The organism is Orenia metallireducens (assembly GCF_003001995.1).
Taxonomy (GTDB): Bacteria; Bacillota; Halanaerobiia; order Halobacteroidales; family Halobacteroidaceae; genus Orenia; species Orenia metallireducens_B.
Genome location: NZ_PVNB01000014.1, coordinates 1 through 57,671 on the forward strand (window position 1 = coordinate 1; position 57,671 = coordinate 57,671).

The following is a 57,671-nucleotide window of genomic DNA, read 5'->3' on the forward strand; positions in this document are numbered from 1 at the left end:
TATAAAATATAAACGATGTCCTGTAACAAAATAATCACTAGTGAATAAACGATGTCTTGGAATTTTTACCGTAAACGATGTTCTGGAACATATCAACTAGTCACTGTGTGCTGCTTATCTTTATCTATAGTTATAATCTTTATTCTCCTTCTCCTCATACATATTATTATCGGCTTCTTTAATTAAATCATCTATGCTGTATCCATCCTTTAATCGGGCTGATCCTATACTTACTCCTAAAGATTTCAGAGTTGAATCCCCCTCTTTCCAAGCTTTAATTGAATCCCTGATTCTTTTAATTATCTGTGCTGTCTCTTCTTCACTAGCTCTTAGAATTACTGTAAATTCATCACCACCTAAACGGCAGGCCATATCAGATTTTCTGATATTGGTCTCTATTAATTGAGCAAACTCCTGGAGCACCACATCACCTGTCTGGTGTCCATATTTATCATTTATCATTTTAAAGTTATCTAAATCTAGCATTAAAATAACTAAAGGTGAAGCTTTATCCCTAGAATATATATCTTTTAATTTTTCTATAAAGCTTTTACGATTATAAAGACCAGTAAGAGAATCAGTATGTGCTGATTTCTTCAATTCAGAACAGATTCTATCATAAGGGAGCTCTATTCCTTTAATAACAATCTCATGGAAGATTAGAGAGTATGAGATTAACTTAAAGATATGACCAATAAAATTCATAACTCCATAAACATCATTATATAGGGTAAAACTCAGCTCTGATAAGATTGTAAAGATTATGGAGAATAAGAGTAGTTTATATATAGAATAACGAATATTTTGTTTATTAATATAGAAGTTATAGATACCAGCTATTAAGATGATCGAGATAATATACTCGCTAATGATCTTAAAGCTAGTTAAACCATCTCCTTGGATAAAGCAGTCAGGAAAGCTCTTTAACCAGATAATATTGATTATTAAGAAGGAAGTAAGCAAAGAATATATTAAAGTAACAGTTTGTTTTGAGAATTTTCTATTAATAAAGTAAGGAGCACTAGCTAAAGAGATAGCTTCAAGATAACGTCCAGCTATCCATAATTGAGTAGGTTGATTAGCTGTTAAATTATCAAATATAGCCAATCCTTTATAAGTAATAAGATGAAAAAAATCTAATATCCCTACAAAAAGATAGGCTATACCTAAAAATAGTAAATAATTATTTTTAGAGTGTTTATAGGTTCTATTAGCTATTATATATATAATAGCAGAGATTATCACTGCCCATCCTTCCAAAATAGTATGGAATAATAGATAGTTTTTGGTACTGACTATAAATGACACCACAATAATGACTGATATCTTCAATAAGTTTTTATTTGAATAAAAATTATCATTTACTATATTCATAAGCTATCCCTCCTTGACATAACGTGTTAAGTTTAACCTGATAACTACTTATTTCGACATTAATAAATAAACCCCTTTTAATAATAGTAATTAATATTAAAAGGATACCAATATGGAAAGATTAGAAGTTAATCTTAGTAAGTCTATATCAGAGTATTTCTATATAAAGATAGCTTTAAAGTGAAAGTTTATGGGTATATTGCGATATTTTTAAGTTGGTTGTATATTTATGATAAGAGATAATGAAATAAGGGTGCCAACTGGCACCCTTAAATAAATATTAAGCTGATAATAACTTGATCCAGAGAATAAGTAAAGTACTTATTACCCAAAGAAGATACCTACCTAAATCACCATTATGGATATAACTTAAAGCTTTACTAAGATAGTTTATTCCTCTAGCTAATAAAGGATAGATATCCATATTTCTAGCTTGATGATGATGGGGTGCGATAAGATCATGGGCTACCTTAAAGATGATGATAGCTATAATGATAGGTTCTACACCTTTCCAGATATACTTTAGAGAGAAGTAATGAAGTTTAATATCTAAGGCCAGAAGATCTGTTAAGAGATGAGGCTTTAAACCAATCAATAGCAATATAGAGGTAATTAAGCCCATACTGAAAAGCATAGCTTTATCTGATCTTTCATTAAGTTCAACCTCTTCATCCAGTTCTCTAAAGAAGGCAAAGTAAATTACCTTTAAAAAGGAAAGAGAGGTCCCTATCCCTGCTAGATATAGTCCCCAGCTTAAAATCTGGTCATGGACAGCTTTTTTAATGACTAATTTGCTAATATGTCCACTAAAGAAGGGGACTCCAGCAATCGATAGAGCTGCCACAATGGCATAAAAGGTCAATAAAGGAAGCTTTTTAGCCAAACCACCTAGTTCTATAAGGTCTTCCTTACCAGTCCTATAAATTATCACTCCAATTACCATAAATAATAGCCCTTTATAAAGAACATTATTAATTAGATGGACAATCCCTCCACTTGCTCCCAAAGCTGTCCCCACACTAATTGCAGTAATCATATAACCGATTTGGCTGATGATATGATAGGATAAGAGCTTACGTACTTTGGTCTGTTTTAAGGCGAAGAGTACACCTAATATAGCAGTAATGATACCTGCATACCCTAAAAGCTTAGTTCCACTTAAAAGCCTATATAAGGCATAAACCCCTATCTTGGTGGTATAGGCTGATAAGAGCACACTAATATGAAAGGGGACATTGCTATAATTTTGAGGTAACCAGGTGTGCAAGCCGATAAAGGCCAATTTAATTCCTACCGCTAATAAAAAGAAGGGTAAGCCATACTCTATACTTGTCAATTCTAGACTACCTGTTTGAGTATATTGTAATAAGATTCCCCATAAAAGGCTAACTGCTCCCACCATCTGCATGATAAAGTAATAATAGCTAGTCTGTTTAGTGATGGGCTGTTCATTATTGAAGATTAAAAAGTAAGAACTTATAGTCATCAGCTCCCAACAGATATAAAAGGAAAAGAAATCTCCTACAAATAGAATAGCTATTGAGCTACCGATATATAGTTGGGATAAGGTATAATACTTTCTATCAGCTAACTTACTAGCATAAATCGTACTACATAGCCCAAAGAAGGCAAAGGCTAATCCAATTAGCTTGCTAATCTTATCAACCTTTAATAAGATTAAATTAAAGTCTAAAAAGGGGATTGTCAATCCTTGGCTAACAGGTAGAGTATAAATAGCTATGATTGCTATGATAGACAGAGCTATAGCGATAGACTGTCTTAATTTATCCTTAGTGAAGAATAATACTCCTGCACCAAGAAGATAGATGATTCCAGGGTTCATGTTTACTTTACCTCCTTAGTAAAAGATTGATATAGTTATTTTGTTTTATTAAAAACTCTGGTAATGTTTCCAGTAATTTAGGGGCAAAACTAGGCAATAGACTCAGTAATAAGCAGAATAGACCTAGAGTTAAAGCTGGTAACTTTAATATTAGGGGTTCTTTAACTAGACTTTTATCATCATTAGCTTTAGAGTATAACTCTTTAATTACCCTGAGATAATAAATCAATGATAATAGACTGCCAATCAAGATTAAAAAGGCAGGTATAGAGTAGTTAGCTTCTAGAACTTGTTTAATAATCAACCACTTACTCACAAAGCCATTAAAAGGAGGCAGACCAATAATAGCTAAAGCTGCTATAGTAAAGATTAAAGAGGAGTAGGGTAGAGTTTTTCCTATCCCTTTAAGTTTAGATATCTGGTCATCTTTAAGATTATAAATAAAGATACCAGTAGCTAAGAATAATGCTCCCTTCATTACTATATGATTAGTCAGATGATAGCTTCCTGCTATAATTCCGCCTTTATTTGCTAAAGCAAAGGCCATAATAATATAGCCCATATGTGCAATACTAGAATATCCCAATAAGCGTCTAAGACTATTTTGCTGATAGGCTAATAGATGGGCGGCTATAAAGGTCAATGTTCCCCAATAAATCAAGATATCTTGTAAGCCACTGTCTATAATAAATTCCACACCAAATAGGATGTAAACAATTCGGATTAAAGCATATAAAGAGGTCTTAAGCACAATCCCTGATGATAAAGCAGTAAAGGTAACAGAAGCTTTGCTATAGACATCTGCCAAATAACTGTGTAAAGGAACCAAAGCAAATTTACTGGCAAAACCAATTAAATAAAAGGTTAAGATTGTAACCTTTAAATTCCTTGGTACTTCTTTAAATTTAACAGCAGCTTGGGCAAGATTTAATGTCCCGGTACTTTGATAGATTAAGATAATAGCTAATAGGATTAAAATGCCACTGATTGAACCTAAGATTAAGTATTTAAAGGCTCCTTCAAAGCTCTCTTTATCTTTATTGATGGCTGCTAGAGCATATGAACTAATAGAGACTATTTCAAAGAAGACATATAGATTGAATAAATCTCCTGTGATAACTATTCCTATAGCTCCAGTTAATAATAGTAAAGAGAGGGTGTGATATTTTAGCTTATCTCTTTTAATAAATTTGATGGCATAAATAGTTACTAGATAAGCCAAAGTTACAATTGCTAAGAGAAACAAAGCTGAAAATGAATCTATCACCAAAGTAATACCTAATAAGGGACTCCAGTTACCGAGATTATAAACTATAGGTTCCTTGATGGCTTGATTAGCAACTACAAAGGCTAAAATGATATGAACTGTAGAGCTAATGATTATAATATAATTGAAATATCTTTTAAAGTATAGTTTGAGCAATCCTAAACTAAAAGCAGTTAATAATGGCAAGATAATTAGCCAAATAACCCTATCCATTCTTCTCCTCCTAATAAGATATTATAATAATTAATAGTTTTTAACAAAAATAAGGGAGCTTTTTTTATCAACAATAATAAAAAGTTTGGAAAAAGAGCTAACGGAAGATAAAAAAGTGACAAAAGCAGTGGTGCTAACTGGAGTTGATAAGGGACTTTTATAGAAGTTAACTCCTCTTTTACTTTACTATATAATAAGGTAATTATTCTCAAATAATAACTTAAAGAGATTAGACTACCAATCAAGATAGAGCTAGCAGGTATGATAAAGTCTGCCTTTAAAGCAGCATGGAGCAAGAGCCATTTACTGATAAAGGAATTAAAGGGCGGTAACCCCACTATATTTAAAGCAGAGATGGTAAAGATAAAGCTACTAAGAGGTAATTGATAGGCAATTCCCTTTAAATCAGCAATATTCTTCTTCTTACTTTTAAGGATAAAGATACCAGCAGTCATAAATAAAACGCCTTTGACCACAGCATGATTGATGACATGATAGATAGCCCCTTCTAGACCTGCTGCATTGAACAACCCAACTCCAATCAGTATATAACCAATTTGGGCAATACTTGAATATGCCAATAATCTTTTTAACTTATCCTGCCTATAAGCTAAAAGATGCCCCGTAAAGAGAGTAATTACTCCGCTATAGACAAAAAGGTTATTAAAGTCTAATGCCAATAATTCTTCTATTCTAAAGAGAATAAATAAGACTCGAAGTAAGGCATATAAGAATACTTTAATTACAACTCCAGATAATAAAGCACTGATTGGAGATGGAGCAGTCGAGTGGGCATCAGGTAGCCAAGTATGTAAAGGTACTACAGCGAATTTAGCACCAAAGCCAATCAGAATTAAAACTGCAATTACTTTCTTAAGTTGTATAGGAATATTTCTGGCTGCTATAACTAACTGGGCTAAATTTAAGGTTCCAGTACTTTGATAGATTAAGATAATAGCCAATAAGATTAAAATTCCACTAATTGATCCTATAATCATATATTTGAAGCTGGCCTCAAAAGAGATATCCTCCTTGTTAAAGGCTACTAGTACGTAGGAGATAATAGAGGTGATTTCAAAAAAGACATAAAGATTGAATAGATCACCTGTTAGAACCATGCCTAGCATCCCAGCGATTAATAGAAATAAGAGGGTATAGTATTTAAGCTGGTGGTTTTTAATATAGCTTAGAGAATAAGCGATAATAATAAAGCTTATAAAAGCAATTAATACCGCCAATATTCCTCCCAAAGGGTCAATAATTAAACTTATCCCTATACCTTCTTTCCAATTACCAAGATTATAGATAAGAGGATGGTTGCTAACCTGTATCAATAAATTTATACTTAAAAGTAGGGTAATAAGTCCAGTGCCTAAGATAAATAACTTCCGAAATTTTGCTAAATATTTATCAATAAATAAGAAAGAAAAGCCTGCTAATAAAGGAACTACTACCAAGGAAATAGCTGTTATCATCCCCGTAACCTCCTAATCTCAGAAATATCAAGGGTATTATAGTTGCGGTGGAGCTTAATTGTTAAAAGTAACATTAATGCTGTAATGCTAGCTCCAATTACAATTGCCGTTAAGGCTAAAGCCTGGGGGATAGGGTCAACAATAACAGAGTATGGTTTATCTATAATTGGGGCAGTTCCTGCTGGTTTATAGCTTAAAGCTACTAATAATAGAACTAGGGATGAATCCATAATATTAATCCCAATAATTATCTTGATTAGATTTGTATTCATTAAGATTGTATATAGCCCTAAACAAAATAGAATGATTACTACTAGATAAATAAATTGCACTTTAAATTACTCCTCCCTTACTAAGCGATGAAATATAATTGCTAAACCTGATCCTACTTTGATTCCAGTAAATAGATTTAAAATAGGGATGATTCCTGCGCTGAGCAGTTGACCAGCTACACCTAAATCAAAGCCTGCTTGCCCATTAGCTAAAAAACTATCTCCTCTGACTATTCCTAGAATTCCAACAATAATAAAACCAATTGCCCCACAGCTCTCGATTAATGATCTTCTTTGTAATGATTTTTCCTCTCTTGAATATCTAATACCAAAGGTCATCTTCAATAGAACAAAGGTAGTGGCTATTACTACACCACCAGTAAAGCCCCCTCCAGGTGATAGATGACCATAAAAGATTAGATAAAATGCTAGAATGTATAAGAAAGGAATGATAAAGCTGATACCTTGATAGACAATGGGCGAAAAATTGGTATTAGAGACTAAAACCCTCTCCTTTGTTGCTAAAAGGGAGATAGCAGAGACAGCGATAAAGATTACTGTTGCTTCCCCTAAGGTATCAAAGGCACGATAATCAAATAAGATAGCAGTAACTAGATTGATAGCTCCTGTCTCCTTGACACCATGCTCAATATAATAGTCACTAATTTGAGTTTTATCAGTTTCAAATTCTGTAGGGTGAAGGAGATCATAGAAAGTAAAGAATAATAATGATGCTAAAATCAAGATTAAAGCCAAGATATAGATTCTTCTCATCTTCTTCCTCCTGTCTTGTCGATGGTAATGATAAAAAATCCTGTAGTAATTCCACTGGCAATAACAACTTCAGCTAGAGCTACATCAGGAGCTTGTAAAATTACAAATAGAACAACAAGATTAGAGCTAAGAATGGATAAAGCAATCAAGGAGCTGATTAAATTACTGGCAAATACTGCAAAAAAAGCAGCTAATAGAATAAAAAGTAATAATAAATAGATTATTGACTGGATCATAATAAACCACCATTCTTCTTTTTATGTAAATCATCTCTGATTAAGTTAGAATTTTCTGGAATAGACAATTTTTTAGAATAATAGCTGGCTCGAGCAAGGGCATGGGTAGTAACTGGATTGGTAATTACTAAGAAGATAATTATCAATCCCAATTTTAGAGAATAGAGCGAAAGTCCTTTAAAGAAGATAATCCCCAATAGAATCGAGATTCCGCCCCCTGTTAAGCATTTAGAGCCGATGTGTAGTCTGGTATAAAAGTCTTTAAATCTAAGCATAGCAATAGCGGTAACTATAAAGAAGAAGGTACCATTTATCACAAAAGCATATCCTAGTAGTTTAAAAATTGTAATCCCTCCTTGTTTATCTTCCAAAAAATTTAGCCATAATCAATACATCTACAAATAATAATAGAGCATAAACTATAGCCACATCTATAAAGATTTGTCTTTGAAAGTAGATACTTAAGAGCACTAAGACCAAAAGAAACATAATTCCAATGGAATCAGCAGCGGCTATTCTATCAAATAGGGTTGGTCCTTTAATAACTCGATAAAATGTCAGTAAAGCAGAAATTAAGATGACTATTATTATAATCTCTATCATTGGAACATCCTCCTGATAATCTCTTCAAATTTACCAAATATATCTTCTCTAATCTCACTATCATCGTCAGACTTTAAATTTAAGCAATGAATATATAGCTCTTGAGTTTCAGTGCTTAAATCCATAGTAATTGTACCAGGGGTTAGAGTGATAGCATTTGCTAGAATCGTTAATTTAATTAAGCGATTTTGCTGCCCCACATCTGTTGGTAACTTAACTATAGCTGACTTAAAAGGACGTTTAGGATGGAGCACTAGATAAGCTACTTTATAACTGGATATAAAGATTTGTAAACCTAGATAAGAGATATACCATAAGAATATCCAGGGCTTGGTAAGTATCTTCTTAGAGAATAGCTGGGTAAAGGAGCTATTAATAAATAAGACGACAATAGCTGAGATAGCTAGTCCAAGTATTAAAGAAGAATAAGAGAAATTACCAGTTATAATAATCCAAACAGCATATAATAGAATAACTGTATATATATTATCTTTATCAAATATTCTCATCAAATCCTCCTAACATAATTTATATATTGCAGATAAATTATTAAATTTATTTTTAGATTAGTATGAAAAAGTAATAGAATAAAGAGAATGCGATAATCTGAGTCTAAGGATAAGATTAAGTAAAACATATAGCTTTAATACGGTACTTAAACTTATTCTTAATCTTAAACTAAAAAATTTGTAATATCTCTATCAATAGCTAACTGGTAGAAGATGTTTTATTAGTAACCTTAGAATTCAAATAGCTTTAAAGGAATTTTAAACTCTGGTGTTCCAGTAGAATAAGGTGCAATCTCATAGATCTGAAAATATATAACCAGGTCGTTATCTTGAAGATAAAAATTTGAATCCTTAGACAATGCTTTGAGGTTTTGGACATCATCAGCAAAATATAATTCTTGGTTTTCTTTAATCTCCTCTCTAATCTCATTATTAATAGTCTTTTGATAACTATTATTCTTACCTAATAAATCAGCTAAAGAAAATTTCTTTCCAGTACGAAGATTGATATTAAAGGCTTCTTTGACGTAATTTCCATGGGCACCACCAGTATATTCATAATAAGTAATAGTTAAACTAAGGAGATTATCTTTATTATAATGCACTTGATAGTCAGTAGATGCTTGATAAGGGTAGATTGGTAGATCATATTCTTGACTATCTTGACTATATCTTTGAGCCATTGTTGCTAAATTATCACTAAAGCTGATTATTTTATCTCTAAAAGTCCTATTTAATTTATTTTGTAACTCTTTATCTGCCATACCACTTATTTTTGGTATCTTTAAGTTGATTTTAATTAATTTATTATCTTTTTTGATTATCTCTTCCTTTATCTTTATCTCTGCTAAGCGTCTAGATAATTTATAAGAGTTAAGCATTGTAGGAGAAATTGCATAAAGAGAATTTGAATATAATAACATTGCAGTCAATAACCCAATAAAAAATTTTTTCTTCAATTTAAACTACCTCCTAGTCTAAACTTATGATTCTTGTTAGTTTATATATATTTAATAATTCTAGATAATATCTAATCTTCCTCTTATAATTTTAATGAATTAGACTCAGAGGAGCAGGATTAAAGGTGAACAGACTTATTAAAGCTGATTGTTTTGATAGATTTAATGAGGATTTTTTATAAACTTAGTATTTATTCTCTAATATAGTCATCCAACTTTAGAATGAATTTAAAATAATGTTAAGTTGGATGATTATATATCTGGATAGTCTTTAATAGAAAATATAATTGGAGAGAGTATAAATATTTTTGTCTTTATAAAGTTAATATGATATATTTTTAATGAGGATATATTATAATATCCAAATATAAAGATAGTAATACTGGTAATTTTAAAAGGAGGAGATTATGAAGGAAATTTCGATATTTATAGCTTTTTTAGCTGGTTTTATCTCTTTTATCTCTCCCTGTGTTCTACCTCTTGTTCCTGCCTATGTAAGTTATATAACAGGTAGTACATCAGAACGGGGGAAGATATTTACTCTAATTAGGGCTATAGGATTTGTAATTGGTTTTTCAATTATATTTATCCTAATGGGGGCTTCAGCCAGTTATTTTGGGCAAATTTTTGCTTACTATAAACCTCTATTTACAAAGATCAGTGGTATATTAATAATTATCTTCGGTTTACATATGAGTGGTTTAATGAAATTTAATTTATTATATAAGCAATTTAGAGTTAGTGAGCCAAAAGAGGTTAGCAATTGGGTTAGCTCTATAGTTATGGGCATGGCCTTTGCAGCGGGCTGGACCCCTTGTGTAGGTACAGTTTTAGCTTCAATCTTATTATATGCTGGTACTGAGGCAACCTTAAATAGTGGAATCATGTTATTGATATGTTATTCTTTAGGGTTAGGGATTCCTTTTATAATAACAGCGATATTTATTAATAGTTTTACAAAACTATCACCACAGATTAATAGATATTTGCCTTTAGTCTCTAAACTCAGCGGTATAATAATGATTATCTTTGGGATACTACTCTTCTTTAATAAGTTGCAAACTTTGAGTAGATACTTTTATATTTTTTGATCTGAGGAGGGGTTAAGATGCTTAAAGGTAATTGGAAGTTAATCATAGTAATTCTATTAATTTTACTTGGAATTGGCGGAGGGGTAATTTATAATCAAGGAATTGATAATCAACCTTCTGAGTTTATTCAAGAAGATTCTAAGGATAAGCAGGAGTCTCAAGCTAAGAGTAAAGAGGATATTTATGGACTTGGAATTGGTGATTATGCTCCAGAGTTCAATTTGGAGAATTTAGCTGGAGAGGATATTCATCTTACTGATTATCAGGGAAAGTATCTATTGTTGAATTTTTGGGCAACATGGTGCCCACCTTGTCGTAAAGAGATGCCTGATTTGAATGAATTTCATCAAGAAAATAGAGGTGAGTTTGTAGTAGTAGGAGTTAATATTGGTGAGGATAAAGAAGATGTAAAAAAATTCATGCACTCTGGGGGATATGATTATCCAATTTTATTGGATAGAGACCGTCAAGTTGCATTCCTCTATCGTGCTTCTGTAATTCCTACCTCTTACTTTATCAATCCCCAAGGTCAAATTCAATATATTAAAAGGGGACTAGTTACTAAGGAGGAATTAGAAGAGATTAAGCAAAATTTAATGAGTGAATGAGTGTAATTTATTATATCAAAAGGCTTCCTTGAAATTTCAAGGAAGCCTTTTGATATAAGGGTTACTCGACCTCATTTCTATCTCTAAATAATAGACTAATAGAATATAATCCAGCCAATCCAACTAATGAGTAGATAATTCGGCTCATTAGATTTAAGTCACCAAAACGGGTCATAGAGATGGCTGCTACTAAATCAAATCCAAATAATCCTATAAGTCCCCAGTTTAGAGCACCGATGATGACTAATAATAAAGCAAGTCTATCCATTTTTTTCATCTCCTTTATCTATAATTAATTCTTTAATTATTATCTCATAAAGCTGGTGGAGATATTCAAAAAGGTGTTAGTAAATAAGTTAATAGATTAAATTATTTTCAAGAAGCCAATCCAATATCTTATATTATTAGAAAATTGACGGATTATAGGGGGATTTTGATTTAATTATATTAGGAGATAATTACTATTCTATGAGAAAAAGAAGTCCATTTCTGGACTTCTTTTAAACTCTAATTTTAGTAGATTTCTTGATTGGGCATCTCATCGGATAGTTCATCTAATTCATCTGGCACATCACTGATACTTACTATTTCACCTAGCTGGTATCTATTTTGAGCCAAATCTATACCCCCTAAGAGAATGTGAGCTAGACCAAAGCCAGCAACTCCCCAACCTAATGTGGGATTAAGAGAACGAAGCTTTATTCCTACTCCTGTTACTACAGTACCAAGGGCAGCAGGAATCATACCTTCTTTAATTTTATTTTGAATAATTAATCCCTCCTTAATTAGAGTCCTTTATTAGTATTGTTTAAATTTTCTTTAATCATACATTATATTTTAATTTAAAGTTGCATTTAATAGGGATAGTGTGATGTTTTAAGATGTAGTTTGAGTCTAAAACTAGCAAAGCAGTAGTTTATGCTTTACTCAGCCTTAATCTTAGATTTAGTTTCTAGAGTTGATTCTAATTAATGACCTTTTTATTCTATAAAAAGAAATAACTGTATATAATCTGTGTTTTAAATTACAAATTAAACCATTATTATGAATAAATTTCAGTTTCAGTGAATATATTTTTAGCAGTTGTTCTGGATATATTTGTAAATTAATTTCTTGAAAATTTATTTAGATTGAAGAATTTTATATAGCTATTGAAAAATATTTTGATTTATTGCTTGAAAAAAGTGCTAAAAAGTATTAATCTAAGATTATAATATATTTTTTATCAGTAAATATTCTTGATTAATATATAAATCTATATAAAGGAGGTTCTAGTATGAAATATAGGCTATCATATATTATATTAATGTTCTTTATTATTTTAAGTTGTAGTGATGACCTTTATGCTTATGAACATCAAGTGTTAGAAAATTATATAGCTTATAGGATAAAATATATCCATAATATAGCTTATAATAGTAATATAACCTTAAGCAAAGATAGAGTAAGAGAGTATGCAAATTCTATTGTTGCTTGGTCAAATTATTATTCTAAGGAATTAGATGTAGTAATTGATCCCTTATTAATTACAGCAATCATAGAGACTGAAACCAATTTTGTCTCTAGGGCTGATTATGATCAGGGAGAGAGTATAGGAATTTCTAGTATGAGAGTAGATACTGCTAAGTGGATTGCTAAGAATATGAATGTGGATTATAATAAATGGAGAATGTTGGATGCTACCGATTTGGGGATTAGATTTACTGTATATTATTTGGGTTTGGCTTATCAGCAGTATGATGGAGAGATTAATAAAGTGATTATCTCTTATAATCAAGGTTTTAGTAGTGCTAATAATAAGGATATAGATCAACTTTATAATAACTATTTATTTAAAGTGTTAGGACGTTATAATTATTATAAAAAGAGGATAAATTCATATGGTACCTCAGCTACCAAGTATTTTGCTTATAAATTTTCACAATTAGAATAGGGACTAGTTAAGGAGTTTATAGAGAATGCTCTATAAACTCCTTTTATTAATTTAACATATTATGCTAATTAAATTTAGTGTTATCTTATGGGGATATTGCGATACTTTAGCTACTAGCTTCTGGCCTCTCCTACGGGTTTGAAAATCATAAACCCTCCGTGATAAATCTGCTATTAGCTAAGAACTTATAAAGCTAGAGGCTAGTAGCTATTAAAAAGTGTCTGAATATTTCTCTATTGTATCAATTTGATATAGCATAAGAGATTAATTTAATAAAATTATTGAAATTTAATTAATATTTGTTATACTAGTTAAGGTAACAAATATTAAATCTCTAAATTTTTGATTTAGGGTTTCTATAATACTAGCTGGTTTTTAATTATAACATAGATAGAAGAGCAGTTCGAAAAATCCTGCTATAAAAAACTAAGGAGTGGTTATAATATGTCAAATGAAGTACTTTGGATTATTTTGATGGTGGTTAACTTTACTTTTATTCTACTATCATATAAGCTATTTGGAAAGTTAGGATTGTTGGTCTGGAGTGGCTTTGCCATTGTTTTGGCTAATATTCAGGTGCTAAAGACTGTTGAATTATTTGGGATAGTCTCAACTTTAGGTAATATAATTTATGGGACCTCTTTTTTGGCTACAGATATCCTTTCGGAGAAGTATGGTAAGAAAGAAGCCAGTAAAGCAGTTTGGATTGGTTTTTTTGCGCTGATTTCAGCTACTTCAATTATGTGGCTTTGTTTAAAGTTTATACCCCATGAATCAGATTTTATCAATGAAAGTCTAGTTAATATCTTCTCTATCATGCCAAGAATTACGATAGCTTCCTTGATTGCTTACTTAGCAGGGCAGTTACATGATGTTTGGGCATATCATTATTGGAAAGAGAAGTTTAGTAAAGATAGCCAGCTTTGGATTCGAAATAATTTATCGACAATGGTCTCCCAATTGATAGATAGTCTCTTATTTACCTTTATTGCTTTTTATGGAGTTTTTGAGTTTGATATCTTTATAGAGATTTTAATTACAACATACTTTATGAAATGGTTGGTTGCTGCCTGTGATACACCAATTGTTTATTTGGCTAAAAAAATTGATAAACCGATCTTTGAATAATAAAAATGCTCTCCTTTTTTTAAGGAGAGCATTTTTATTATTTCTGGATAATTTCAGTACGATATCCATCTGGATCTGTTAAGAAGTAATAACCACCACTGGCTTCTTCACTTAAGCTTTTGATATCGCCTACTTGATAACCAGCCTCTTTATGTCGTTTATATGAACCTTTTAAGTCATCGACTACTACAGCAAAATGGCTGTACCCATCTCCAACTGTATAAGGCTCTTTACGATCATAATTATATGTAAGTTCAAGTTCAAAGTCTCCTGCAGGACTCTTCATATAAACAAGACTAAACTCATATTCTGGAAAGTCTCTTCTACGGGATATTTCAAAGTTTAAAGCATCCTCGTAAAATTTGATTGATTTCTCTAAATCAAGTACTCTAACACAGGCATGGACATATTCATAAGTTTGTGACATAGTATAAACCTCCTATTGAAATATTTGTTTACATTGTATAAGGTAGATATTTAATTGTCAACCCTTTATTATTAATTGAAGAGTTGATATAATATAATCAATAAGCATAATTAATACTAATAAAGATAATCTAATCAAATTTGCTTAAATTATGATATAAAGATAAGTTATCAGTTTTTAAATGAAACTAAATGAGATATTATGACACTTGTTTTTTTGATGGGCAGGTGGTTGAATGCTTAGGTAGTCAGTTTTAAACTAACCACAAAACTATCTATCCACTTGATACCGAAAGTGTTGTAATATATTTATCTATAAAAGGTACATTCAAACTTAAATCTATAATTAAATATTCTGTTAGAATAAGGAGCAAATTGGTTAAACTTTAAGTAAGAGGAGGGAAGTTGATAGAACTTAAAAGGTTTATAATAGTTTTATTTGAATATATATTAATCGTGCTTCTTAAAAATAAACAATCTAATATAATTTGAGTATAGGGCTTTGATTTATCAAAGCCCTAGATAAATTAAATACATATATTGTAAACGGGGTGAAAAGATGAAGAGCAAGGAATTAAAGGAGAAGTTGATTACATATTTTAGAGCAGGTGAATGTGAAATAGAATCACTGGGAATGGAGATAGAGCATTTTGTAGTAGAGAGAGATACTTTAAAGAGTGTAGGATATCGTAAGGTTGGAGGTGTTAAAGAGGTTTTAAAAGCTTTGGAGAAGAAAGGCTGGGAAGGTCAAAAAGAAGGGGGCAAGCTGATTGGTCTTAAATCTAGCAAAGCTGATATTACTTTAGAACCTGGTGGTCAACTGGAGATAGGGATCAGTCCTCAAGAGAAGATTGAGGATTTAAAGAAGATTTATCTTGATTTCTTAGAGGATATTATTCCTATTTTAGAAAAGAAGGGTTACTGGTTAATTAATTTAGGGTATCAATTACATAGTAAGATTAAAGAGATAGAGTGGAATGCTAAAGAGAGATATAAGATAATGTCAGATTATTTGGCTAAGACAGGTAAGTATGCTCATAATATGATGAAGGGAACAGCAGCTTTGCAGGTAGCTTTGGATTATAGAGATGAAGAGGACTTTATTAAGAAGTTTAGAGTGGCAAATACTCTATCGCCAGTTTTGAGTAGTCTGTTGGATAATTCCCCATTTTTTGAAGGTGGGGTTTATGAAGGGCAAGCTCTGCGTACGGTTATTTGGGATAATACTGATGATGAACGCTGTGGTATTGTAAAGGAGGCTTTTGATGAGGATTTTGGCTATAAAAAGTATGCTGAATATATTCTAAGTCGTAGACCAATTTTGATTAAAAGCAGGGGAGAGTATATCTCTACTTTAGATAAGAATAATTATCAAATATTTGAAAATAGGGAGTTTGGAACAGAAGAGTTGGAACATATTTTAACTATGGTCTTTCCTGATGTTCGGGCTAAACAGTTTGTTGAGATTAGGATGGCAGATTCATTGCCACCTGAATATAGTTTTGCAGTTGTTGCTTTATGGAAGGGGTTGTTTTATAACCAAAAGCTATTGGATAAGGTTTATAATTTTATTAGAGAATTCACCTTAGCAGAGGTATTATCTGCTAGAAAAGAGATTATAGATAAAGGAATTGAAGCATATTTAGGCGAATATAAGGTGGTAGAGGTAGGAGAAAAATTACTTGATTGGGTAAAGTTATCTTTAGCAGAGGATGAAGTAGGATATTTAGCTCCTTTAGTAGATATAATAAAGAGTAGAGAGACTTTAGCAAACAAAGCAAAAAAAGAGTTAAAGTTAAAGAGTAAACGAGAAGTAATTGAAGATCATATCTTGAATTTGAGTATTAAGGAGGATAATTAGGTGGAGGCGATTTATAAGAGATATCAAGAGATATTATCAGCAAATCCAAATAAATATTATGAGGATTATCAGCAACTTTATAAGAAGATGGAAGATTCTCCTGCATATTATCATGGGCAGGTAATTCCCTTCTTATATCAGCCTTTATTTTTTAGTGATGAAGAACTTAAAATTTTTAAAGAATTAACAAGTCAATTAACGGATATTCTAAATAAAGTAATAGCTAAATATCTATCTGATGGACAGTTCCGTTCTTATTTTTCTTTTTCTAAAGAGTTGGAAGAGTTGATTTTAGCTGATCCGGGATATAGTTGCCCCTTTCCTATGACACGTTTTGATATCTTTTATTATGGGGGCAGAAATTTTAAGTTTTGTGAATTAAATACCGACGGCTCTTCAGGTGCTGTCAAAACCAATACCTTGGAGAAATTTTTCCTATCTACAAAGGCTATAGATAAGTTGAAGAGAGATTACCAAATAGCTTATGCTGAGTTGATTGAGAGTTGGATTGATAACTTATTAGAGAATTACCGGCAGTTTAATCCCAATCATGATAAGCCTAATATTGCTATTATGGACTTTGAAGGTTATGGGATGGTTAAAGAGTTTGAGTGCTTTAGAGATGCTATCAAAGAACGAGGTTACCAGGTTGAGATTATTGACCCTAGAGAGTTAGATTATCGTGATAATAAGCTATATAGTGGTGATTTTAGGGTCGATTTAATTTATCGTCGAGCAGTAACTTTAGATTTAATCGGTCACTATGATGAAATTGAAGATTTTGTGGCAGCCTATCTTGACGGTAATATCTGTGTGGTAGGCGGACTTCGCTCTCAGATTATTCATAATAAGATTATCTTTGCTCTTTTACAAGATTCTGATAAGGTAGATTTTTTAAGTAAAGAGGAACAAGAATTTATTAAGCAGCATATCCCTTACACAAGAATTTTTAATCCCACTGATGATCAGTTGTTTAATTATGTCAAAGAGAATAGAGAATCTCTAGTATTAAAGCCAATGGACTTATATGGAGCAGATGGGGTTGCAATTGGAAGGGATTTAAGTCAAGCTGAGTGGGAAGCTAGGCTTGATAAGATTGAAGGAAAGAGTTATTTGGTACAAGAGTTCTGTTTGGTACCAGAAAAAGAGCTAGCAGTCTTTGGTCAAGGTAAGCTCTCTTTTGAACCTTTTAAGTATACTTTAGGGCTATTCTTATACAATCAAGACTTTAAAGGTATCTATACAAGAGCAGGCAAGGATAATGTAATTGCTAGTGCAACAGGTTGTGTGACATTACCAAACTTAATTATAGATTAGGCCAATTAATTATAATTATTTTAGGAGGTGCTCTTATGGCTACAGGATTAATGGCAGGTAAAAAGGGTTTAATTATGGGAGTTGCAAATCAGAAATCGATTGCTTGGAATATTGCTGAAAGGCTAAAAGAAGAGGGGGCAGAATTGGCTTTTACTTATCAAAATGAACAAATAGGTGAGAGGGTGATTCCCCTTTTTGAAAGTATAGAAGCTAAGTTTTATCAGACTTTAGATGTAACAAGTGATGAGGATTTTGATAAGGTATTTAGTGAGCTAGCTGATGCCTTTGATGGTGAGTTGGATTTTATAGTCCATGCAATAGCTGGAGGTCCTGCTAAAGGCGATTTAAGTGGGATGTACCTAGAGACCAGTCGTGATAGTTTCAGCAGAGCTTTAGAGATCAGTGTCTATTCCTTTGTTAAAGCTGTTCAATCAGCTTATCCAATGATGAAAGAGAAGGGTGGTTCTGCTGTTACTATGAGTTATTATGGTGCAGAGAAGGTAGTTCCCAATTATAATGTAATGGGTGTGGCTAAGTCTGCCTTAGAGTCTTCAGTTCGTTATCTAGCGGCTGATTTAGGAGAGACAAATATTAGGGTTAATGCACTATCTCCTGGTCCAGTCTTAACTAGGGCTGCCAGTGGAATCGGTGACTTTAGAAATATGTTAAAGGAGTTTGCTGAAAAGACTCCAATGAAGAGGCTTGTAGAGAAAGAAGAGATAGCAGCTAATACACTCTACTTATTGAGTGATCTATCTTCTGGAGTAACAGGTGAGATTATCCATGTTGATGGGGGCTATAATGTTAAAGCATAGCTTAATTGCTTAAAATTTAATAAATTTTGCTAAGAGATGGGCTTTGAGTCTATCTCTTTTCTATTTTATCAATTATCAATTAAATTTTTAGATTTTAATAATTGTTGCTTAGTTGAGTATTTTTTAATTTAAAAAGATAATAAAAAATAGGATTTAAGTAAATAATTATTTACTTAAATCCTATTTCAGGATAATATTATTGATATTAGATTTGTAGATTTACAATAATCATTAATTTTAGCAGTTAAGGTCAAATTAACAGCTCCTTTCAGTAGAAAATGGTTTTAGCTAAGGTTTTTCTGAATTGTTCTTTTAAAATAACAACATTGATCAGTTAAATAAACATGGGTATTTAGCTTTGTGCAATAGAATCTTCTATAGACAAAATAAAAGCATTTTGAACACATTAATTCATCCTCCTTTCGATAGGGTAAAGGTTTAAGCCCGAATTTAATAATTAACATCATTTTCTAGAAAAGATTACATTTATATGTTAGTTTTTAGTTGAAGTTGTGTTAATTATAATTACTTTCATTACTTTTGTCAAGGTGTACACTATAATTTTGACATATAGTTAACATAAAATAAAAAATTACGTCTAAGTATAAGTAAAATATCAAATTAGTAAATTGAAAGATTAGAGGTGAAATAAAGGAAAAGCTCCCGTTAAGCTAGAAATAATCTTTTAAGAATTTAAAAAGGGGGAAGTAGATGGTGTATTATATCAGAAACATAATTGCTAGTTTGTTATTACCACCAGGGTTATTCTTTGTATTGGTAGCTATTTTAGTTTTACTCAACTTTAAAAAAGGAATCTCCTATTCTGCGCAACGAAATAAGAAGCGTTATATCTCTTTAGGATTAATCTTCTTATTATTTTCTGTATATATTTTCAGTACTTATTTTGGAGAGCTAATGCTAGTTAAGCCTTTAGAGGATAACTATGCCCCCTTAGATATAAAGGGGCTATCAGAAGAGAAGAGTGCAATTGTTATCTTAGGCGGAGGAATCAAACGGGGGACACTACGAGGTGAAGAGATTGAATTTAAGACCTTAAGTAGGTTATATGAAGGTTTGAAGCTATATCAAAATTCGGGATATGAGCTAGTTGTAACTGGAGGTACTCCTCCAGGGATGTCAGGGATATCAGAGGCAGAGATAATGAGAGATGTATTGGTGGATTTCGGAGTTGATTCTGAGCATATAATGGTAGAGGATAAAGCTTTGACCACTTGGCTTAATGCGGTCAATACTACAGGGATTTTAGAGGGGCTAGGTTATAGAAGGATTATATTGGTTACTGATGCTATTCATATGAGCCGTTCCCTCTCTTCTTTTCAAAAGAATTGGAAGTATGAATTGATAGCTGCTCCTGCTAATTATTTATGGGAGGATAGGATTAATATTTTAGACTTCTTCCCTAATGGTAACTCATTAGAAAATAACATCAAAGCTATGCATGAATGGTTAGGTCTAATTTGGTATCTATTTAAGAGATAGTCAAATTTAAGTAAGAGAAGATAGAAATTATATAATCAAACAGCTCTATCTTATAAAATTTGTGATAAAAGATACTTATTTAGGTTATATAACTCTTCCACTTTTAATAAGATATAATAGCATAATATGAAAAAAATTCTAATTAAAAGGAGGAGGATGAATGCCTGAATTAAAATTACAGAGTAAAAAGAGAGAAGAGGCTCTAATGGATGTATTAGAGTCTACAGCCTTAGAGAAGGTAGCTTTAGCTGAATTATTAAATGCTGGTGCTGAAGAGATGAGAGGGGTTATGGACTTAGAGGATGTTAGTGTTGATAAGTTAATTGATTTCCAAAGTAGTTTAAATTCAATTATTCAAAATGGTATAGAGGTTCAAAAGATGTTACAAGATGATATGAAATATTCATTAAATATCAATAATGTAGAGAGTGGTACAATTGAGATAGAAGAAGTGATCACTGAAGAGATTGTTGATGGAAAGAAGAGAATTAAGAAGATAATTACTAAAAAAGAATAAGTAGTTTTAACATATCTATTTAGTCAGACCGATATTGGTCTGGCTTTTTTATTTAAATTTAAGATTTAAGAATAAAGACCTAATTATGGTATGCTCATTTCGATAGATTGCTTGTATTATTTAAGGTTAATATCATCATACTATAGATATGTGAATTCGGAATAAAATCTACAACAGTTAATTAGAATAAAAAGGGTGGTTAAACTATGGAACTATTCATTGGACATAAACTTCTTAAAAGAAAAGATGGCTATACAGTTATCTTATATCTTGATCAAGAGCTAAGTGAGTTTGCTAAAGACTTTGATGAAATAGATAGTAAAGAGAGAATAGGTTTAGAGCGGGCTATTAGAGACTATATTAAAGAGAAGTTACCTAATATTAAAGTAAAGAGTATTAATTTGATGGTAGGTTCTTTATTGGTAGCCTCATTGCCCTTTGCTAATATTGGGGTTGCGAAGGCAGCAGAGCCCTCTCAAACTCAAACCCAGAGTTTAAGAACATATAAAGTAGAGTCTGGTGATACTTTAGTAAAGATATCTAATAAGTTTGGAACTACAGTCTCTAAATTGAAGGCTCTCAATGGATTAAGCAGTGATCTAATCTATATCGGTCAAACTCTAAAGATACCCCAGCTACAAGACAAGACTCATATTGTACAAGCAGGTGATACCCTATCTGAGCTTGCTAGAAGATATAATTTGAGTCTGCAAGGGCTGAAGCGGACTAATGGTCTGACTGGTGATAGAATTTATATTGGTCAAGCTCTAACTATACCTAAGCAAGATGAATTACCTTCTGTCAAAAGATTACCTGATGAAGTTTTTAGAGTTGGTGATAGAGGAGAAGGAGTAAAAGCTATCCAAATAGCTCTTAATGACTTGGGCTATTCATTGGTAGAGGATGGTGCTTATGGTCCTACAACTGAAAGGATAGTCAGTGATTTTCAAAAACAGTATGATGCTTTGAATGTCGATGGTATCTATGGTCCTAAAACAAAAGAATATTTAGCAGAGGCTCTACTTACAGACCATATTGTCTTAGCAGAACCTAGTGATACCTTAGCTTTGGTTAATAAGAATAATAGTCTCCCCTCAAACTATATTCCAGAGAATTTAGTAGTACCTGATGTCCCTTTTCCTTTTACAGAATTTCATGAAAAGAAGTTAATGAGGGAGGATGCTGCTAGGGCTTTAGAGAGGCTCTTTGCTAAAGCTAAAGAGGAGAATATAGCTTTGTATGCTACCTCGGGCTATCGCTCCTATGATCGTCAAAAAGCAATCTTTACCTCTAAATCGATGAGATATGGTTTAGAAAGAGCAAATCAGTTCAGTGCTAAGCCAGGGGAGAGTGAACATCAAACAGGTTTAGCAATGGATGTAACAAGTCCTAAAGTAAACTTTGCTTTAAGTCAATCCTTTGGAGAGACAAGAGAGGGAAGATGGCTTAAAGAAAATGCTCCTAAATTTGGCTTTATTATCAGGTATCCAGAAGGAAAGGAAGAGGTTACCGGTTATCAATATGAACCTTGGCATCTTCGTTATCTAGGTAATAATCATATTGCTTATACGATTGCTAGTAATGGAGCAACTCTAGAGGAGTATTTAGGAATGGCATAAGTTTACTTATTGGAATGGAACTTAAAGCAGAATATCTGAAATTAAAATCAAAAATTAAATATAGCCCAGAATAGAAAAAAGAGGTGAAGATTTATGAATCAGATAGTAGAAAAGCAAGCTAACAGACTCATTTATGAAAAGTCCCCCTATCTGCTACAACATGCCCATAATCCTGTAAACTGGTACCCTTGGAGTGAAGAAGCCTTTCAGAAGGCAGAAAAAGAAGATAAGCCTATCTTCTTATCGATTGGTTATTCTACCTGTCACTGGTGCCATGTGATGGAGCGGGAGAGTTTTGAGGATGAGGAGGTAGCTCAAGCTTTAAATGATTTCTTTGTATCAATCAAAGTTGATCGTGAAGAGCGACCTGATATCGATAGTATCTATATGAATGTCTGCCAAGCCTTAACAGGTCGTGGAGGCTGGCCCCTAACGATTATCATGACCCCTGATAAGAAGCCCTTTTTTGCTGGTACTTACTTCCCTAAAAGCAGTATCAGAGGGAGAATGGGTCTATTGCAGGTTTTAGAGAGGATAGAGGAGGGCTGGGATAATAATCGTGAGAGAGTAATCAAGTCCAGTAATGAGATAGTTCAGGTGATTCAAGATGAAGAAAATCAAAGGATAGATGAAATTTCTAGCAAAGAGATGGCAGAGGCTGTAGATAAGACTGCTGAGATGTTCAGTGACTACTTTGACCGTAAATATGGTGGTTTTGGAACAGCACCTAAGTTTCCTACCCCCCATAATTTAATGTTTTTATTGAGGTATTGGAAGTTAAGGGAGGATGATTCTGCTCTAGAGATAGTTGAAGAGACCCTAGATAAGATGTATCGTGGTGGAGTTTATGATCATATAGGCTATGGTTTTAGTCGTTATTCCACCTATGATAAATGGTTAGTCCCACATTTTGAAAAGATGCTTTATGATAATGCTCTGTTGGCAATTACTTACTTAGAAGCCTTTCAAGCTAGGGGAGAAGAGGAGTATGCTGAAATTGCTGAAGAGATCTTAACCTATGTGATTAGAGACATGACTTCTGAACAAGGTGGCTTCTATTCAGCTGAAGATGCTGACTCTGAAGGGATAGAAGGTAAGTTCTATCTGTGGACACCTCAAGAGGTTAAAGATGTGTTAGGAGAAGAGCTGGGAACAGAGTTCTGTGAATATTATGATATTGCTACAAAGGGAAACTTTGAAGGAAAGAGTATTCCCAATTTAATTGGTAATAATGAACGAAAAGCTAAGCTAGAAGAGCGTTTTGGAGAGGCTAAGCAGAAACTTTTTGAGGCTAGAGCTAAGCGGGTACATCCTTATAAGGATGATAAGATTTTGACCTCGTGGAATGCTTTAATGATTGTAGCTATGGCAAGAGCTGCTAAATCCTTGAATAAGGATATCTATTTAGAGCAGGCAGAGAAGGCTATAGACTTTATTTGGAATAATTTAAGGAATGAAGATGGCAGATTATTGGCACGCTATCGTGATGGAGACGCAGCCTATTTGGCCTATGTCGATGATTATGCCTTCTTGGTCTGGGCATTAATTGAGCTTTATGAGAGTAGCTTCAATGCTAAATATCTTAAGATGGCTTTGGAACTAAATGATGATCTAATCCGTTATTTCTGGGATGATAAGCAGGGAGGTCTCTATCTTTATGGTAGTGATGGTGAAGAGTTGATTACCCGTCCTAAGGAGGTCTATGATGGGGCAATCCCTTCAGGAAATTCCGTTGCTACCTTCAACTTCTTGCGTTTAGCAAGGTTATTGAATGATAATGACTTACAGGAGAAGGCAGACTCACAGATTAAAGCTTTTTGGAATCAGATTAAGGAGGATAATATCTACTACTCTTACTTTATGTCATCACTATTATTTGTCTTAGCTGAGGGTAGGGAAGTGATTATTGTCGGAAATAGAGAAGCTAATGATACTAAAGAGATTAGAGATGCCCTTAGGGATAACTTTACCCCCTTTACAACAACTTTGCTTAAGGATGAGAGAAACAGTGAGCTTTTAAGTGAAATTGCTCCTTTTATAGAAAATTATCAGCAGATAGATGATAAAGTAACGGCATACATCTGCCAAAACTATACCTGTCAGAGTCCAACTACAGATTTAGATGAGATAAGGGAGAGGCTAATGTAGTATTTGAGTCTGAGGTTAAGGTTAAGATTGATTAGAAAATATTAGTATAGCCTATAATCTCTTGATTATGTTATAATTAGTTTAGATAAAATCATTAAAGGTGTAGGAATTCCTACACTTTTTAAATTAAGGGGAGATTTAGATTGAATAAGTTAAAATTACAGACAGTACTTATACTGGCTATGATGATCTTTCTAGCCGCAATGGGTTATTTTGGGACTAGCTTATTTAAATCAAAGGGTGTTGATTTAAAGCAGGATGACTTGACAAGTGAAGTTTCAGCTTCAGAAAGAGAAGCTGCTCAAGAGGCTAAAGCAATTCAGCAAGTTCAAGAGGTTGAGCAAGAAGCTTTTACAAGTATAGCTTATGATAGTTATAAAGACTGGGAAAGGTTATTAGAGGATTATAATTATAATATCAATCAAAAAGCAGTAGAGATACCTAGGGTAAAGGTGAAGAGATTTCCAGAGGATATTGGTGAGATTAGAGATGTTGCTAAGAAGAAGAAGATCTTTTTAAGTATCACTTTAATTGGAGCTTACCATGCCAATCAAGAGCTGCTAGAGGATAGAAGAAGGCTTAAATCTATTGCTAAAAAGTATGCTAGCTCTTCTAGCGTTGATACTGAGAATGAAGAGTGGGTGAGTCAGCTTAAAAAAGAGTATAGTGTTAAAAGTGATGATTTAGAAGAGGTATTAAATTTATTACTTACTAAAGTTGATATTATACCTCTATCTCTAGTCTTGGCTCAGGCTGCTTGTGAATCAGGCTGGGGTACTTCTAGGTTTACTAGGGTGGCTAATAATATCTTTGGGGAGTGGACCTTTAGCAAGGAGGTTGCAGGGGTAGTTCCTAAAGATAGACCTGTAAATGCTACTTATAAGATTAGAAAATTTGATACAATAGAAGCCTCTATTAAAAGCTATATTAATAATTTAAATAGCCATTATGCTTATGAAGAATTGTGGAAGATTAGGACAAGTTTAAGAAATAAGGGAGAAGAGCTAGATAGTGTAAAATTAGCTGAGGGGCTATTGAACTATTCTCAGCGTAGAGAGCTATATATCGAAGAACTTCAAGATATTATTAAATATAATAACTTACAAAAGTTAGATAGTTTATTAAAAGATTAAATTTAGCTCTGACTAATTAAATCTATCTTTAACTTGAATCTTAAAGCTATTTATAAGCAATCATAAATTAGGATGCATTTAAATGCATCCTAATTCTTTTATAAGCAGGTATCTAATTTTAAGTATAGAATAAGAGTTATGAAGTAATTGAAAGAGAAGAGATTTGGATTGGTTGATTTCATAAATTAAAATCAAAAAGCATAATCTAGCATAGAATAGGTGCTGCTTTTATTAGCAGGATAGCTGTTAATAAGTTTGATCAATGTGTTAGCAGAGATTAATGATAAGTCAGTAACTTTACTCAACTATCTTGAGATTTTTATTACATAAAATTATAAGATAATAGCTGTTAAAAAAGGGGAGAGGTAATAATGAAGAAGTATCAGATGATTTTCTGCTTAGATAATTTAGATCAGATTAGAGATATCTTTGGCGATAATATTATAGTCAATATAAAGAACAATATAGATAAGAAGTTTAAAGAGATTGTTCTTCAGCTGCTAGAGAGGCATAGTATCTTAAGTGAAAAGGTGGAGGTATTTGATGGTTGCTGGTCTCTAATCTTTGCTATGGAAGGAGATAATATTCTAGTTGATATTGATGAGCAGCTAGAGTCTATACAGGTGGCAGGAAGTAAACTTATCAGAGAATTGTTAAGAGAGGAGTTTGGGGATGCTACTGGTAATCAGGTTTCTTTTAAATTTTTAATCACACCATTAGATGAAGATGCTAATGAGATAGATTCCTTTGAGATAGATTCCTTTAATTACATCAATTATCTGTTAGAGAGAGAGGCTGTAAGTGACTTTAAGTATAATAATATAATAAGTAAAGGGGATTTTGTAGATATTATTAAAGAGAAAAAGATAACAACCTTTCTACAAGCCATTATCTCTTTAAAGAAAGATGACATTATCGGCTATGAGGTGTTGACTAGAGGACCGCTTGATAGTGGTTTATTTCAGGCAAGTGACCTCTTCTCAGCAGCTGCTTACTTTGATTTAACAGAAGAGTTGGAGTTGGCTGCTATTATTAAAGGTTTAGAATGGGGTTTCTCTTTACCTGATAAATATATGTTGTTTTTAAATATCGGCCCTAAGCTATTATTAAAGGATACCTTTTATGATGCTATTTCAGATGTGAGATTTGCTAAGTTATTATCTAGGGTTGTCTTTGAGATTACTGAGCATATGCCTTTATCCCAATTAAAACAGATTAAGCATAATATTTTAAAGTTAAATAAGCTAGGTGCTAATATTGCTTTAGATGATACAGGATGTGGATTTTATGATATGGCTGCTGTTGAAGAGTTAAGGCCTAAAATAGTTAAACTCTGTATAACTGTAGCAAAGCAGATTGGTGCAGATATTAAGGTTGAAGATGATATATATGATACAGTAGTTAGAATTAAAGAGGCAGGCTCAATTGTTTTAGCAGAGGGAATAGAGAATAAAGAGCAACTTGATTTATTAAAGAGGTGTAATGTAGATTTAGTGCAAGGTTATTATTATCATAGACCAAAGCCAGCAGCAGAAGTCTTAAAGGAGATTATGGTTAAGGTCTAGATCTACACTGTATAATAAAATTTAAATTTTATTAAGAATTTTTCATTTAGATTACTTTATAACTTGTAATAATTTCTCGATATGTTATTATATTTTATATAATTGCTTATTTAAGCTTTAAGAACACGGTGATTTCATCAAAATCATCATGGAAATATTTAAATAGCTAAAAATCATTACATAAGTAGACATTGGTTTCTGATGGATAGCCAAATTATTAACTAAAGTAGTAAAGAAGGGGTTGTGAAGATGAGAGATGATATTTTAGATTTATTAAAGAATAATAGCAAATTATCCCATGAACAGATAGCTACTATGCTAGATTTGTCTGTAGAAGAGGTTGAAAATGAGATTGTCCAATTAGAAAAGAAGAATATTATTGTTAAATATTCGACCTTAATCGATTGGGATAAGACCAATAAAGAGTTGGTTTCTGCTTTAATAGATGTAAAGGTAACACCAGAGAGGGACTTTGGTTTTGATGCAGTAGCTAAAAGAATTTATAAGTTTCCTGAGGTAAGCTCTGTGCATTTAATGTCTGGAGGTTATGACTTATCGGTTCAGGTAGAAGGTAGAACAATGAAAGAGGTAGCTTTATTTGTGGCTGAGAAGTTATCTACTATTGAGCATGTCCAAAGTACAGCTACCCATTTTATGTTAAAGACCTATAAGAAGGATGGAGTAATCTTTAAAGGAGAGACTAAGCCAGCAGAACGTTTAGTGGTCTCACCATGAATTGGTCTAAGATAATTTCACCACGGGTGCAGGCAATTCCCCCTTCAGGGATCAGGAAGTTCTTTGATTTGGCTTCAGAGGTAGATAATGTTATTTCCTTAGGAGTAGGAGAGCCTGATTTTGTAACACCTTGGCATATTAGAGAGGCTGCTTTTTATTCTTTAGAACAAGGAGATACCATGTATACTTCTAATTATGGTCTCTTAGAGCTAAGAGAGGAGATAGCTAATTTATTAAAGAGGGATTATAAGCTAGAATATAGCCCTAAAAATCAGATTTTAGTTACAGTTGGAGTCAGTGAAGCCTTAGACTTAGCTTTACGTGCTTTATTAAAAGAAGGAGAAGAGGTACTCTTACCTGAGCCCTGTTATGTATCTTACGAACCATCTGCTTTATTAGCTGGAGGTAAAGTCGTTAGAATCAAGACTAGAGCAGAGGATAACTTTAAGTTACGGGCTAAAGATTTAAGAGAAGCCATCACTCCTAAAAGTAAGGTATTGGTCTTATGTTATCCTAGTAATCCAACTGGGGCTACTATGGATAAAGCGGACTTGGAGGAGATTGCTGAGGTTGTTAAGGAGCATAACTTAATCGTTTTATCTGATGAGATATACAGCCGTTTGACTTATGAAGGAGAGCATACCAGCTTTGCCACTTTAGAAGGGATGAAGAAGAGGACTATTTTATTTAATGGTTTCTCTAAAGCCTATGCTATGACTGGGTGGAGGGTAGGCTATGTAGCTGCTCCAGAAGAGATCTTGCAAGCAATGATGAAGATTCACCAATATACTATGCTCTGTGCTCCAATCGTTAGTCAGAAGGCAGCTTTGGAGGCAGTACGTAATGGTGATAAGGAAGTAGAGAAGATGGTCAAGTCATATAATCAACGCAGAAGGGTAATCGTTAAAGGTTTAAATGAGATTGGTTTAGAATGTTTTAAGCCTAAGGGATCTTTTTATGTATTTCCTTCTATTAAAAGTACTGGGCTAAGTTCTGAAGAGTTTGCTGAAAGGCTATTAAAAGAGGAGGGTGTAGTGGTAATTCCAGGTAATGTCTTTGGCGAGAGTGGAGAAGGGTTTATTCGTTGTTCTTATGCTTCCTCTTTAGATAATATATATGAGGCTTTAAAGAGAATAGGAAGATTTGTGGATAAATTATAAAAAAGGCGTAATATTACGCCTTTTTTATAATTTAATAATAGTTTAACTCAAATTTAGACTTATCCTTAATTTTAAACTTAGTTGTAATCTCAATCAACCTTGCTTACTACTATTCCAATTAAACCAGGTCCTGTATGGACTACCATAGATGGACCGATCTGTCCAAAGAAGGTATCCTTAACATTATCTATTTTTTTTATCTTCTCTAATAGCTCTTTAGCTTCTTCATAGGCGGCACCATGCATTACATCTACAGTACTGATACCTTCTGTAATCTTATCTTTAACTATATTATAGATTGTATTGATAGATTTCTTTCTTCCCCGTGATTTCTTTAGGGTATAGTATTGACCATCGTCATCAATAGATATAATCGGTTTAAGGTTTAAAAGCTCACCAATAGTTCCTGATACTTTACCGATTCTACCACCTTCAATTAAATATTTTAAGCTTTTTACTACAAAAAAGACCTCGGTATTATTCATCTTTTTTTCGATTTTCTTTATAATATCAGCAAAGTTCAATCCTTTTTCAATCAAGTCAGCAGCATAAAGAACCAACCTTCCTAATCCCATAGATAATGCTTTAGAGTCGATTACTTCAACAGTAATACCTTCAACCTGTTGAGCAATCATTCTAACCATATTATAAGTACCACTTAAACCACTAGAGATGTGGACTGCGATAACATGGGTAAATCCTTCTTCCTTTAGTTTTAGAAGGATATTTGTAGCATCATTAGGAGATGGCATAGAAGTACTTGGAATTTCTTCAGCAAATCTATTATAAATCTCTTCTGGCTGAATATCTACCCTGTCGGTATATTGTTTATCTTTATAGATTATCTTCAAAGGAAGGCTGTGTATCTGCTTCTCTTCTAAAATTTCTTTAGGAATGTCAGAGGTACTATCAGTTAATAGAGCAATCTTTTGATCCATTTTAACAAATCACCTTCTTTACAAGAATATTTTAATTTCATTATATCATAAATAACTTTAAGCAATCAATTTAAGATAATTATTAATTATCTATTATAGTATATGCAGTTTAATAGATAAATTTCTATTATTAAACCCTATGTTGATACAATAGATAGAAAAAGCGACATTTAGGAGGTAGGTGGGTAGGGGTTAGGAAAATCCAACTACCTAACCACCCAACCCCTAACTATCTAATAAAAAAGTGTCGCAATATACCCATTAAGTTTAGTTTTTTTAATTCTCATATTAATTTTGCTAAAAGCTGTTGAATAATTTTTGTTTATTCGATATTATCTATAATAGTACTATTAAAAGGTCTGGGTGATTACGATGAAAATTTGGAAATTAACTGAGAGCAGATATGGGATTAAAGAGAGATTAACTAAGGAATTATTTAGAAATTTAATTTCTATAAGAGGGGTAGAATATAATAAAAGTACCTGGAGGATAGAGTTTGATGAAGGGGTATTAGATAGAGTAGAAGAGCTTTTAGTTGAAATTGAAGTGATAGAGGGGGAGGCTTTATTAGAGCGCTTATACCGCTTGAGCAAGTTTCAAGCTCGTAAAGGATTGATGAGGCATGCAGTAATGATACATGAAGCTAAAGATTATATCTATATGATCTTAAGTGATGGTGCTTTTGAGATATTGGAGGAGTATGAAGGGACTTTGTTAGTGTATGATTCTAAGTTAGAAGAATATGCTACTGAGTTGCTATATTTTAAGGAATATGAAAAGTTGAGATTGTATCAAGAGAAGAAAGCTAACTTCAGTATTGCTGATATTATTGAGGTCTTAGATAGTCAGCAAGGTAGTATTTTAAAGCGGGATCCAGATGCTGCTCCTTATTTATTTCTTGATCAATTTCAAGATTTGAAGCTAAGTGATGAACAGAAGGAGCAATTATTTAAAAAAGAGTTATCTGTAAGAAATGTAACTGCCTTCAATTTAGAAAGGCTAGCAGAAGAACGGGAGATTAATAGAGAATTTTGGTACCCCACCTTTGTAGAGCTGGTTGAAAAGGAGATAATTAAACGAAAAAAAAGAATTGATAAATTTATAGAAAAGTTAGGAATTGAACTTCTTTTTAATAATGAAGAGGCTGTCAAATTAGGAGCAGAGATAGAAGAATTACTTAGAAGAATAGATGGTGATTTGCAAGAGGCAATTGATAGCAAATGGGTAGAATATTATCTTAGAGAGAAAGAGAGAAGGATTTATGGGATTATGTAGTCGTTAATTATTAGCGGTTATTTCTATTGGCAAGTAAGTAATTTGCTAGGTTTTAAGGTGAAGCTTTAAGTCATAAAAGGATAACTAGATAGATTAGGCGAATATAAATAATAGGTTAACCTTATAGAGTTACTTAATTAATGTATATTTTCACTTATGAATATATCTGAAAAATTAAAAATATTATAGTTTAGAATTGTATCTATAAAAAGTTCCTCTTGATGATTTCTAATTGCCTTGAAGGTGATAAAAATAATACTATAAGAAATATAAGAGGGAAGAAATCTTTAGATTCTGGGAAGGGGGACTATATGGCTCAGATATTGATTGCTGATGATGCTCCAGTTATGAGAAGGAATATAAGAAAAATTTTGGAGAAAGAGGGACATCAAATTGTAGCAGAAGCTACTAATGGAAAGCAAGCTTACTTAGAATATAAGAACTATGTACCAGATTTAGTAACTATGGATGTGAATATGCCAATAGTAGATGGAGTTGAGGCAGTAGGTAATATTGTTAATGAATTTCCTCATGCAAAGATAATTATGATCAGCTCTAATGACCAAAAAAGAATGGTCTTTAATGCTTTACAAAAGGGAGCTAAATATTATATTATGAAACCTATTACTGAGGAGAAACTTTTGAATGTAGTGAAGCAGTTTGTATAATATATTCACTGTATATCACTTTGGAGCTAATATAAAAAAGAAAGCTAGAGCATTATGCTCTAGCTTTCTTTTTTAACTGGGTCTGTTCATTCCATGTGTTATAGATTGTATCCAACTCTTTATGTATCTTTTTAAATAGTTTATGGATTTCAGGATCAAAATGGGAGGGCTCTACTCGCCCATCACCATTAACGATAATATCATAGGTCTTTTCATGGCTAAAGGGTGGTTTATAGGGACGTGGACTTCTTAAAGCATCATAAATGTCTGCTAACATCACAATTCTAGCCGATAAAGGAATCTTGTTACCGCTCTTACCATTAGGATATCCAGAACCATCAAAACGTTCATGGTGGTTAAGGGCGATGTCTGTAGCCATCTTCAGATGTGGAGAATCGCCAATGATTTCGGCACCATAAGTAGTATGCCTTTTTATCATCTTAAATTCTTCATCAGTTAGTTTTCCTCTCTTACACAATATATTTTTGGGTATATAGACCTTTCCGACATCATGCATTTGAGCACAGTAATAGATCTCTTCAATGAAGTTTTTGCCTAAACCTAACCGTTTAGCGATTAATTTTGAGTATTCATTAACACGCTTGATATGGTAACCTGTATCATCATCACTTGCTTCTGCAGCTCTTGAAAGAGAGTTGATCGTGTAGATAAAGGCATTCTTAACTTCATTAAGCTGACGATGTATATTTTTAATTAGATTAAAGCTGATAGAGAGGGTCTTAATAATATCTGCATCAAAATGGGTTACCGTCTTATTATAGTTAATTCCTATCAAGGCGATATCTGTTGTTTGATATCCAGAGAAGTTATTAATCACATCTAATCTATCTAGAACTTCATCAGCAAATACATTCTGATAATCATCAATATCAGATAAATCTCCCTCAGTATAATTATGGAAAAATTCATTTTCCAGTTGAGTACTGAGTTTAAAAGGAATTTTATTCTTTAAAGTTATTGGAGATGGGGCTTTGCTAATATTATTATCTGCAATTTTATATATTTCTGTAACTGTTTGAGGATATTCTTTAAAGATAATTAGGATAGTTTCTGGTTTATTGGATAGGAAGTGATTAGTTGCGAAGACATAATTGAGAATTTCTTTAATAGAATCCCCATAATCAATAAAGTCATTTTTAATATATTTCTTTAAGAGTTCATCAACTTTACTATTAATTAAGTCGATAGTTTCATATCCCTCTGTTACCTTATTATAATTATTTTTAAAGTTACTTGCTTGTTTTGCTAAATCTGGTAATTTATCCTCTATATTAGCTTTATTTATAATAACTTCAGAGTCTTTAATCTTATCAATAATCTCTGGGTAAGGTTTAGAATATAGATATATAACTGGTAAGTAATCCTGAGATTGTAGAATTTTAATTACTTTAATGGTACTCTCTTGATAATAATCAATATCAGCAATCAATAATTTGGGGTTTAATTGATAAATTTTTAACATCAGCTCATCAGGGGATATCTGATGTAATTTATATTCGTCTCTATATAGAGACTTTTGTATTAGTTTAAAGGTCTCTTCTCCCTTAGAAAGCAGTATTAGGTGTGATTTCATAATTTATATTAGTACCTCCATTTTAAACTGATTAATCTTAATAGTAATCAAAATATTTACTATAAGATTATACCATAAGTTACTTTGTTTTTAAATACTTAAGGCTATATAAGGTTATCTTTTTTTTGTTTCACAATTTTTAAAATAATTTGGTATAATACATATATAAGTGGGATTAATTTGATTAATTACTATTTTATATAGATGATACTATCTATTTGAGATAAAATGGGAAATTATAAAGGTTTTAAAGCTAATTATATTAATCTAACCTTAAATCTAATAGTTTTAGTTTATATAAATAAATACTGTTTAATTTTAATTAGTTCAGCAAGTGAAGGGGATTAATATTAAATTATGGTTAGTTTAAGGGGGATATTAATGAATAAGAGATACCTGATATTAATAGTTTTAATATTTATAGTCTCTATCACTTCTAAAATAGAGGGTAAAGAGGTTTTAAGTGATTCATCTCAATTCTTTAAAGAGGGCTGGGAGTATAAAGTTGGTGATGATAAATGGGCTGACTTTAAGCATGGATTGAAGTTAGGTTCAGAAAATAGAGAGTTTATTTGGTTGAAACATAAGTTTCCACAAGGTCAATTCAAAGACCCCTGCCTTGTATTTAACTCTGTTGAATATGATTTTGATATATATCTTGGTGGAAAATTAATCTATAAGAGTGATAATCAAATAGCTTATCAGTATAGACAAGGGATTGTTAACCACATTATTGATTTACCTCAAAATTTCGATAATAAAAGTTTATATATAAAGATATATCCAGGTGTCTTTGGTTTTAAGACAATAGACAGCTTCTTTTTAAAGCTAACAGAGGTTAATTCTAAGGATAATTATTATCATAACTTAATCTATGAACATTTATTTGATATCTTTTTTGGTAGTACAGCCATAGTTATTGGTTGGATTATTTTAATTATATATCTATTTATTAGATTTATTGAGAGAAGGGTAGTAAAGGGAAAGTTTATCTTTATTGGTATCTTTTCTTGGGGATTGGGTTTATTCAGCCTATTTCCAATAGCTTTAACCTTCTCTAATCAATCAATTTACTTATATTATATGCTTTTATCTGTTCCGATGATTATAATAGGAATAGCGATAGGTCTAATAGAAATATTAAAAGTAAAGGTAGAAGATGATTGTTTTAGTATTAAAAACCTTAGATTTGTTAAAAGAGTTCATCAGTTTTTGTTAGTGATTGTTTTCTTTTTTGATCTATTGCAGATCAAATCTATCTATGAATTTGATAATTTGTATTTAGGAATATTGGTATTGACTATCTTGAATATTATAATAATTGTTATCTTAGAAGCAATAGAAGGAATTAAGGAGTTTAAAGTGATTGCTTTTAGTATTTTACTAGGATTGTTGTTAGAGAGTATAATAATGATAGTTAATCACAAAGAGCTAGCTTTATCCTTTAAAATGCCCAATTCCATTAGTCTAGCTTTTTTAATCTCATTAATTATTAATGCTGTCATGGAATATCTTGAAGTACATAAACAGTTAGAAGGTTATTCTCAGAATCTAGAGGAGAAGATTGCTGCAAAGACTGTAGATATTAGAAATCTACTTAATAATGTAGGGCAAGGTTTCTTATCCTTTGGTAAGAGTTTAACTATTAATGAAGAATATAGTCGAGAATGCTTAAATATCTTTAATAAAGAGATAGGTGGAATGAATATAGTAGAGCTTCTATTTAAGCAAGAAGGGCAAAGAGAGTTTCTAAGAGATATATTAAGGACTATCTTTAGTAGTCAAGACCAAGATGATATAAAGATGTATCTGCCTTTATTACCAGAAGAGAGCAAGATTGCTGATAAATATATCGACTTAAATTTTAAATTAATAGGTGAGAATACTAAAGAAGCCGGCAGTAGAGAGATGATGCTGGTTTTAACAGATATCAGTGATAAGAAGGAGCTTGAGAGTAAGGTTGAAGAAGAGAGAAATAACTTAAAGATGGCTGTTAATGTAGTAGTTAATTTTAATGATTTTATTGAATTAAAGAATAGTTATTTAGACTTCTTTAATAGTGAAGTTGAAGAGATGGTAGCATCAGGTATATCTATACAAGATTTATTGTCTCGAATCTATCTACAGATACATAACTTTAAAGGCGATTTTAGTCAGCTGGGGATGAATAATACTGTGAATTCTCTTCATTGCTTTGAAGGTAAGCTTTTAGAGCTGAAAGATAAGTTATATGAGGAGAGTGTTGAGATAACTGAGCTTAGAAGGTTAATTAAAGAAGAGGAGGCAGTTGGGTTTTTAAGTCAGGATTTAGATATTTTACAAGAACTCTTAGGAGATTATATCCTTGAGCAGAACAAGAAAATCATCATAGAAATCTCTAAGTTAAAGATGATTGAAAAGAGAGTTGTCGAACTATTAGCTCCTAAGGATTCTGAAAAACTCTTAGTTGAGCTTAAGAGATTAAGATATAAACCTTTTAAGGAGATTTTGAAATTTTATCCTGATTATATGCAAGAACTTGGAGGTAGATTAGGAAAATTAATTAAGCCAGTTAAGATAGTTGGTGGAAAAGAATTGGTTGATTTAGAGGACTATAATGAATTAGGTAAGTCACTAGTCCATCTCTTTAGAAATTCTATTGATCACGGAATTGAAGAGCCTGAGCAAAGGGTTGCTAAGGGAAAATCTAAATATGGTGAGATTATCTGTGAGATTGAAATGGAAGAAGATAAGATAATCATTAAGGTAAGTGATGATGGAAAAGGGATAAATATTGCTAAGATTAAAGAACATGCTCTTAAAGAAGGTCTCTACTCTGCTAAAGAGTTAAATAACCTCTCTCAGCAGGAAATTTTGAGTATAATCTTTAGTGAGGGACTATCTACAAAGAAGAATGTCACAGAGCTATCTGGAAGAGGTGTAGGATTAGCGGCTGTCAAGGAAGCTGTTGAAAGGTTAAGTGGTTCAATTAAAATTTATACTACTTTAGATAAAGGAACTGAATTTCAACTAATAGTTCCTAGGAACTATTAGTTGAAATTTAGAAGATGAATTCAGGATTCATCTGTAGAAATTATTGCACAATAGCAGTACTGATGGTATAATATAAGTATGTTTGAATTTGGTGCAAACGTTACCATGAATTTGGGTGGAGGGTGAGCAGTGTCTGAAATTAGAAGGGATATAATTATAGGTAGAAGTATAATAATAGCTAGTAACAGGGCTAAAAGGCCAAAGAATTTTAAAAATAAAGATGAGATTAAGGGAAGTAATGATTGCCCTTTTTGTAATGGCTTTAGAGAGGACATATTATTAGAAGTGATTGATCAGAATCCAAGTTCTATTGAAGGAAAGAATTCATGGAGAGTAAGAGTTGTAGATAATAAGTTTCCAACCTTAAAATCAACAGGTAAATTAACTGAATACAATCATGGTTTCTTCCAAAAAATGAATGGTATAGGGCAAGCAGAGGTACTGATTGAGTCGATGAAGCATAATAGTAGTCTAGGAAGCAATTCTTTAGACCATACTATAGGTATTATCACAGCTTTAAAACTAAGATATGAGCAATTAGCCAAAGATAATAGGCTTAAATATATTCAAATCTTTAAAAACTTTGGTGCAAAAGCAGGAGCTTCCTTGGAGCATCCTCACTGGCAGATTATAGGAATACCGATAGTTCCTTTAATGGTCAAAGAGGAGCTAGAAGGGGTTAACAAGTATTATAAGCAACATCATAATTGTGTTTATTGTGATATGATAAGATATGAACTGGCAGATAATCAGAGGGTTATTAAAGAGAATGAATTCTTTATTGCTATTAATCCCTATGCTTCTCGCTATCCTTTTGAAACTTGGATAATACCAAGAACCCACCAACATAATTTCAGTGATATCTCTAAGAAGGAAATCAATGCTTTAGCCATTATTTTAAGGGATATGATAAAAAGTTTTGAAGTAGGATTTAAAGATTTATCTTATAATATCCTTTTACGGACAGCACCTTTAGCTTTAAAGAATCAACAAGGTTATCACTGGCATCTACAGATTCTGCCGAGATTGAATATTCAAGCAGGTTTTGAGTTAGCTACAGCAATCTTTGTAAATCCTGTTCCACCAGAGTTGGCTACTGAAGAATTAAAGGGAATTGGGATTATTTAATTATTTTTTATTCTTATAAAGTTTATCTTTTAAATATTAATAGTATCTTTAGCAAGATATAATATAATGCAAGGTCAAGGAGGGAGTTAAAGATGAAATTTGAAAGAATGAGTGGAGTTTTCTTACATCCTACCTCTTTAGCAGGTAGATATGGTATTGGTTCTTTAGGTGCTGAGGCCTATCAGTTTATAGATTTTTTGGCTGGAGCTGGGCAGAAATTATGGCAGATTTGTCCTTTGGGTCCTACAGGATATGGTGATTCTCCTTATCAATGCTTTTCTGCTTTTGCAGGAAATCCTATGTTAATCAGTTTAGAAAGGTTGGTGGAAGAGGGCTTATTAAGTGAAGGTGATTTGGCAGTAGAGATTGAATTTGATAAAGATATAGTAGAGTATGGAAAGGTAATTGACTTTAAGATGCCTCTACTAAAGAAGGCCTTTAATAAATTTAGTTCTATAGGAGAAAAAACTGCTTTTAGGGCTTTTTGTGAACAGAATGCAGAGTGGTTAGATGATTATGCATTATTTAGGGCTGTCAAATCAACCTTTAATGAAAGACCTTGGAATGAATGGGATGAGGACATTAAACTAAGAGAAGAAGCAGCAGTGGCTAAGTATAAAGAAGAATTGGCTGAAGAGATAGAGTTTAGATCTTTTATTCAATATCTATTTTTTAAACAGTGGACAGATGTGAGAGAATATGCTAATCAGAAGGGGATTAAGATAGTTGGAGATATCCCTATTTTTGTAGCAATGGACAGTGCTGATGCGTGGGCTAATCCAGAGGTCTTTTATTTTGATGAGGATATGAAGCCTACTAAGGTGGCAGGGGTACCACCAGATTACTTTAGTGAGACTGGACAGCTATGGGGAAATCCTCTATATAACTGGGATAAGTTAAGAGAGAGCAATTATCAATGGTGGGTAAAGAGAATCGAGGCTTTGTTAGAGGTAGCCGATATAGTTAGAATAGATCATTTTAGAGGCTTTGCAGCTTATTGGGCTGTTCCATATGGTGAGAAGACTGCTATTAATGGTGAATGGGAGAAGGCACCAGGGATGGAGTTGTTTAAGACTATCAAAGATGAGCTTGGTGAATTGCCAATTATTGTTGAAGATTTAGGTTTGATTACTGAAGATGTGGAGAAATTAAAGAAGACTTTCGACTTTCCAGGTATGGAGATTTTACAATTTGCTTTTGATGGTGAAGAGGATAATAATGTTACTCCAGAGAGATATACTACTGATAACTGTGTAGTTTATACTGGAACCCATGATAATAATACTACTTTAGGCTGGTATACTGAAGATGCTAGTAAAGCAGATCAGAAGAGACTAGAGAAGTATTTAGATAAACATCTTGATTATAGACATGATTCTATCGTCTGGGACCTGATAGAGCTAGCGTGGTCCTCTAGAGCGGTAATTGCTTTAGTAACCTTACAGGATGTGCTAGAATTGGGTAGTGAAGCCCGCTTTAACATTCCTGGGGTACTGGGAGGTAACTGGGACTGGAAGTATCGTTCAGAGATGCTGACTGAAGAAAGAATGCTGGATTTAAAAGAGATGACAGAAAGAAATGATAGATAATCCAATTAACTGAACAATAATGAGTGAGAGTTAGTTACTATTAACAGGTACTCAATTATAAGTGAACAGATAATAAAACACTCCTGAAAATGGAGTGTTTTATTATTTTATCACAATTTAACTATAATGCATATAATATACAGAAATCGGTTTTACTATCAAATTTAAGGAGGGATAGAGATGAAGAAGAAGTCTTGTCCTGGATGTAGAAGGAAAAATAAGAGTAAGAGTAAGAGAAAGAAGAAGGAAGGAAAATAGGCTAAATATGATTAGATTTAAATGCTCCTTTTTTGAGGAGTATTTTTTTATGTATTGTTATATGGTATGATCAACATTATATTTGAATATCTAGTGGATATAGAGTATTATAATGGTATAAATAGTTTTTTTAGTATAGATCAGGTACAGGTTGGTCATAAAGCTTATATTATATAAATTTATACTCATTTCAGTTTAAATTTGAATATCTTACAGGTAATTAATAGGCAAAAATATCAATGATGTAATTGGGTATTTTATTAATATTAGGTTGTGTCGAGCTTTTAGATCTATGAAAGTTTTAATTACGAAGTCAAGATAATTTATATGTGGTGAGGTGGATATAGAATGGAAAAATTAAAACTTGTCTGTTTTGATTTAGATGATACCTTAATTAGAGAAATTCATTCCGTTATGTTGCCATGCATTTTAAATGGGAAAGAAAGAGAGCACTCTTTAATTCAAGAACAGGAAGAAAAAGGTGTAATTGACTATATATCAGCAGATTATCTCAGAGCAGAATTGCTTTTTGGTCTTGAAGAAGATAAAATCGCCCAATCTTTTTTAGAGATTGCAAAGCCTTTAAAAAATATCAAAAAAGTAGTTGAGATATTACATAAAGAAAATATCAGGTGCATTGTTATTACTGTTGGTCCAATGCAGGTAGCAAAAGTTGTATGTGATATTTGGGGATTTGATGATTATTATGGCAGTAACTATGAAGTGGTTGAAGGAGTATTTACTGGAAAGATTCTTAACTACATTGGGGCTGAAGAAAAGATATTATGTCTACAAGATTTTTGTGAAAATAATAATATAAAACCAGAAGAATGTATCGCTGTAGGTGATGGTTCAACAGATATTCCAATCTTTGAATACTGTGGTAAATCTATTGCTATAAATAGTTCTTGGGAGGTTAGAGAGAGGGCAATGTATGCAGTTGAAACAGATGATTTAACAGATATTCTTAGCTATATATAACCCTATAAAGATTTCATATTATATATCTAGAATTTAAATTTTTATAATCACTTAAAAATAAAAATCAAAAGAATTATTAGACGCAGACTTACACAGACTGAACACAGACTAAAAGAACAAAGAATAGAGAATTTAATTGTTTTGAGTCGGCTCTTAGTCAGATTTTAGTCAGCGTCCAAATAGGTTTTGATTTTAATTCTCTGTTAGGTAAATTAAATTCTTTTTCGTGTTATATATATTTTAAGCTATATGAAAGATAATTTTGGTGATTTAACTTACTCATAAAGATAGCAAAAGGTCTAAAATACAGAACAGCTTGGTTTAAGAATTAATCTGTTATAATAATAATTTATATAGGAGGGTATATAATGAATTTTGAACATAATAACTTAAAGCCAGAATACATAAGGGAAGACTGGGAAGGAAAATGGAAAGTTTTTTCTTGGCTTGAATTTGTTTGTGCAATTCCCCATGTTTTATTTATGGTTACGACTATTAAAGAGAATGGATTAGCAAATGCAGCATTTCAGAGCTGGTCAAGCTTTACAGGGGAAGGAGATAATTATTATATTATCATGTCAGGTGTTATGAAGGATACCCATACATATCAGAATATTAAGCGAGATAAGGAATTTTGTATTAATTTTTTAAGTTCAGATTATCTTGAAGAATGTCGGAAAACGATCAAAGATAATAATATAGCTAGTGATGAAATTTCTGCAGCAGGATTTACCCTTGAAGAATCTATGTCGATTAGTGCACCAAGAATAAAAGAAGGCTTTTTAAAATTAGAGTGTGAATATCAATGGGAAAAGGAACTTTGCGAAAGTAGTCATAACATAACAGTTTGTGGTAAGGTTAAACATCTTTCTATTGCTGAGAAATTTGCAAAAGAAATGACCAAAGAAAAGTATGGGAAGGATTCTTTTATGTTCAATCTCCACAATCCTATGAATCCCTTTACTGGAAAAAGTTTTGGTAGTGGAGTTGGTCATATTAAATTTTCTCAAGATCTATAAGATCCATTCAAGGAGTCAGTGACTTATGAAATTATAGATTGAGTCGGATAACAGGAGATCGTCAATGTAAAATTATAATAAGCTATAAAGATCAATATCTACTATTTTTATAAAAAGTGAGGCTTAAGAAGAGATGAAAGGAACTAAGATTGATTTTATTGTTAGAAATGCTAAGGAAAAAGACTCAGAATATTTAGCATTACTTTGTGAACAGTTAGGATATTCGATGAATTATAGAAAATTAAAATCACCTTTGAAAAAAATCTTAAAAGATGATGAACATATAATATATGTTGCTCAACTAGCAAGTGGAGAGATAGCTGGCTGGATTCATGCTTATCTTTATAAATTATTCTATGCTGATTTAATGGCTGAAATCGGAGGGATTGTTGTTGATAAATTGAATAGAAGAAAAGGGATAGGAAAAGAACTAATGAGATATGTGGAAAGTTGGGCAAAAGAAAAAGGGTGTTATACTGTAAGTTTACGTTCAAATGTACTTAGAGAAAAGGCTCATCTTTTTTATCAGCAGATAGGCTATAAGAATGAAAAAGAACAATTTACTTTTCGTAAAAGACTTTAAGTTGATGGTATGGTTTAAAGATGACTTATGTGAGATTTATTAATACTATTAAAAATATGTAATTATTCAAAAATCGAATATTTACTGAAATATAATTAAAAATAGGAGTGGAAAAGATGTATAAATATTTGATACAAGGATTACTTTTAGGATTAGCATATGTTGCACCTATAGGTATGCAGAACTTATATGTGATAAATACTGCCATGAAAGGTAATAAGTTGAAGACCTATCAGGTAGCACTAACGACCATATTTTTTGATATCACACTTGCTCTTGCCTGTTTTTTTGGGATAGGACTATTAGTCAAAAATATTCCTATATTAAAATCAATTATTTTATTAGTAGGCTCTGTTCTCGTTATATACATAGGAATTGGCTTGATTCGTGCTTGTTCAGAGGTGAAAAATGATATGGAAATAAGTGATTCAATAGTTAAAATTATAATTACCTGTTTTATTGTGACGTGGTTGAATCCACAGGCTTTAATAGATGGTTCCTTATTATTAGGAGGTTATCATGCCTCTGTACCTGTTCAGATGGCTAAGTATTTTATATTGGGTTTCTGTAGTTCATCCTTTATCTGGTTTATGATTTTAGCAACTATAATCTTAATCCTAAGGGATAAATTAAATAATACTATTATTAAGGGGATCAACATAATTTGTGGAGTGATTTTAATCTTTTTCGGTGCAAAATTAGGCCATTCCTTTATTCAATTAATGATAAAGGGTTAAGTTGGGTTAGAAGTTGAGTGTATAAAGAAGGAGGAAAAGATGAAAGAAAAACTTATAGATATTTTCAATCGAATTTCTAAAAAAGGGGTGTATCCCTATCAACTAGCATTTATGCTACTTATACCATTAAGGAATATATTTCTTTCACCCAAAAAACTTATTCAGTATTTAGAGTTGGAAGAAGATTATAATGTTCTTGAAGTTGGTTCAGGTCCTGGATATTTTAGCCCTAAAATTGCTAAGGCTATACCAGCTGGGAAATTAGTATTAGCTGATATCCAAAAAGAGATGCTTGAGTTTGCCAGAAAAAGATTGACTAAGAAGGGGATATCTAATGTTGAATACCACCTGTGCAATGGTATTGATTTTTCATTTGAAAGCAATAAATTTGATCTTATATATATGGTAACTGTTTTAGGAGAAATAGAGAATAAAGAGGAATATATCAAAGAGTTTTTTAGATTATTGCGACCTGGAGGTATCCTTTCGATCTCAGAACAAGGTGGTGATCCAGATAAGATGTCGATAGAAGAAATTAAGAGATTATTAGCTGGTTCTGGGTTTGAACTTGATAAACTCTATGGCAGAGAGAATAACTTTACTATAAACTTTCGAAAAACTAATTTATCAAAATAGTAGATTAGATTGCTTAAATTTTAGGAATAGAGGATGAGTGCTTATGAACAGTTCAGAGATAGTTTTAAGCTCTAGGAGACTTACTTTAAAGGTGATAGATGAAAACTATGCAGATGAAGTTCTTAATTATTTTAAGAGAAATGAGAAATTTCTTAAGAAGTGGGAACCTAAAAGGTCAGAAGAGCTCTATACTTTGAAGTACCAAAAGAATCAATTACGAGATGATTTAAGTAATATAAGTAAGGGAAATCTGCTGAAGTTATGGATTTTTCCTAAAGGCGATAATAAGATAATAGGCTCCCTTATTTTTAGTAATATAGTCAGAGGATGCTTTCAATCATGTTATTTAGGTTATCGATTAGATGAAGGGAAAGTAAATAGTGGTTACATGACAGAGGCATTAGAAGAATTGATAAGATTTTTATTTGAAGAGTTGAAGCTACATAGAATAGAAGCAAATATTATCCCAGAGAATAAGGCATCTTTAAGAGTAGTTGAGAAATTAGGGTTTTATAATGAAGGACTAGCTAGAAAATATTTAAAGATAAATGATAAGTGGGAAGACTATATTCATATGGTTCTTTTAAATGAAGGCGTTGAATAGAGAATTTAATTATTTAATCTAATCTATTTAAATATTGGTCTACAATAAATAATATGCTTAGAGTGTAAGGAGTTCTATGCTAGATAGTTGATTTGTTTATTATAATGATATAAAATATATTCTAATATATTAAATTGGAGGGGGAAGTTGATGAGAACAATAGGTTTAATTGGTGGGATGAGTTGGGAATCTTCCCTTGAATATTATCGTATTATCAATAAAATCGTTAAAGAAAGGTTGGGTGAGCCCCATTCCTGCAAAAGCATTATGTATTCGGTAGATTTTGCAGAGATTGATAAGTTGCAGCACCAAGGAGAATGGGAAGTACTAACTGATAGGATGGTTCAAATTGCAAAAAGATTAGAAAAGGCAGGGGCTGAATTGATACTGATTTGTACCAATACAATGCATAAGATGGCTGAAGATGTACAGGAGAATATCAAAGTTCCTCTATTACATATAGCAGATGCTACTGCTGAAGAGATTAAAGCTAAGCCGATGGAGAAGGTTGGTCTTTTAGGGACTAAGTTTACTATGGAGCAGGATTTTTATAAGAAGAGGTTAAAAAAGAGGCATGGAATAGATGTGATAATACCTGATGAGAAAGAAAGGGAATTTATTCATAATGTCATCTTTAAAGAGCTAGTATCAGGAGTTATCAAAGAGGAGTCTAGAGATAGGTTTAAAGAGATAATAATCAACCTTAAAAATAATGGTGCAGAAGGAGTAGTATTGGGTTGTACTGAGATTCCACTATTGATAAGAGAGAAGGATAGTTCTATTCCTATATTCAATACGATGTTGCTCCATGCTAAAAAGGCGGTTGAGCTTGCCTTGAAATCAGGTTGTTAAATAGTATATTAAAACTTGTTATACAAGTCAGAATAAGATTATTTAATTTAAGCTAAAGTAGAGAGAGCTTGAATGACTTATCTAAGTCATATCTATAGCGATTTTTAATGGTGATATTACGACACTTTTTGAACCAGTGAATAATTAATAAAGTATAAATAATAGTTAAGTTCAAAACCACTAAACTTTCTAGAAAGATAAGCTTCTATTTATTCACTATTATTTATTATTTGTAGAAGTGTCGCAATATCTATCTATAATAGCACTTGTTCTAACGGCATAAGATACAAGTATTTATGGAGGGATTTAACTTGCAGGAGAAGATAAGAACTTTAATTAGAGAATATATTCAAGAATACTCGACTAGAAAAGAAATAAAGACTAAATGGGGTGAGCCAATAGTCAACTTTGCTGATGCTAATGATCAGATGTTTAGAAAACTTAAAGAGGTTGTAAGTTCAACCCATGCTCTACCTCAAGATTTTTTAACGGATGCTCAAACGGTAATTGCTTATTTTATCCCCTTTAGTCGAGATGTTGTGAATTCAAATAGAGCAGGAAGATATAGTTCAAAACAATGGGCTAGAGCCTATATAGAGACAAATGAACTTATATCTAACCTGAATAATTATATCAAAAAAAAGCTTGCAGCTTTAAATTATCAATCTAGCCTTATCCCTGCTACCCATAATTTTGATGAGGATAGTTTGATAAGTGATTGGTCTCATAGGCATGTAGCTTATATATCAGGCTTAGGTAAGTTTGGTCTGAATAATATGTTGATTACAGATAAAGGGTGCTGTGGAAGAGTTGCTAGTATAGTAACTAACTTAAAGATAGAGGCTACAGCAAGAAATAATCAGGAGTATTGTCTTTATAAGAGCAAAGGTCTTTGTCAAAAATGTGTAGATAACTGTGTTAATGATGCGTTAAAGATTAATTCCTTTGATAGACATAAGTGTTATGAAATCTTGCTCGAGAATGATAAATTACATAGTGATTTGGGTTTAACAGATGTTTGTGGTAAGTGTTCTGTGAACTTACCCTGTTCTTTTATCAATCCAGTAGAGAAATGTTATAGTTATCAAGAAAGTATAGTATAGATTGCAGATTTATAAAAATTTATTGGATAATAAGTGAACTTTTAATTATTTTATAAAATTTGTAGTTTCAAAGAAGGAATCTTTAACCTATGATCTAAATATACTAAAGAAGACCAATAGTTCATAATCCATTGATTGATAAATTCAAAAATTATATATACCGATAAAGATTTTATATTAGAAATTTTAAAAGCAAAAGAGCAAACAAGAGTAATTTTTTCCACAAATCACACTAATTTCCACGAGAAAGTACTCTTGGGGTGAATAAGTTCAAAAGATTTATTCATTAAATTAATTTTTTATTCTTTGATTCGTGTTTGATTGGTGCCAATTCGTGGCTAAATAAATTTAAACTCTTTTCGTGTTCTGTATAGTTATATTTAATTAAGTTTATAGTGTGATGTCTAAGTTTATTTTCCATGGTATATTTTGTGGAAAGGAGAGGAGTAATGAAAAATGTTGAGCTAACAAAGATTAAGTTCAGATTAATAATATTAATCCTCATAATCTTAAAATCAACTACATTAACGACAGGTCAAGATATTAAGCCTGATTTGATAATTAATGAGTTTTTAGCTTCAAATGGAGAGACTATTTTCGATGAGAGTGGAGAATCTAGTGATTGGATAGAAATCTTTAATAATAGTAATAGTTATATCGATTTAGGAGGAATGTATATATCTGACAAACTAGATAATCCATTAAAGTATCAAATCCCTCATAAACAACCTGCTGAAACGACTATTCCACCAAAGGGCTTTTTACTCTTATGGGCTGATGATAAGCCCGAAAAAGGTCCACTACATTTGAATTTTTCATTAGCTAAATCTGGAGAGGCTATAATAATTACAGCAAGTGATGAAACCACTATTATAGATAAAGTTCTTTTTTCAAAACAGAGTAGAGATATTTCTTTTGGTAGAAGTAATATTGATTCTAATGAGTGGTCTTTTTTTATTGATCCTACACCCAAGAAAGCCAATAATACCTTTGGAATTTTTTCAATAAGAATAGCTACTTTGTATGATTTTTATAAAGAGAATTTACTATTATTGAATGTAATCATCGGTTTAGTTATTCTATTAATTATCTCATTATTATTATTCATATTAAAATTAAGTGATAGAAATAGAGAATTAAAAAAGGCTAAGCTCAAATATAATGAATTATTTAATAATATTTTAAAGGGATTTAGCTCTGATTTTAATAAAGACAAAGCAATCGATAAGGTTTTAAAGGAGAAGGCTTTTGAACAGAATATCTTACTTGAAAATATCAAGATACATGTATGGTATTTGGTAGATGAGAAGACCTATGGTGCTGTCAATAAAGCCCATGCTGAATTTTTAGGAAGAAGAAAAGATGAGATAAACAATGCCAATCTTTACTCTATTTTTGATCAAGAGACTGCAGAGCGGTGTATAGAATATAATGAAAAGGTCTTTACTGAAAAGCAAGAGTTAACTAAGGAAGAATGGATTAAGAATGGTAAAGGTGAATATAGATTGTTATTGATCACCAAGACACCTAAATTAGATAAAAACGGGAAAGTAGAGTATGTAGTCTGTTCTGCTTATGATATTACTGAGAGAAAAGAGATTGAGCAAGAGATAAAGTATATGAACTCCCATGATGAGTTGACAGGAGTCTATAATCGGGCTTATTATGAGCAGATGTTAGTTCAATTAGATAGTCAGAATTATCTTCCCTTAAGTATAGTTGTAGGTGATGTTAATGGTCTGAAATTAACCAATGATGTCTTTGGGCATAAAGAGGGAGATAGATTGTTAAAGGAGATAGCAGTTGTATTAGAGAACTCAACACGTAAAGATGATATCGTGACTAGACTAGGAGGAGATGAATTTTGTATTCTTCTTCCCCAAACAGATGCCAAGACTGTTGATAAGGTTATCGAGCGAATTAAAGAGAACTGCACAGCAGCTGCTTTAGATCCCATACCCCTTAATATAGCAGTAGGTAGTGCAACTAAAGTAAGGCCAGAAGATGAAATAGAAGAAGTGTTTAAAGAAGCTGAAGATAAAATGTATATTGATAAAGGAAGAAATAAAGATAATTTCCAAAATCCATTGCTTACTTCTATGGTAGATAGATTATTTAATGAGGATTATGAATCGATCTACCATGTATCACGAGTAAGGGAGCTGGCTGTTAAACTAGGAGCTAAGTTGAATTTGGATAAACATTCACTTTACAAATTAGCCTTATTGTCTGAATTTCATGATATAGGCAAATTAACAGTTCCTTTAGAGATATTAAATAAAGAAGAAGAGGATTTAAGTGCTAGAGAGATAGAATTAATACAAAATCATACAGAGGCTGGATACAATATAGCTAAGAACTTCAAATGTTTAAATTCTATCTCTGAATTAATTCTATACCATCATGAAAATTGGGATGGTAGTGGTTATCCTAATGGAATAAGCAAGGAAGAGATACCTTTAAATTCTAAAATCATTAATGCCATTAACTTTTATGATCGGCTTATTAATAGTGATTCTTTTACTAAAGAAGATGCTATTATTGAATTAAAGAAAAAGGCTGGGATTAAGCTTGACCCTGAAGTTGTTGAAGTATTAATAGATCTATTGAACTAGATTAGGTTTAATAATTATATATTTGTAAAAATAAATCCAGCCTATAGGTTGGATTTATTTTTATGAACAAAGAATTTAAGGAGTTAGAAATTTTGAGTATGGTTTTACATTTATATAGTTGGAAAATATAATATTTATTGGTTTCTTGAAGGTGGATTAGAATTTGTGGTTAATTATGTAATGTGTGTAAAATAAATATCAATAAGATTAATTATTCTAGTCTTTATATTAAATAAGGGTTAATTTTATAAAATACTTTTAGTATATGAGGGAGGAGAACATGAAATTAGAATTTGTACTTATGTTTTCTACAATAGTATTTATTGCGTCGATTGTACCTGGTCCAACAACATTGTTGGCATTAAATCACGGAATTAAATATGGTCTAAAGAATGTTATGGTTAGTGCAGTAGGCAATTTAACAGGGACCTTGATTCAAGCTATATTATCATTGACAGGTTTAGGCATACTTGTAGTACAGTCAGAAATGATATTTAATCTAGTTAAATATTTTGGAGTTCTATATCTGATTTATATTGGAATAAGAGCTCTTTTTCAGAGGACTGATTTTATATTGAAAGAAGATAATAAATCAAAAGAATTTGATTTTTCTCCTAAAAGTTTATTTGTGGAAGCTTTTTTTATTACATTGGGAAATCCCAATGCAATTATTTTTTTTACAGCTCTATTTCCTCAATTTATAAAGATAGGGGAGAGTAGTTTAATCAAGATATTTATTTCTCTGTTGATCCTATCTATTATCGCTTTTTCATGTATGATGATCTATGGATTATTTGGAGAAAAAATTACACTTATACTTAATAACAAAAGAAGTGCTAAGGTATTTAACTTTATTGTAGGTAGTATCTTTATAATTATGGGAGTAAGTTTAGCTTTAAATTAATTATAAGGATATCAGTAAAGGTTATGAAGAGTTGCTTAGAGAAGAGATTGAGTCTTAGGATTTATCAAAACCTGAAATAAGAGAAATATATCTATTAGCAAGTAAATATTTGAATCTAAAGGGAGAATATTAAAAATTATTTAGAGGAGCAGTGGTATCTATGAAGGTTAGAACAGAGATTGCCAAGGATAAATTTTCAAAGGGATTTAATTGTTCACAGTCGGTATTAGTAGCTTTTTTTCAGGATTTAGGATTAAAAGAGGAAGATTTGTTAAAAATATCTAGTGGTTTTGGTGGTGGAATGGGCAGGATGCAAAAAACTTGTGGTGCTGTTACAGGTGCCTTTATGGTGATAGGGTACCTAAATGGCAGATATCAAGAAGGTGATACTGCATCTAAGGCAAAGACTTATGATTTAATACAAAAATTTGCAGATGATTTCAAAGAAGTAAACGGTACAATCAACTGTTTAGAATTGCTAGGTGTTAACTTTAATGATGAAGAAGCGATGAAAGAGGCAGTCAAGCAAGGAGGATTTAAAGATCAGTGCCTCAAATATATTTTGGATGCAGTAGAGATAATTGAGTCTAGATACTTATAGTTAAAGAGACTTTTAGAAATAAAATAGCTTTATAACTTTAGAATCAAATTTAAAAGGTTTTAATGTGAAGGAAATTAATGTTTGAGTGGAGCAAGTGTTCTAAAAAATAATACTTCATAAAATAATCTTTGAAGTAGGAATCTTAGCTATCTTATTCTCAATTAATATTGATTGCGTAGCGAGTTTAATTTTCTTCTTGATTGGGCTGGTTTTACTGGTCTTGTGCGAAAGGGAATTTCTCTATATTCCCTGTAGAGCCACGGAAGGTTCTATGAACCTGTAGGTTTGGTTACTTTTTCATCAAGGAAAAATGTAACCCGCCTTTAGGCGGAATCTAATAATTTGTCTACTTTTTAAAAAGTAAAAGTATTGTAAAATCCCCATTAAATTTTATTTTAAATTCACATATCTATAATAGATAAATAACTAATTTGAAAGTTTGTGGAGGTAAGAAATATGGTAGAAAAAATTAAAAAATTAAAGAATCCTGTAGTTCAAGAAGCCCGAGAATTAGCTAGAAGTAAGAATAGGATTTTAAAAAACAAGATACAGTTGCATGGATTAGAGCAGTTGCAATGGGCTAAAGATGCTGGTTTGAAAATAAGAAGTATCTTTATTAGTGAAGATGAAAATGCAGAAGATTATAAATGCTTTTCAGCTCCAATCTATCAAAGCTCTGATGGAATTTTAAAGAAGATTACTGAAACTAATTATCTAATTCCAGCTGTGGGAGTAGCTGAAGGTATTGCTAATAGAGATTTAAGTGAAGAATTTGTTCTATTATTGGATGATGTTAAGGACCATGGAAATATAGGAACTATTATTAGGACTGGTAAGGCTTATGGGATTAATGAGTTTATAACGACTAATGAAGATTTTGATCCTTATATTCCTAAAACTATCGATGCTTCTCGTGGAACATCCTTTAAGGCGAATTTTAGAAGGCATAATACACCTAAGCAAGCAGTCTCTTATCTTAAAAAGAAGGGTTATCAGATAATCGCAACTAGTCCCTATGGTAAGTCTTTACAATCAACAGTTGCTTTAGATAAGAAACCAATAGCCTTAGTGGTAGGGAATGAAACTTCAGGTGTCTGTGATGAGGTTTTAAAGGAGGCTGATCATATCGTTCAGATCCCAATGTATACAGGGGTTGAATCCCTCAATGTAGGTGTTGCTACAGGGATCAGTATTTATGAATTGAGATTAAAGGAGGCTTTAACAATGTTAGCAGAAAAGATTATATCTAGTTTGGGAAGAGAGGTAAATGTCACCTCTCAATTGCTTAGAAGGGCATTTGATATTAAGCTAAAAGAGATAAGTGAATTTAGTGGAGATCAGGTTATATTCTTAATGGTATTAAAAAGGGAGTCACAGATGAATAAGGAGCAGATTGAAGAGCAATTTGGATATTCTGGTGATAGGTTAGCAGAGTTTATTAGTCCTTTATATGAGCAAGGTTTAATCAAAAAAGAGTATGAAGAGTTGGAAATAACTAAAGAAGGAGAAGGGTTACTGGCAAAGCTGTGGCCTATTCATGAAAAGACAGAGAATTTAATCTTAAAGGATTTTACAGAAGAAGAGAAGGAAAATTTAAAGGATTATTTAGAAAAGATTCAACAGAACTGTATTCAAATAATGAAATATCAAGTATAGACTGGTATTTATTAAACCTAAGGAGAGATTGGATGTTAAGCTATTATAATCAATCAGAGACCTGTGTTGTCCTGCTTCATGAGATTTATGGTATCAATCAACATATGAAGGATATCGCTAAGAAATTATCTGAGTATCAAGTTGACATTATCTGTCCAAATCTATTAGAGATAGATGGTTCTTATAGCTATAGTGATGAACAAAAGGTATATCAGAACTTTAAAGAGAATGTTGGTTTTGCAGTGGGAGTAGAGAAGGTTAAAAAATTGTTATATCAAATTAGAGATGAGTATGAGTTTATTATAGTACTTGGATTTAGTATAGGGGCAACGATAGCTTGGTTATGTAGTGATGAGCAAGGTCTCTGTGATATGATAATAGGCTATTATGGCTCAAGGATTAGAGATTATACAGATGTGATACCTAAGTGTCCAACCCTTTTATTCTTTCCAGAAAATGAAATTTCATTTGATTCAATAGATTTAATTGGGGAGATAGAGGTTAAAAGAAATGTGAGGGTTTATCAATTCCAAGGTAAGCATGGATTTAGTGACCCATATTCCGATAAATATTGCTCTAATTCAGCTAAAAGAGCTGAGAGAGAAATGATTAATTTTATAAGAAATTCCATATCACTAAGTGGTTAAACTTATTTGGATAAATTAGATTAACTTAATTAAAGTTGGGGTTAATGAGTATATTGCGACATTTTTTACTTTGGTAGTTAGGGGGTGGGGGGTTAGGGAGTTGGATTTTCCTAACCCCTACCCACCTACCTCCTAAATGTAGCTTTTTCACTTAAGTGTATCATATTTTCTATTACTATAATAGGCAATATAATGGAGGACCAGTTAATGGAGATACCTGAGTATTTTAAAGACAAGATAGTACAGTATTTTGGTAGTAAGGGAGAAGAGTGGCTAAAAGAGTTGCCTGATATTCTAGATAGATGTAGAGAAAAATGGAGCTTAACAGATATAGTTGTGGCAGAGGATTTATCTTTTAACTTTGTCTGCTTTGCTCAAGCAGCTAGATATGGCGAAGTGGTTCTTAAGGTTGCTATCTCTTCTGCTGAGTTATATACAGAGATGAAAGCATTATCGCTGTATAATGGTCATAATATCTGTAAACATTATGATTTTGATAGTAAGCTTGCTGCTATGCTATTAGAAAGAGTAGTTCCAGGGAAGAATCTGACCAGTCTAGAGGATAATAAAGAACAGCTGATGGTTGCTGCTGATTTAATTTCTAACTTCCCTATAGGTATTGATAATAATGAGCTATTTCCGACTTATCAAGACTGGTTAGGAAGAGCATTTGATAGGGCTAGAAAGGAGAAGATAGTAGGAGCTAAGCTGCTTTCTTTGATGGATATAGCTGAGGAAATTTTTGATGATATCAATCAACAAAGTGCTTCTCAAGTACTTTTACATGGTGACTTGCATCATTGGAATATACTCCAAGATAGAGAGGGAGATTGGAAGGCAATTGATCCCAAAGGGGTGATGGGGGTAGCTTGCATGGAATCAGCAAGGTTTATAGATAATCATCTAAATGTTGTTAGTGCTAGGGAAGATATTGATAGTCTAAATCTCTGTAACTATTTAGATGAAATGGTTTCGGTTTTTGCTAGTAAATTTGACAAATCCAAGATTATTATTGCAAATTGCCTATTTGTCTTGTGTGTGCTGAGTACATGCTGGAGGTTTGAAGAGGCCAATCCTAAAGAAGACCAATTGAAAGAATCTATAGATAAATGCGAATTTATTCTTAAATATATTAAAAATTTATAATTTTACTGGCTAAGATGATATATTTAAAAGATGTTTAGTAGATGATACTTAGAGTATTTTTATAAAAATAACAAGGAGGTAATTATGGCTCAAGAAAATTTCTATACGGAAGTATATCCTGATATTATTGAGCAATGGAGGTTTTATTTAGACTTATTAGAGCTAGAAGAAGGGGATAAGGTTTTAGATATAGGATGTAATCGAGGTGATACAGAACTCTTTATGGTAAATAGCAATCCACAGATAGCTAAAGTAGTTGGGATTGACATAGATGAACTAAAGTTGAGTGATGCTAGCAAGAAAGTATCAACAGAGCTTGAGCGGGAAAAGATAGAGTTTCAAAAAATGGATGCTTGTAATTTAGAGTTCGAGGATGAGAGTTTCGATAAGGTGATCTGTGCAGAAACAATCGAATGGATTGAAGAACCTCAAAGAGTTATTCAAGAGGTTAAGCGAGTATTAAAACCCCAGGGGATAGCAATAATCCAGCATAGTGATTTTGATACACAGGTCTTTAGTACAACTAAGTTAAGTTTAACTAGAGAGATTATCAACAAATTTACAGACAGTGGTCCTGATGGAACTATAGGAAGAAAATTATTAGGTTGGTGTAAAAGGGTTGCTTTTAAAGAGATAAAACCTGTGATTTATTCAGTAATTAATGATAGCTTTAAAAAGAATTATTACTCTTATCAAGTTGCTCAGATGATGAAGGAATGGCTTACATCTCAGCAATTGATTGAAGAAGAAAGACTAAATGAATGGTTAGAGTATTTACAGAGAATAGATGAAAAAGGAGAGTTCTTTTATTCTATAAATAGAAATCTTGTAATTTGTAGAAAGTAGTAGATAGATTTAGTTCTATAGAAGTTAGAATTATAGAGGTTTAAGAAAGGTAGGAGGAGAGCTGATTGGAATTATTAAAAGAGATTCCTGAAAAGAATCAGAATAAAGATATGACTTATGAATTAAGAAAGGCAGCAAGGGCTGTTCTGTTGAATGATGCAAAGGAGATGGCTTTATTATATGTTAGTAAAGGTAACTATCATAAGTTGCCAGGTGGAGGTATAGAAGAAGGGGAGGATATTTATTCTGCTTTAAAAAGAGAGGTCAAAGAAGAGGTAGGTGCAGAGATAGAGGTACTAGATGAGATTGGCTTGATCATAGAGTATAGGGATGGCTTTGGCAAATATCCTACAGGACAAATCCAACTATCTTACTGTTTTTATGCCAAAGTGGTAGGGAAAGTGGGGGAGACCTCTTTTAGTGAAAATGAACTGGCTAATGACTTTGAATTAAAATGGGTGCCCTTTAATCAGGGGTTAGAATTACTGAAAAATGATTCTTCAGAAGATCCTCTAGGTCAATTTATCCATAAAAGAGATTTAGCTTTTATTGAGAAGGCTAAGGAGATAATCGATTCTTAATTATTGATGCTTCTAATAGAGAATTCTATTATACTTTGTTATAATCAAGATTAAAGTGGCTCATTAAAGAGTGTTTTTATATAAATAGGGGGGATAAGAGATGGGATACGAAGTCATTTTATTTGATGCAGATAGAACTTTATTCGATTTTGATAGAGCCGAGGAGCATGCTATAGAGAGATTGATGAATTATTTTGAGGTTGAATATCAGAAGGAGAATCACTTAAAGCAATATCGTGAAATTAATAAGAAGTTATGGGAAGAACTTGAACAAGAACTGATTACACCAGAGGAGTTGAAGCTAGAGAGGTTTAGAAAATTAGCAGAAGAGCTAGATTTAGAGATAGAGGATAAAGCCTTAAGTGGAAAGTATTTAGAATTTTTAGCTGAAGGTCATTTTTTACTTGATGGTGCCTTGGAGTTGATTGAAGAGTTAGATAAGGATTATAAGCTGGCGATCGTTACTAATGGTTTAGCAACAGTTCAAAAAGGGAGGTTAAAGGCATCTGTATTAAGGGGTTATTTTGACCATCTAATTATTTCAGAAGAGATAGGTATTGCCAAACCAAATCCTAGAATCTTTGAGCATACCTTTAAAGAGATGGGGTATCACGATAAGAGTAAAGTATTGATGGTCGGTGATAGTCTCAGCTCAGATATACAAGGTGGAATTAATTTTGGGATTGATACTTGCTGGTTTAATCCCAATAAAATAGAGAGTAGAAATGGAGTAGAACCTACTTATGAGATTAGTGATTTAAGTCAATTAAAAGAAATATTATCTGGGGAATAATATCTCCTTAAAGTATTAGTATATTGCTATAGTTTAAGATATAAATCTAAGTAAAAGATTAAAAGAATTTTTTACTGTTTTTTAGTCTTAGACTCAAGTTGATTGTATTATTTATCCATGGATAAATTGACAATTGAAATTTTAAATGCTAAAATAATATTTGATTAAAAATATACTATAAAACAGGAGGATTTTATAATGGTTACTAAGCAAGCAGAGACTAAAGAGTTTCAAGCAGAGACTAAGCAGTTGTTAGATTTAATGATTAATTCTATCTATACCAATCAGGAGATCTTCCTTAGAGAGTTGATAGCTAATGCATCAGATGCTATTGATAAGATCAAATTTGAGTCCTTAACTGATGTGGATATTTTAGAGGGGGATAGTGATTTTGAGGTCTTGATTGATGTAGATGAAGAGAATAAGACTTTAACTATCTCTGATAATGGAATTGGGATGACCTATGATGAGGTTATCAATAATATTGGGACCATTGCTCAGTCAGGAACTAAGAAGTTTATCGAACAATTAAAGGATAATAAGGAAGATGTAAGCTTGATTGGTCAGTTTGGAGTTGGGTTCTATTCTGCCTTTATGGTTGCTGAAAAAGTTACCTTAATTACCCGTGCATCTCATCAAGAAAAGGGGGTTAAGTGGGAGTCTGAAGGTGATGGGACGTATACAGTAGAATATACTGATAAAGAGCAAAGAGGTACTGAGATCACTTTGACTTTGAGAGAAGAGTTCAGTGATTCTGCTGATTTTGAGAATGATTTTACTAATAGAAATAATATTAAAAATTTAGTAGAAAAATACTCTAACTATGTCAAATATCCAATCAAGATGGATTTCTATCATGAGCAGGAGAATGAGGATGGAGAGAAGAGTGTTGAAGTAGAGACTAAAACTCTAAATACGATGACTCCGCTTTGGAATAGGAATAAGGATGAGATTAGTGATGAAGAGTATAATGAATTTTATAAGAATCTCTCTAAGGATTGGAATGAGCCTTTAGAGGTTATACATAAACAGGTTGAAGGATTGGTCAAATTTAATGCTTTATTATATATCCCTACTAAAGCACCTTATGATTTTTATACAGCAGACTTTGATAAAGGGATTAAGCTCTATTCTAAGAGTGTCTTTATTATGGATGACTGCCAAGAGATATTACCAGAATATTTAAAGTTTGTACGGGGGTTAGTTGATTCACCAGATTTTTCCTTAAACATCTCTCGTGAGGTCTTACAGCATAGCAAACAGCTAAAGGTAATCGGTAAGAATTTAGAGAAGACGATCCTAAGAACTCTAAAGTCTATGCTTAAAAAAGATAGAGAGAAGTATGAAGGTTTCTGGAAGGAATTTGGTAGAGCTATTAAAGGTGGGATCTATACAGATTATAGTAACAAGGATAAGTTAGAGAATTTATTGATCTTTGAATCTTCTCATTCTAAAGAGGGTATGACCACCTTAGCAGAGTATCTTGATAGAATTTCTGAAGATCAAGAAGTAATCTATTATGTTACTGGTGAGAGTAGAGAGAAGGTAGAAAATCTACCACAAATGGAGCTATTACAGGATAAGGGCTTAGAAGTAATCTATTGCGTAGACCCGATCGATGAATTTGTGATTGATATCTTAGGAGAATATCAAGATGTTAAATTTAAGTCGGTGCTTCGTGGTGATTTAGAGTTAGATGATGAAGAGCAAGAAGAGGAAAGTGAAGTAAAAGAAGAGTTATTAGAGGTAATTAAAGAGCACTTAAAGGGTAAGGTTGATGATGTTAGATTGAGTAAACGTTTA

The 57,671-nt window shown here is 32.1% G+C and carries 54 protein-coding genes and 1 riboswitch (1 of these 55 running past the window's edge); of the genes, 38 read left to right on the forward strand and 16 right to left on the reverse strand.

Annotated features, from left to right (window positions below):
* Nucleotides 1-120: 120 nt before the first annotated feature.
* The 11 genes from BX659_RS10345 to BX659_RS10395 all read right to left on the reverse strand — a co-directional run bounded on the left by BX659_RS10345 (nt 121) and on the right by BX659_RS10395 (nt 9,525).
* Nucleotides 121-1,374, reverse strand: a complete 1,254-nt coding sequence (locus BX659_RS10345) for a sensor domain-containing diguanylate cyclase (protein WP_097018747.1) — start codon at nt 1,372-1,374, stop codon at nt 121-123.
* A gap of 280 nt (nt 1,375-1,654) precedes the next feature.
* On the reverse strand, nt 1,655-3,217 hold the full coding sequence (locus tag BX659_RS10350; protein WP_097018746.1) for a proton-conducting transporter transmembrane domain-containing protein: 1,563 nt from the start codon (nt 3,215-3,217) through the stop codon (nt 1,655-1,657).
* Nucleotides 3,218-3,224: 7 nt separating this feature from the next.
* Nucleotides 3,225-4,697 carry a complex I subunit 5 family protein gene (locus BX659_RS10355; RefSeq protein WP_097018745.1) on the reverse strand — a complete coding sequence of 491 codons (1,473 nt, stop codon included), beginning with the start codon at nt 4,695-4,697 and terminating at the stop codon, nt 3,225-3,227.
* Nucleotides 4,676-6,172, reverse strand: a complete 1,497-nt coding sequence (locus BX659_RS10360) for a complex I subunit 5 family protein (RefSeq protein ID WP_097018744.1) — start codon at nt 6,170-6,172, stop codon at nt 4,676-4,678. The genes BX659_RS10355 and BX659_RS10360 overlap by 22 nt, the downstream gene beginning before the upstream one ends.
* Nucleotides 6,169-6,504 carry a sodium:proton antiporter gene (locus BX659_RS10365; protein ID WP_097018743.1) on the reverse strand — a complete coding sequence of 112 codons (336 nt, stop codon included), beginning with the start codon at nt 6,502-6,504 and terminating at the stop codon, nt 6,169-6,171. The genes BX659_RS10360 and BX659_RS10365 overlap by 4 nt, the downstream gene beginning before the upstream one ends.
* 6 nt (nt 6,505-6,510) lie before the next feature.
* Nucleotides 6,511-7,218 (reverse strand): hydrogen gas-evolving membrane-bound hydrogenase subunit E, encoded by a 708-nt coding sequence (gene mbhE, locus BX659_RS10370; RefSeq protein WP_097018742.1) that lies wholly within the window; start codon nt 7,216-7,218, stop codon nt 6,511-6,513.
* Nucleotides 7,215-7,454 carry a Na(+)/H(+) antiporter subunit B gene (locus BX659_RS10375; protein ID WP_097018741.1) on the reverse strand — a complete coding sequence of 80 codons (240 nt, stop codon included), beginning with the start codon at nt 7,452-7,454 and terminating at the stop codon, nt 7,215-7,217. The genes mbhE and BX659_RS10375 overlap by 4 nt, the downstream gene beginning before the upstream one ends.
* The gene (gene mnhG / locus BX659_RS10380; protein WP_253250780.1) at nt 7,451-7,825 is read right to left on the reverse strand and encodes a monovalent cation/H(+) antiporter subunit G; all 375 of its coding nucleotides are present in this window, start codon (nt 7,823-7,825) and stop codon (nt 7,451-7,453) included. Before mnhG ends, BX659_RS10375 begins: the two co-directional genes overlap by 4 nt.
* The gene (locus BX659_RS10385; protein WP_097018739.1) at nt 7,815-8,057 is read right to left on the reverse strand and encodes a monovalent cation/H+ antiporter complex subunit F; all 243 of its coding nucleotides are present in this window, start codon (nt 8,055-8,057) and stop codon (nt 7,815-7,817) included. Before BX659_RS10385 ends, mnhG begins: the two co-directional genes overlap by 11 nt.
* Nucleotides 8,054-8,566 carry a Na+/H+ antiporter subunit E gene (locus tag BX659_RS10390; RefSeq protein WP_097018738.1) on the reverse strand — a complete coding sequence of 171 codons (513 nt, stop codon included), beginning with the start codon at nt 8,564-8,566 and terminating at the stop codon, nt 8,054-8,056. The genes BX659_RS10385 and BX659_RS10390 overlap by 4 nt, the downstream gene beginning before the upstream one ends.
* A 230-nt stretch (nt 8,567-8,796) precedes the next feature.
* Nucleotides 8,797-9,525 carry a DUF3298 and DUF4163 domain-containing protein gene (locus tag BX659_RS10395; RefSeq protein WP_097018737.1) on the reverse strand — a complete coding sequence of 243 codons (729 nt, stop codon included), beginning with the start codon at nt 9,523-9,525 and terminating at the stop codon, nt 8,797-8,799.
* 407 nt (nt 9,526-9,932) lie between these two features.
* On the opposite strand from BX659_RS10395, the gene BX659_RS10400 reads away from it, so the two are divergent.
* Both BX659_RS10400 and BX659_RS10405 read left to right on the forward strand, forming a co-directional pair.
* Entirely contained in the window at nt 9,933-10,616 is a 684-nt protein-coding gene (locus tag BX659_RS10400) for a cytochrome c biogenesis CcdA family protein (protein WP_097018736.1), read from the forward strand.
* A 17-nt stretch (nt 10,617-10,633) separates the two neighbouring features.
* Nucleotides 10,634-11,224 carry a TlpA family protein disulfide reductase gene (locus BX659_RS10405; RefSeq protein WP_097018735.1) on the forward strand — a complete coding sequence of 197 codons (591 nt, stop codon included), beginning with the start codon at nt 10,634-10,636 and terminating at the stop codon, nt 11,222-11,224.
* 61 nt (nt 11,225-11,285) lie between these two features.
* Here the strand turns inward: BX659_RS10405 and BX659_RS10410 are convergent, their stop codons facing one another.
* Complete coding sequence (locus BX659_RS10410; protein WP_097018734.1) at nt 11,286-11,501, reverse strand: DUF378 domain-containing protein; 216 nt, start codon at nt 11,499-11,501, stop codon at nt 11,286-11,288.
* A 236-nt stretch (nt 11,502-11,737) separates the two neighbouring features.
* Complete coding sequence (locus tag BX659_RS19295; RefSeq protein ID WP_216358815.1) at nt 11,738-11,968, reverse strand: hypothetical protein; 231 nt, start codon at nt 11,966-11,968, stop codon at nt 11,738-11,740.
* Between the two features lie 532 nt (nt 11,969-12,500).
* On the opposite strand from BX659_RS19295, the gene BX659_RS10420 reads away from it, so the two are divergent.
* Together BX659_RS10420 and BX659_RS10425 are read left to right on the forward strand one after the other, a co-directional pair.
* Nucleotides 12,501-13,157, forward strand: coding sequence for a transglycosylase SLT domain-containing protein (locus BX659_RS10420; protein ID WP_097018733.1), 657 nt, complete (start codon nt 12,501-12,503; stop codon nt 13,155-13,157).
* 392 nt (nt 13,158-13,549) lie between these two features.
* Nucleotides 13,550-13,593: riboswitch (PreQ1 riboswitch) on the forward strand.
* An 8-nt stretch (nt 13,594-13,601) separates the two neighbouring features.
* Nucleotides 13,602-14,285 (forward strand): queuosine precursor transporter, encoded by a 684-nt coding sequence (locus BX659_RS10425; protein WP_097018732.1) that lies wholly within the window; start codon nt 13,602-13,604, stop codon nt 14,283-14,285.
* Between the two features lie 37 nt (nt 14,286-14,322).
* On the opposite strand, the gene gloA is transcribed toward BX659_RS10425, so the two are convergent.
* Nucleotides 14,323-14,712 (reverse strand): lactoylglutathione lyase, encoded by a 390-nt coding sequence (gene gloA / locus BX659_RS10430; protein WP_097018731.1) that lies wholly within the window; start codon nt 14,710-14,712, stop codon nt 14,323-14,325.
* A 558-nt stretch (nt 14,713-15,270) separates the two neighbouring features.
* On the opposite strand from gloA, the gene BX659_RS10435 reads away from it, so the two are divergent.
* The 11 genes from BX659_RS10435 to BX659_RS10485 all read left to right on the forward strand — a co-directional run bounded on the left by BX659_RS10435 (nt 15,271) and on the right by BX659_RS10485 (nt 29,081).
* Entirely contained in the window at nt 15,271-16,572 is a 1,302-nt protein-coding gene (locus BX659_RS10435) for a glutamate--cysteine ligase (RefSeq protein ID WP_097018730.1), read from the forward strand.
* Nucleotides 16,573-17,889, forward strand: coding sequence for a circularly permuted type 2 ATP-grasp protein (locus BX659_RS10440; RefSeq protein WP_097018729.1), 1,317 nt, complete (start codon nt 16,573-16,575; stop codon nt 17,887-17,889). It abuts the gene before it with no gap.
* Nucleotides 17,890-17,924: 35 nt separating this feature from the next.
* On the forward strand, nt 17,925-18,704 hold the full coding sequence (locus BX659_RS10445) for an enoyl-ACP reductase FabI (protein ID WP_097018728.1): 780 nt from the start codon (nt 17,925-17,927) through the stop codon (nt 18,702-18,704).
* 711 nt (nt 18,705-19,415) lie between these two features.
* The gene (locus BX659_RS10450) at nt 19,416-20,204 is read left to right on the forward strand and encodes a YdcF family protein (RefSeq protein WP_097018727.1); all 789 of its coding nucleotides are present in this window, start codon (nt 19,416-19,418) and stop codon (nt 20,202-20,204) included.
* A 160-nt stretch (nt 20,205-20,364) separates the two neighbouring features.
* Complete coding sequence (locus tag BX659_RS10455) at nt 20,365-20,721, forward strand: hypothetical protein (protein ID WP_097018726.1); 357 nt, start codon at nt 20,365-20,367, stop codon at nt 20,719-20,721.
* Between the two features lie 206 nt (nt 20,722-20,927).
* A complete protein-coding gene (locus tag BX659_RS10460; protein WP_097018725.1) occupies nt 20,928-22,340 on the forward strand; it encodes a D-alanyl-D-alanine carboxypeptidase family protein in 1,413 nt (470 codons plus the stop codon).
* 93 nt (nt 22,341-22,433) lie between these two features.
* A complete protein-coding gene (locus BX659_RS10465; protein WP_097018724.1) occupies nt 22,434-24,488 on the forward strand; it encodes a thioredoxin domain-containing protein in 2,055 nt (684 codons plus the stop codon).
* Between the two features lie 143 nt (nt 24,489-24,631).
* Complete coding sequence (locus BX659_RS10470) at nt 24,632-25,621, forward strand: glucosaminidase domain-containing protein (RefSeq protein ID WP_097018723.1); 990 nt, start codon at nt 24,632-24,634, stop codon at nt 25,619-25,621.
* A gap of 371 nt (nt 25,622-25,992) precedes the next feature.
* Nucleotides 25,993-27,186: an EAL domain-containing protein gene (locus BX659_RS10475; protein ID WP_097018722.1), complete on the forward strand. Its 1,194-nt coding sequence runs from the start codon at nt 25,993-25,995 to the stop codon at nt 27,184-27,186.
* Nucleotides 27,187-27,435: 249 nt separating this feature from the next.
* Nucleotides 27,436-27,921, forward strand: a complete 486-nt coding sequence (locus tag BX659_RS10480; RefSeq protein WP_097018721.1) for an Lrp/AsnC family transcriptional regulator — start codon at nt 27,436-27,438, stop codon at nt 27,919-27,921.
* A complete protein-coding gene (locus BX659_RS10485) occupies nt 27,918-29,081 on the forward strand; it encodes an aminotransferase class I/II-fold pyridoxal phosphate-dependent enzyme (protein WP_097018720.1) in 1,164 nt (387 codons plus the stop codon). Before BX659_RS10480 ends, BX659_RS10485 begins: the two co-directional genes overlap by 4 nt.
* A gap of 89 nt (nt 29,082-29,170) precedes the next feature.
* On the opposite strand, the gene BX659_RS10490 is transcribed toward BX659_RS10485, so the two are convergent.
* Nucleotides 29,171-30,019 (reverse strand): DegV family protein, encoded by an 849-nt coding sequence (locus BX659_RS10490; protein WP_097018719.1) that lies wholly within the window; start codon nt 30,017-30,019, stop codon nt 29,171-29,173.
* A 372-nt stretch (nt 30,020-30,391) separates the two neighbouring features.
* On the opposite strand from BX659_RS10490, the gene BX659_RS10495 reads away from it, so the two are divergent.
* Both BX659_RS10495 and BX659_RS10500 read left to right on the forward strand, forming a co-directional pair.
* Nucleotides 30,392-31,294: a hypothetical protein gene (locus BX659_RS10495; RefSeq protein ID WP_097018718.1), complete on the forward strand. Its 903-nt coding sequence runs from the start codon at nt 30,392-30,394 to the stop codon at nt 31,292-31,294.
* A gap of 311 nt (nt 31,295-31,605) precedes the next feature.
* Entirely contained in the window at nt 31,606-31,962 is a 357-nt protein-coding gene (locus tag BX659_RS10500; RefSeq protein WP_097018717.1) for a response regulator, read from the forward strand.
* Nucleotides 31,963-32,014: 52 nt separating this feature from the next.
* Here BX659_RS10500 and BX659_RS10505 read toward each other — a convergent pair whose 3' ends face one another.
* Nucleotides 32,015-33,556 carry an HD-GYP domain-containing protein gene (locus tag BX659_RS10505; RefSeq protein WP_097018716.1) on the reverse strand — a complete coding sequence of 514 codons (1,542 nt, stop codon included), beginning with the start codon at nt 33,554-33,556 and terminating at the stop codon, nt 32,015-32,017.
* Between the two features lie 381 nt (nt 33,557-33,937).
* Between BX659_RS10505 and BX659_RS10510 the strand changes: the two genes are divergently transcribed.
* The 21 genes from BX659_RS10510 to htpG form a co-directional block, all read left to right on the forward strand.
* Nucleotides 33,938-36,589 carry an ATP-binding protein gene (locus BX659_RS10510; protein WP_172431946.1) on the forward strand — a complete coding sequence of 884 codons (2,652 nt, stop codon included), beginning with the start codon at nt 33,938-33,940 and terminating at the stop codon, nt 36,587-36,589.
* Nucleotides 36,590-36,718: 129 nt separating this feature from the next.
* Nucleotides 36,719-37,717 carry a galactose-1-phosphate uridylyltransferase gene (galT, locus tag BX659_RS10515; protein ID WP_097018714.1) on the forward strand — a complete coding sequence of 333 codons (999 nt, stop codon included), beginning with the start codon at nt 36,719-36,721 and terminating at the stop codon, nt 37,715-37,717.
* 92 nt (nt 37,718-37,809) lie between these two features.
* Nucleotides 37,810-39,306, forward strand: coding sequence for a 4-alpha-glucanotransferase (malQ, locus tag BX659_RS10520; protein WP_097018713.1), 1,497 nt, complete (start codon nt 37,810-37,812; stop codon nt 39,304-39,306).
* Between the two features lie 606 nt (nt 39,307-39,912).
* Nucleotides 39,913-40,545: an HAD family hydrolase gene (locus BX659_RS10525; protein WP_097018712.1), complete on the forward strand. Its 633-nt coding sequence runs from the start codon at nt 39,913-39,915 to the stop codon at nt 40,543-40,545.
* 368 nt (nt 40,546-40,913) lie between these two features.
* Nucleotides 40,914-41,564 carry a flavin reductase family protein gene (locus BX659_RS10530; RefSeq protein ID WP_097018711.1) on the forward strand — a complete coding sequence of 217 codons (651 nt, stop codon included), beginning with the start codon at nt 40,914-40,916 and terminating at the stop codon, nt 41,562-41,564.
* A 133-nt stretch (nt 41,565-41,697) separates the two neighbouring features.
* Entirely contained in the window at nt 41,698-42,147 is a 450-nt protein-coding gene (locus BX659_RS10535) for a GNAT family N-acetyltransferase (protein WP_097018710.1), read from the forward strand.
* A gap of 116 nt (nt 42,148-42,263) precedes the next feature.
* Nucleotides 42,264-42,884, forward strand: a complete 621-nt coding sequence (locus BX659_RS10540) for a LysE/ArgO family amino acid transporter (RefSeq protein WP_097018709.1) — start codon at nt 42,264-42,266, stop codon at nt 42,882-42,884.
* A gap of 39 nt (nt 42,885-42,923) precedes the next feature.
* Nucleotides 42,924-43,520 carry a class I SAM-dependent methyltransferase gene (locus tag BX659_RS10545; RefSeq protein WP_097018708.1) on the forward strand — a complete coding sequence of 199 codons (597 nt, stop codon included), beginning with the start codon at nt 42,924-42,926 and terminating at the stop codon, nt 43,518-43,520.
* A gap of 43 nt (nt 43,521-43,563) precedes the next feature.
* Nucleotides 43,564-44,124 (forward strand): GNAT family N-acetyltransferase, encoded by a 561-nt coding sequence (locus BX659_RS10550; protein ID WP_106231830.1) that lies wholly within the window; start codon nt 43,564-43,566, stop codon nt 44,122-44,124.
* A 150-nt stretch (nt 44,125-44,274) separates the two neighbouring features.
* Nucleotides 44,275-44,976, forward strand: coding sequence for an aspartate/glutamate racemase family protein (locus tag BX659_RS10555; protein WP_097018706.1), 702 nt, complete (start codon nt 44,275-44,277; stop codon nt 44,974-44,976).
* A gap of 311 nt (nt 44,977-45,287) precedes the next feature.
* The gene (locus BX659_RS10560) at nt 45,288-46,079 is read left to right on the forward strand and encodes an epoxyqueuosine reductase (protein ID WP_097018705.1); all 792 of its coding nucleotides are present in this window, start codon (nt 45,288-45,290) and stop codon (nt 46,077-46,079) included.
* Between the two features lie 449 nt (nt 46,080-46,528).
* On the forward strand, nt 46,529-48,694 hold the full coding sequence (locus BX659_RS10565; RefSeq protein ID WP_172431945.1) for an HD domain-containing phosphohydrolase: 2,166 nt from the start codon (nt 46,529-46,531) through the stop codon (nt 48,692-48,694).
* A 280-nt stretch (nt 48,695-48,974) separates the two neighbouring features.
* Nucleotides 48,975-49,598 carry a LysE family translocator gene (locus BX659_RS10570; protein ID WP_172431944.1) on the forward strand — a complete coding sequence of 208 codons (624 nt, stop codon included), beginning with the start codon at nt 48,975-48,977 and terminating at the stop codon, nt 49,596-49,598.
* A gap of 160 nt (nt 49,599-49,758) precedes the next feature.
* Complete coding sequence (locus tag BX659_RS10575) at nt 49,759-50,199, forward strand: C-GCAxxG-C-C family protein (RefSeq protein ID WP_097018702.1); 441 nt, start codon at nt 49,759-49,761, stop codon at nt 50,197-50,199.
* Nucleotides 50,200-50,655: 456 nt separating this feature from the next.
* Nucleotides 50,656-51,855: a TrmH family RNA methyltransferase gene (locus tag BX659_RS10580; protein WP_097018701.1), complete on the forward strand. Its 1,200-nt coding sequence runs from the start codon at nt 50,656-50,658 to the stop codon at nt 51,853-51,855.
* 32 nt (nt 51,856-51,887) lie between these two features.
* Nucleotides 51,888-52,502: a dienelactone hydrolase family protein gene (locus tag BX659_RS10585; RefSeq protein WP_097018700.1), complete on the forward strand. Its 615-nt coding sequence runs from the start codon at nt 51,888-51,890 to the stop codon at nt 52,500-52,502.
* 207 nt (nt 52,503-52,709) lie between these two features.
* Nucleotides 52,710-53,648, forward strand: a complete 939-nt coding sequence (locus BX659_RS10590) for an aminoglycoside phosphotransferase family protein (RefSeq protein WP_172431943.1) — start codon at nt 52,710-52,712, stop codon at nt 53,646-53,648.
* A gap of 84 nt (nt 53,649-53,732) precedes the next feature.
* Nucleotides 53,733-54,494 carry a methyltransferase domain-containing protein gene (locus BX659_RS10595; protein WP_097018698.1) on the forward strand — a complete coding sequence of 254 codons (762 nt, stop codon included), beginning with the start codon at nt 53,733-53,735 and terminating at the stop codon, nt 54,492-54,494.
* 65 nt (nt 54,495-54,559) lie between these two features.
* Nucleotides 54,560-55,075, forward strand: coding sequence for an NUDIX domain-containing protein (locus BX659_RS10600; protein ID WP_097018697.1), 516 nt, complete (start codon nt 54,560-54,562; stop codon nt 55,073-55,075).
* A gap of 100 nt (nt 55,076-55,175) precedes the next feature.
* Nucleotides 55,176-55,868 carry a YjjG family noncanonical pyrimidine nucleotidase gene (locus BX659_RS10605; protein WP_097018696.1) on the forward strand — a complete coding sequence of 231 codons (693 nt, stop codon included), beginning with the start codon at nt 55,176-55,178 and terminating at the stop codon, nt 55,866-55,868.
* Nucleotides 55,869-56,066: 198 nt separating this feature from the next.
* Nucleotides 56,067-57,671, forward strand: partial view of a molecular chaperone HtpG gene (gene htpG / locus BX659_RS10610; RefSeq protein WP_097018695.1) — the 5' portion only. The gene runs 297 nt beyond the window's last position; 1,605 of the gene's 1,902 nt are visible here — the first part of the coding sequence; its start codon is at nt 56,067-56,069; its stop codon lies off the right edge, out of view.

Coding starts and splice junctions, on each gene's coding strand:
- BX659_RS10410 (WP_097018734.1), bottom strand. CDS start 11,501: ATGAAAAAAATGGATAGACTTGCTTTATTATTAGTCATCATCGGTGCT.
- BX659_RS10585 (WP_097018700.1), top strand. CDS start 51,888: ATGTTAAGCTATTATAATCAATCAGAGACCTGTGTTGTCCTGCTTCAT.
- BX659_RS10350 (WP_097018746.1), bottom strand. CDS start 3,217: ATGAACCCTGGAATCATCTATCTTCTTGGTGCAGGAGTATTATTCTTC.
- BX659_RS10535 (WP_097018710.1), top strand. CDS start 41,698: ATGAAAGGAACTAAGATTGATTTTATTGTTAGAAATGCTAAGGAAAAA.
- gloA (WP_097018731.1), bottom strand. CDS start 14,712: ATGTCACAAACTTATGAATATGTCCATGCCTGTGTTAGAGTACTTGAT.
- BX659_RS10490 (WP_097018719.1), bottom strand. CDS start 30,019: ATGGATCAAAAGATTGCTCTATTAACTGATAGTACCTCTGACATTCCT.
- BX659_RS10545 (WP_097018708.1), top strand. CDS start 42,924: ATGAAAGAAAAACTTATAGATATTTTCAATCGAATTTCTAAAAAAGGG.
- BX659_RS10450 (WP_097018727.1), top strand. CDS start 19,416: ATGGTGTATTATATCAGAAACATAATTGCTAGTTTGTTATTACCACCA.
- BX659_RS10445 (WP_097018728.1), top strand. CDS start 17,925: ATGGCTACAGGATTAATGGCAGGTAAAAAGGGTTTAATTATGGGAGTT.
- BX659_RS10565 (WP_172431945.1), top strand. CDS start 46,529: ATGAAAAATGTTGAGCTAACAAAGATTAAGTTCAGATTAATAATATTA.
- BX659_RS10465 (WP_097018724.1), top strand. CDS start 22,434: ATGAATCAGATAGTAGAAAAGCAAGCTAACAGACTCATTTATGAAAAG.
- BX659_RS10580 (WP_097018701.1), top strand. CDS start 50,656: ATGGTAGAAAAAATTAAAAAATTAAAGAATCCTGTAGTTCAAGAAGCC.
- BX659_RS10435 (WP_097018730.1), top strand. CDS start 15,271: ATGAAGAGCAAGGAATTAAAGGAGAAGTTGATTACATATTTTAGAGCA.
- BX659_RS10540 (WP_097018709.1), top strand. CDS start 42,264: ATGTATAAATATTTGATACAAGGATTACTTTTAGGATTAGCATATGTT.
- BX659_RS10355 (WP_097018745.1), bottom strand. CDS start 4,697: ATGGATAGGGTTATTTGGCTAATTATCTTGCCATTATTAACTGCTTTT.
- BX659_RS10575 (WP_097018702.1), top strand. CDS start 49,759: ATGAAGGTTAGAACAGAGATTGCCAAGGATAAATTTTCAAAGGGATTT.
- BX659_RS10505 (WP_097018716.1), bottom strand. CDS start 33,556: ATGAAATCACACCTAATACTGCTTTCTAAGGGAGAAGAGACCTTTAAA.
- BX659_RS10525 (WP_097018712.1), top strand. CDS start 39,913: ATGGAAAAATTAAAACTTGTCTGTTTTGATTTAGATGATACCTTAATT.
- malQ (WP_097018713.1), top strand. CDS start 37,810: ATGAAATTTGAAAGAATGAGTGGAGTTTTCTTACATCCTACCTCTTTA.
- BX659_RS10495 (WP_097018718.1), top strand. CDS start 30,392: ATGAAAATTTGGAAATTAACTGAGAGCAGATATGGGATTAAAGAGAGA.
- mbhE (WP_097018742.1), bottom strand. CDS start 7,218: ATGAGAAGAATCTATATCTTGGCTTTAATCTTGATTTTAGCATCATTA.
- BX659_RS10360 (WP_097018744.1), bottom strand. CDS start 6,172: ATGATAACAGCTATTTCCTTGGTAGTAGTTCCTTTATTAGCAGGCTTT.
- BX659_RS10550 (WP_106231830.1), top strand. CDS start 43,564: ATGAACAGTTCAGAGATAGTTTTAAGCTCTAGGAGACTTACTTTAAAG.
- BX659_RS10405 (WP_097018735.1), top strand. CDS start 10,634: ATGCTTAAAGGTAATTGGAAGTTAATCATAGTAATTCTATTAATTTTA.
- BX659_RS10345 (WP_097018747.1), bottom strand. CDS start 1,374: ATGAATATAGTAAATGATAATTTTTATTCAAATAAAAACTTATTGAAG.
- BX659_RS10500 (WP_097018717.1), top strand. CDS start 31,606: ATGGCTCAGATATTGATTGCTGATGATGCTCCAGTTATGAGAAGGAAT.
- BX659_RS10475 (WP_097018722.1), top strand. CDS start 25,993: ATGAAGAAGTATCAGATGATTTTCTGCTTAGATAATTTAGATCAGATT.
- BX659_RS10480 (WP_097018721.1), top strand. CDS start 27,436: ATGAGAGATGATATTTTAGATTTATTAAAGAATAATAGCAAATTATCC.
- BX659_RS10400 (WP_097018736.1), top strand. CDS start 9,933: ATGAAGGAAATTTCGATATTTATAGCTTTTTTAGCTGGTTTTATCTCT.
- BX659_RS10385 (WP_097018739.1), bottom strand. CDS start 8,057: ATGATAGAGATTATAATAATAGTCATCTTAATTTCTGCTTTACTGACA.
- BX659_RS10510 (WP_172431946.1), top strand. CDS start 33,938: ATGAATAAGAGATACCTGATATTAATAGTTTTAATATTTATAGTCTCT.
- BX659_RS10455 (WP_097018726.1), top strand. CDS start 20,365: ATGCCTGAATTAAAATTACAGAGTAAAAAGAGAGAAGAGGCTCTAATG.
- BX659_RS10460 (WP_097018725.1), top strand. CDS start 20,928: ATGGAACTATTCATTGGACATAAACTTCTTAAAAGAAAAGATGGCTAT.
- BX659_RS10425 (WP_097018732.1), top strand. CDS start 13,602: ATGTCAAATGAAGTACTTTGGATTATTTTGATGGTGGTTAACTTTACT.
- BX659_RS10570 (WP_172431944.1), top strand. CDS start 48,975: ATGAAATTAGAATTTGTACTTATGTTTTCTACAATAGTATTTATTGCG.
- BX659_RS10595 (WP_097018698.1), top strand. CDS start 53,733: ATGGCTCAAGAAAATTTCTATACGGAAGTATATCCTGATATTATTGAG.
- BX659_RS10590 (WP_172431943.1), top strand. CDS start 52,710: ATGGAGATACCTGAGTATTTTAAAGACAAGATAGTACAGTATTTTGGT.
- BX659_RS10420 (WP_097018733.1), top strand. CDS start 12,501: ATGAAATATAGGCTATCATATATTATATTAATGTTCTTTATTATTTTA.
- BX659_RS10390 (WP_097018738.1), bottom strand. CDS start 8,566: ATGAGAATATTTGATAAAGATAATATATATACAGTTATTCTATTATAT.
- BX659_RS10485 (WP_097018720.1), top strand. CDS start 27,918: ATGAATTGGTCTAAGATAATTTCACCACGGGTGCAGGCAATTCCCCCT.
- BX659_RS19295 (WP_216358815.1), bottom strand. CDS start 11,968: ATGATTCCTGCTGCCCTTGGTACTGTAGTAACAGGAGTAGGAATAAAG.
- BX659_RS10375 (WP_097018741.1), bottom strand. CDS start 7,454: ATGATCCAGTCAATAATCTATTTATTATTACTTTTTATTCTATTAGCT.
- BX659_RS10605 (WP_097018696.1), top strand. CDS start 55,176: ATGGGATACGAAGTCATTTTATTTGATGCAGATAGAACTTTATTCGAT.
- BX659_RS10530 (WP_097018711.1), top strand. CDS start 40,914: ATGAATTTTGAACATAATAACTTAAAGCCAGAATACATAAGGGAAGAC.
- BX659_RS10555 (WP_097018706.1), top strand. CDS start 44,275: ATGAGAACAATAGGTTTAATTGGTGGGATGAGTTGGGAATCTTCCCTT.